Raw genomic sequence first — 40,632 nt, 5'->3', positions numbered from 1 at the left:
TACTTCCGGTACTTCCGGTACTTCCGGTACTTCCGGTACTTCCGGTACTTCCGGTACTTCCGGTACTTCCGGTACTTCGGGTACTTCGGGTACTTCGGGTACTTCGAGCGTTTCCTGAGGGTCCGGAACGACTGTCATCTCATTTGCTTCTTTCGATTCATCCGCCTCCGTCATATCAGGTTCTGATGGTGCTTCCTGCAAACCAGACACTGGGACTGAATCCATACCCTTTGCAGAGAAAGGCGCGATATCGACAGGCCCAGGTAGAGTCGTGCCATCGGGCACGACATCGCCCGACGCATCGACCGACATGGCTGATGCGTCTTGTTCCTGCTGGTTGGTAGCGATCCTTCGCTCTGCGTCGTACTCCCTAGCTATTCAAGGCTCTGATTCCCGGTTATCCGGAACCTCGTTCGAGGAGTCCAGATTCCTGTTGTCAGGAAGATCCGGCTTCTTCTTTTCCAGATCAATGCCGTCACGTCCGTTGAACTCTTCGCGAGTTCTGTCACCGCTATCGTCCAGACTGACATCAGAGGAGAAACCATCGCGGGTCTCGAGAATGTCGGATTCCTCTTCAGTCGATGCCGATGTTTCACCACCCCTCTGATCTGCATCCTCGGAAGACTCCAGAATGCTTGTTGACGCAGACGAGGAGCTCTCTTCGTGTTCGTCGGTCGTTGTGACGGACTGTTCTTCTGTTCCGGAAAGCCTCTCAGCGTCCGCGCTTTCAGCCTCGGGGTCCTCTGACTGCAGTTCAGCGTGAACGACACCCGAAAGACCGAACAGACTTGTATTTCCAGCTCGAGGCCAACCGATGCCACCGGTACCGCCCGTGACAGAATCGACCGTCTTCTTGATCTGGCTCGGCGATGCAGACGGTATTGCGTCCGAATGCTGCTCTGTCTTGCCGGCTTTCAGTGTACGAGACTCGTACTCGTTTCTCGCCTCCACTTCCTGCCGGTGTTCAGTGGCGAAATCGTCAATGACCTTTCTCAGCCTGGTTTCCGCGTCTCCTGATGAATCATCATCTTGCGCATCGGTATCCACGTTATCGATGGACGGTGCCGGACCCACAGCTGGCGCCTCATCCGACTCACCCTCCGCCTTCTCGGTATCGACTGCACGAGGCTTGGGAGGTTGCCACTCCTCGATAAGGAGATCGTGTGCCGAAACGATTTCATGAGCGACTTCGGCATCAGGTTCGACGTACTCCTCTACCTGATGCTCAATGCCAGCATCAGCATCAGCATCAGCATCAGCATCAGCTTCAGCTTCAGCTTCAGCTTCAGCATCAGCTTCGGCTTCGGCTTCGGCTTCGGCTTCGGCTTCGGCTTCGGCTTCGGCTTCGGCTTCGGCTTCGGCTTCGGCTTCGGCTTCCACAATGCTGCCATCTTCCGCCGTCTCATCCGCGGCATCATCCACGAACTGGCTGACCAGACTGCTCAATGCCTCCTTGTTCGACGAAGAATCGGCACCTGGCAAGCCCCGAGCCAACGCGGCCAGTTGATCTTCCAGACCCTCAGAATGCTCAACCTCTCCCGAAGGTTCCGACTGCTCCGACTGCTCCGACTGCTCCGACTGCTCCGACTGCTCCGACTGTTCTGACTGTTCTGACTGTTCTGACTGTTCTGACTGTTCTGACTGTTCTGACTGTTCTGACTGCTCGGACTGCTCGGACTGCTCGGACGTCAACAGGCCCGCGGAAAACAGCACGGGTGTGTCGGAATGCAGCTCTGGTAATTCTTTCGAACTGGCTGGCGAATCGATCGCCTCTTGATGCTCCTGTTCACTTCCAACTGCTCCTTGCACATCATCGCCTTTCCGCAGACTCTGGTTGCCTCCTTCTTCAATCGGCTGATCAGTGGATATGATCTCGACTGAAGATTCGGAATCAGCCTCCATTTCGATGCTGGTGTTATCAACGAAGCGATCGACGAGCGCACTCAATCCAGCGCGTGATTCCTCATTGCCGGAGCCAGGAAGCCCGCTTGCCAATGCAGCGAGATCGTTTGTGCCACTGTCGTTATCTTCAGCATTTTCAGCACTTTCAGTAACCTCAACACTCTCAACACTCTCAACACTCTCGGCACTCTCGGCACTCTCTGCACCCTCGGCACCCTCGGCACCCTCAGCACCCTCGGCACCCTCGGCACCCTCGGCACCCTCGGCACCCTCGGCACCCTCGGCACCCTCAACACTCTCAACACTCTCGGCACTCTCTGCACCCTCGGCACCCTCGGCACCCTCAGCACCCTCGGCACCCTCGGCACTCTCGGCACCCTCGGCACTCTCGGCACTCTCGGCACTCTCGGCACTCTCGGCACTCTCGGCACTCTCGGCACTCTCGGCACTCTCGGCACCTTCAGCACCTTCAGCACCTTCAGCACCTTCAGCACCTTCAGCACTTTCAGCACTTTCAGCACTTTCAGCACCTTCAGCACCTTCAGCACCCTCGGCACCGTCTACTGCACCGTCATTGGCTGCTTCGCCATCGCCCAGCGTCGCCTCGGCAGCAGCTGCCAGCGCAGAATCGATTTCTTCAAGACTGCGCGCTTCCGCCAGAGTGGGCAGCTCGTCCAGTCGCTTGAGATTGAAGTAGTCCAGAAACTGTCGCGTCGTTCCCCACAAGGCAGGCTTGCCCGGCACATCCTTGTAGCCTATTTCCTTGATCCACTCTCGTTCCTGAAGCGTCTTGATGATATTGGAACTGACGGCAACCCCACGGACTTCTTCTATTTCACCCCGGGTAATCGGCTGGCGATAAGCGATCAGTACCAGTGTTTCCAGCAACGCACGGGAATAACGCGGGTTCTTCTCCTGAAACAGTCGGGCAACCCAGTGCTCCATACTGGCACGTGTCTGCAGCCGCCATCCTGATGCGACTTCAACCAGTTCGATACCTCGATCCTCATAGCTGGCCTGCAAGCCGGCCAGAGCCTCTCTGATCTCGTTGCGATCAGGCCTGTCAAGGTCTGCTTCGAACAGACTCTCGAGCTGACCGATATTCATCGCCTTGCCGGCAACGAGCAGGCAGGCTTCGAGAATATTTCTCGTCTGTTGGGCGTCCATCGTAAGTATCGTGACTCTGGTACGTTGGGGGCTTCGGCAGTGGCCGAATACTACGATTCACCGTCAGGCACTTCGACAGGTCCGGTCGAAGTGTCAACTGGCTCTACCGCCTCACTGCGCGGCTTCAGGTAGATTGGCGCGAACGGCTCTGACTGCATGATATCGATACTCGCCTCCTTGCAGAGCTCGAGAATGGCCAGAAACGTAACGACTACGCCCAATCTCCCCTCTTCGGGATTGAACAGGGTGGAGAATTCGCAGAACTCACCCACTTTCAGGGCGGACAGGATATCGCTCATCCTGGCCCTGACGGACAATGTCTCCCTCGAGATGTTGTGATGGCCGGTCAGATGAGCCCGGTCGGCGACATCGCACAGCGCCTTCATCAACTCCTTCATGGTGATGTCAGGCAGCGGCACATCTCGCTGTATCGTTGGCGTGACAACCTGCAAGACATGCAGCTCGCGCTCCAGACGCGGCATTTCATCCAGTGAAACCGCTCCTTTCTTGATACGTTCGTATTCCTGCAGGCGTCTGATCAGCTCGGCTCGAGGATCGTCCTCATCCTCGCCATCTTCCTCCACCCGCGGCAGCAGCATGCGTGACTTGATCTCGGCCAGCATCGCTGCCATGAGCAGGTATTCCGACGCCAGTTCGAAACGCATGGTTTCCATCACGCCGATGTACTTCATGTACTGCGCCGTGATATCGGCAATGGGAATATTCAGGATATCCAGATTCTGGCGCTTGATCAGATACAGCAACAGATCGAGCGGGCCTTCGAATGCCTCCAGAAACACTTCCAGCGCATCCGGAGGGATATACAGATCAAGCGGCAGCTGGGTGAAGGGTTCTCCCTGCACCTTCGCAATGGGTACGAGCTTCGCCGCAATCTGAGCGGCTGCCTGGTCTACTGTCTGGTCCACCACGGCATCGTTCGGTGGGTCCGACTTCGCTGTCGGCGGTGGATCTGCTTGCATCAAGGGCTCCCGGTTGCCGGGATTATAACGTGCCCCAATGCCTCAGGTTCGCCCCACTAACCCTTGATCCGACGCAATCGAGAACCGGTTCCAACACTCAGTCGAGGAAACTCAGGTCGCCGCGTCCTTTGCGCGTGACCTCGATTTCACCGTTGTCTCCCATGGCCAGCACCGATGTCGGCTCGAATCCGCAATGACCACCATCGATGATCAGGTCGACCTGTTTTTCCAGAAGATCACGAATATCCTCGGCATCGGTTTCCGGCAACTCCTTGCCCGGCATGATCAAGGTACTGCTCATCAGCGGCTCCCCCAATTCCTCCAGCAGAGCCTGACAAATGGCATTATCGGGGATCCTGATGCCGATGGTCTTGCGTTTCGGGTTCTGCAAACGGCGTGGTACTTCGTTGGTCGCCTTCAGGATGAATGTGTAAGGAGCCGGTGTCAGGGACTTCAGGGTGCGGTACATGGCGTTATCGACACGTGCATACGTCGAGATATCGGACAGGTCCCGACACACCAGGGTGAAGTTGTGTTTCGCATCGGTACGCCGAATGCGTGAGATTCGCTCCATTGCCTGTTTGTCACCTACATGGCATCCCAGCGCATAGCAGGAATCGGTGGGATAGACGATAACGCCACCGTCGCGGATAATGCTTACTGCCTGCCCGATCAAGCGCTTCTGCGGGTTCACGGGGTGAATTTCGAAAAACTGGCTCATGGTGGGGACAACAGCTTGAACACCGAGCTATTGTACGCCGATGCGGTGCAGTGCTTGCATAAGCTGCAGAAAGTTCGAACTCATTCTCATAATTGATGACCTACTCTACATCTGACCTGAACTCAACGGATTACTCATGCCTGTAGAAAAAGCCTCTTTCACTCCACTGTCGGTACCCGCGCTGATAGTGGCTGCCGCACTTTCCCTGGGCGTCGCCCATGCACAGGATGCCAGCGACAGCACGATTCCCGACGACGCACGGGCCACGGTCAATGGACGCCCCATATCGGAGCTTTCGATAGGCAATGTCGCGGAGCAGATCACCGCCAGCGGTCAACAGGCCGATGAGGACCGCATTCTCGATGAGCTGATCAACCTTGAAGTGTTGACTCAGGCCGCCGAAGAGCTGGGTCTGGACGAGACTCCCGAAGTCGCCGCCTCGCTGCAATTGCAGTACACGCAGACCATGGCAAACGCCTATCTGGCCAGGCAAGGCGCCGACATGTCATTCAGTGAAGAGGAACTGCGCGCCGAATACGACGCTCAATCGGCAAACGTCGACCGGGCGGAATACCGTGCCAGCCATATTCTGCTGGAAACCGAAGAAGACGCTCAGCAGATGATCGCCGATCTGGCTGCCGGCACGTCTTTCGAGACGCTGGCGAAGGAGCATTCCATCGATCCTGCCGGCGAGAACGGCGGCGACCTGGGCTGGTTCCAGGCCACCACGATGGTGCCTGAGTTCACCGCGGCCGTTGCCGAAATGGAAGTGGGCGACACCAGCACGGCGCCGGTTGCATCAGAGTTCGGCTACCACGTGATCAAACTGGTCGATCGTCGTGATGCGGCTCTGCCGGATTTCGATTCCGTGAAATCCGGCCTGTCCAATCTGGCTGTACGCAAGGCGCTGGCACAGCATGTCGAAGAGCTGCGCGCCGCCGCCAAGGTAGAGATTCGCGAATAGAATCAGTCAGCCGAGCGCTCACCCACCACCGCGATGGCCAGATCCATGACATTGGTGCCGGTCGGACCGGTGGTGACCAGTGCGTCAAGCCGTTCCAGACAGCTGCCGGCATCAGCGCGGGCAAGATAGTCGTCGATATTCAATCCGCCGTCGCGAGCTTTCGCCAAAGTCTGCTCATTGACCAGGCCGCCGGCATCGGCGGTCGGACCATCGGTGCCATCAGTGCCACAGACCAGTACCGAGCATGGTGGCCCATCTACCAGATGCTCGGCCAGCGACAGCGCCAGATGCTGGTTGCGCCCTCCACGACCCGGCGAGGCGGGCAGTACCAGTGTCGGCTCACCGCCCCAGATATAGACGCCAGGCTGCAGCGTCTCATCGGACAGGACGCCAGCGAGTCTGCTGACAACCTCCGGCATGTCGCCATCCAGACTCCCCCTTGCCTGACGCACCGGTAAGCTCAGGTATTCCGCTGCATCCGCAACCGCTTCCTGCGCGATGCCGGAAGAGGCGATGATATGCGTGTCGATGGTGTCCCAGATCGCCAGTTCAGGCCCCATGCCGGTCGCTTCATCGGGTACCAGAAGTCCCGAACCGATGTCGCCCGGCTTGTCCCCAGGCACATCACTGATCAGCAGTTGCAGGACCGGGCACCGGACTCGCCGGGCCAGTTTGCCTCCCTTGATCTGTGACAGTGTGCGTCGGTGGCGATTCATCTCGCCAATGGCAGCCCCACTGGCCAGCAACTGATCGGTTTCCCGCTTCAGATCGGTCAGATCGAGCCCATCGTTCAGGTGTTCGACCAGCGCCGAGGTACCGCCAGACACCAGAAATACCAGCATGTGCTCGGACGGGATGGCGGCCACATAATCGGACAGGCGCTCGCCTGCGATCAGGGAAGCCTCGTCAGGGACCGGGTGTCCCGCCTCATGACACTCCAGTCGCTCATCCTCCCGGATGGCCTGGCTCAGATGGTCATGTTTGGTGATGACCAGCCCGGAAACCAGCTTGTCCCCCAACACGGCCAGCGCACCGGCGGCCATGGCATCCGCCGCCTTGCCCAGCGCGACCAGATGAACCTGCCCGGACAGGGAAAACTGCTGCAAGGTGCGCTGGGTTGCCTGCCGACCACCAACGGCATCGACGCCAGCCTTGAACAAGGTGTGCAGCTGACCTGCTCTGGTCGTTGAATCCTGACTCATATCCTGTTCAGTGCCTGTTCCAGATCGTTTCTGAGGTCCTCGACATCTTCCAGCCCCACCGCCAGACGGATCAGACTTTCACCGATACCGGCATGCTCTCGATCCTCTGCCGTCATGCGGCCATGCGTGGTGGTTGCCGGGTGCGTGATGGTGGTTCGAGCATCGCCAAGGTTGCCGGTGATCGAGCAGATCTTAACGGCGTCGATCATTCGCCAGGCGGCTGCCTGATCGCCATCGACTTCCATCGACAGAATGCCTCCGGGGAGTTTCTGCTGTTTCCGGGCCAGCTCGGCATCAGGGTGTGAAGCCAGTCCCGGGTAGTAGACATGGCGGATGGCCGGGTGAGACTCCAGAAAACCGGCCAGTTCAGCCGCATTCGAGCAATGCTGCTGCATTCTCAGACTCAGTGTCTCCAGGCCCTTGATGAAGACCCAGGCATTGAAAGGACTCATGCAGGGGCCGGCACTACGCATGAAGGAGGTCAGCGTCTCGATCAGTTCGGCGGAACCCACGACTGCCCCGCCCACGCAGCGGCCTTGTCCATCCAGGTATTTGGTAGCGGAATGCACCACGATATCGGCACCGAGGGCAAGCGGCTTCTGCAACGCGGGCGTGCAGAAACAGTTATCGACGGCCAGCTGCGCATCATGTGCATGCGCCAGATCGGCAAAGGCCCTGATATCGGCCAGTTCGGTCAGCGGATTGGTGGGTGTTTCCAGATAGAGCAACCTGGTCTTGCCGTTGACCAGAGGTGCCCAGTCATTGACGTTCAGGCTGTCGGCCCAGCGCACGGTAATGCCGTAACGTGGCAGAAAATTCTTGAACAGATTGACCGTGCTGCCGAACATGTTGCGCGTGGCAACGATCTCGTCACCCTGTTGCAGCGTACCCAGCAACAGGGTGGCCGTTGCCGCCATGCCCGACGCTGCGCCAATACACGCCTCCCCACCTTCCAGCGCCGCCAGCCGGTGCTCGAACAGCTGCACGGTAGGGTTGGTGAATCGCGAATAGACCGGACCACTGCTCTCTCCCTTGAACCGGGCCGCCGCCTCGGCTGCGCTGCTGTACACATAGCTGGACGTCGCCATGATGGGTTCGCTGTGTTCACCGTACTGCGAACGCTCGAAACCGCTCCGAATCGCCAACGTATCGTCGGCCCACGACGGGAATCCGGACTCTGAATCTGACCTGTTTCTATTACTCAACGGATTTGGCCCTGAAAGTGGGTTGAGGTAAGGGGTTGGTTATACTACTTCATCTGCCCCGACTGCGATGATTACCGCCCTCTTGCGTCCGCTCACATCGTTACTGCTACTGGCTGCTATCCTGCCCTGCCAACTGCTGGCACAGTCAGGCTCGACGACCGACGATGTGCCAGTCGAAGCCTTGCCGTACTCGCAGTGTCTGGTGGAACTGGATTCCATCGTATCCCTGGCCAGCAACGAGATCCGGCGAAATCTGGCGGCCGTCACCGCAGCAGGTTCTCTGGCAGCCACCATCGATCGCCCGGCGGTCGATGCCGGTCTGGCTGAGCTGGAGGCACGCTGCCCCTCCCTGCCTCAATTGGCCCATAATCGCGGCGTACTGGCTGCCAGTGTCGAACGCTGGCCGGAAGCGCTGGCGCATCTGGAACGCTCGTTGCTGCAGGATCCCCGTGCAGCCGACACTTACCGACTGCTGCAGAGCATCCACGAATACCAGGCCTCACTGGCCTATGCCAAGGCGCTGGACACCCCATTCAATGTGCGTCCGCCCGACCTGGAGTGGCAAGACTCGACTCGACTCAATGCCGATGCCAGGGCAAGAGTCGAGGGACGTGCTCACTCGCATGATGACATCGAGCAATCGCTCCGATCGGTCAGCACGCTGGAGTACGAGCTCTTCGCCTGGTGGCAGGCCCTGCACACGGCGCGGGGGATCGAACAGTTCTATGTCGATGATTTTCCGCCAGAATCCATCAGAGAATCGAAGCGCCGGCATGCCAATGAACGTTGGGATGACCTGCAGCGCGAGATCAGTTTCACCGCCAGCGATGCCGTGGTAGTCATCGAAACGGCCAGCCGCAGACAGAGCCTGTTGCTCTTGCGGCTGGTCGGCACACGCTGGAAGATCTATCAGGAGACCCGTCTGTGAAGTCACTGCCATTGCTCGCCTGCCTGTGCCTGTGCACCCCGGCATGGACAGCGCCGCACCTGCTGACCCAATCCGCCGAAGCACTGGATCAACAGCTGGCCGCCACGCTGCAGAGTCTGAGTGATGGCAATATCGCAGAAGCACGGGTGCTGGCCAGAGAGGCCGCCAGACGATTCCCCCGATCCGCACTCGCCCAGCTGCTGGCAGCAGAACTGGGCGCCAGCGCCGCTCACCGTCAGGTACTTGCCGCAGGCGGTGCGGCCCACCATGACGCGCCACTGCAGGAACTGCTGCTGGAAGCGCGGGCCAGACTGCATGATCGACCCAGTCCCGACCACGGCCCGCTGCCAGAGAAGCTGCCCACCGAAGTGATACAGCTGGGCAAGGCAGTCTCCGCCTTGCTGGTGGTCGATCTGGCCGATTCCTCGATGCATCATCTGGCCGTCAACGCAGGCGTTCCGACCCTGATCCAGCAACATTACGTCGGCAGTGGCAAGGCCGGTTTCGACAAGCGATTCGAAGGTGACAACAAAACACCTCTGGGTGTCTACCGGATAACGGGCTATCGTTCCGATGCCTCACTGCCGGATCTGTATGGAGCCGGTGCCCTGACGCTGAACTACCCGAATGCGCTGGATCGCCATCTTGGCCGAACCGGTTCGGGGATCTGGCTGCATGGCGTACCGCACAGACAGCGCAGTCGCTCTCCTCGCTCCAGCGAAGGCTGTGTCACCATGTCCAACGATCATTTCAACGCCCTGTACCGACGATTGTCCGGCGACAGGAATCTGCTGACCCAGCCTCCCTCATCGGCCATCTCCTCGGCCGAGCCCATCGTTCTGCTCACGCATGACGTCCAGTGGCAGGAGGCCAGTGCCAGGCACCGCGAGCAAATGAACTTCCAGACCCTGTTCGAACGCTACCAGCGTGCCTGGCAGGCAGGTGATGAACGCGCATTGCTTGATCTGTATGCCTCGCCGGAACAGCTGCAGACACGCCTGCAACAGACCAGCACGACCGAACAGATGCTTCCAGTGCTGCTCGGTCGTGTGAACAAGCGTGACATCAGCATCTTCCACAATCCTTCCCTGCCAGGGGCAGGCAGAGGCGAGACCGCGCGTTTCATGCCTGTCGCGCGCCAGACGGGCCATGCCAGGGCGACACAGCCCGAAATCGTGATGCACATGCGACTTGGCGAGGCCGGTGAGTATCATCTGAGCCTCTACTGGGGGCAGAACTTGCATGGCCAATGGCAACTGCTGACCGAACAATGGGACAGCATGAGTAGCTGAACGGTGGGTTAAAGTCTTTCCGTTACATGCCGCTCACCACCATAGACATTGGAAGTGTCCCCCTACTGGCAAGCGGCTCATCGTCACGGACCATAATGCTGTTCACTAGATTCTTCAAAAGCGAGGAAAAGGAACCGGAGAGACGTCGACGACGGCCCGCTCAACCTGTGCGCGAGCGCACACAACGCACTCGCAAGCACCATGAAAAGATCGACGTCAAGGATCTGCGTGTCGGCATGTTCGTGGTCGAGCTGGACAAACCCTGGGAAGAATCCAGCTTCATGTTCCAGGGTCTGGAACTGAAGTCCCCAGCCGACGTACTGGCAGTGCAGAAGGAGTGCAAGTTCGTCTGGGTGGACTACGACGAATTCAGTCTGCAGAGTGCACCGCCTGCTACCGGCATGAGCGGCCCGGGCGTGGGTTCCATTCTGGACAAGGAAATTCAGGTCGAGGACGAACTGGATGCAGCCACCGAAGTGCACTCGCTGGCCAGCAAGGCCATTACCAACCTGTTCGAAGAGATCCGTCTGGGCGCTGAAGTGGACGGAACCAAGGTCAAGCAGGCGGTCAATGGCTGCGTGGACAGCATCCTGCGAAACCCCGATGCCTCTGTCTGGCTGACTCGCATCCAGGCCAAGCATGCCGCCACCGCCCAGCATTCACTGAACGTGGCTGCGCTGAGCATCATCATCGCCAAGTCGATGAACATGAACAACCGTGAACTGGAAGACGTCGGCGTCTGCGGCATGCTGCACGATGTCGGCAAGACCAGCGTATCCGAAGAGGTGTTGAACAAGCCTGGCCCCCTCGACGAGGCGGAAATGGCCGAAATGCAGAAGCACACTCGCTACGGTCGCGACATTCTGCTCTCGACCAAGAGCGTGATGTCCGGGGCAGCCGATGTGGCCCACTCGCACCATGAGCGCCCGGACGGTCAGGGTTATCCGCGGCGTCTGCCGGACGACAGCATTCCCATGTACGCCCGGATCGTGGCCATTGCCGAAGCCTATGACACGATGACCATCAACCAGCCCTATCGGGCTGCGTTCTCACCCTCGGACGCCATTCAGGAACTGTATGCCCAGCGTGGCAAGCAGTTCGATGAAGACCTGGTGATCCGTTTCATCGATTCGGTCGGTATCTTCCCGCCGGGCAGCATCGTCGAGATGATCAATCGGGAAGTGGGTATCGTTCTGTCCAATACCAGCGACAAGCTCCGACCACGCGTCATCATGATTCTGGATGCCGCCGGCGAACCGACAGCGCAGCGTATCGTCGACCTGTCACAGATGGATACCGACAACGAAGGTAATATCTACCAGATCAAGACGACCCACAGCGATGGTGCCTATGGCATCGATGTCGGTGACTTTCAGCGCGCCGGTCTGCGCATGGGTTGAGTGCCGTTCAGAGCACCATCAGGTCATCAGCCGGGTTCTGCAGACGCTTGGCATTGTCGGAGCGCTGTTTCTCCAGCGACTCCAGGTATTCCCTGTCCACATCACCGGTGATGTAATCGCCCGAGAAGCAGCTGGTCTCGAAATGTTCGATCGGATGCTTGTCATAGCGCACCGCCTCGATCAGATCCTCGAGCTCCTGATACACCAGCCAGTCGGCGCCGATGACTTTCTCGATTTCCTCGGACGTGCGCTCATGGGCTATCAGCTCTTCGGCTGCCGGCATGTCGATGCCATAGACATTCGGGTAGCGCACGGGAGGGGCTGCCGAGGCCATGTAGACCTTGTTGGCGCCCGCATCACGAGCCATCTGCACGATCTGGCCTGATGTCGTGCCTCGCACGATCGAGTCATCCACCAGCAGCACGTTCTTGCCATTGAATTCCAGATCGATGGGGCTGAGCTTCTGCCGTACGGATTTCTTGCGCAGCTGCTGGCCCGGCATGATGAAGGTACGACCGATATAACGATTCTTGATGAACCCTTCGCGGTATTTCACGCCCAGATTCACGGCAACTTCCAGCGCCGAGGTACGACTGGTATCGGGTATCGGAATGACCACATCGATGTCGTGATCGGGACGCTCCTGCAGAATGCGTCGCGCCAGAGTCTCGCCCATGCGCAGTCGTGACTTGTACACCGAGATGTTGTCGATGATGCTGTCGGGTCGGGCCAGGTAGACATATTCGAAAATGCAGGGCGACAGCGCCGGGCTTTGCGCACACTGCTCGCTATGCAGATTGCCTTCCATGTCGATATACACCGCCTCCCCCGGGGCGATATCGCGCAACAGCGTGAATCCCAGACCCTGCAGGGCCACACTTTCCGAGGCTATGCAGTACTCGGTGCCGGTGGCGCTTTCACGATGACCGATGACCGCCGGTCGAATGCCCAGTGGATCCCGGAACGCAAACACACCCCGCCCGACGATCATGCCGATGACCGCGTAGGCGCCCTTGCAGCGGCGATGCACGGCTGCCACCGTGGAGAAGATCATGTCGGCAGTCAGGTGGGTGCTGGGATTGAGATCCTGCAGTTCATGGGCAAACACATTGAGCAAGACTTCACTGTCGGAACGCGTATTGATGTGACGCAGATCCGATTCGAACAATTCACGTTGCAGCACTTCCGAGTTGGTCAGATTGCCGTTGTGCCCCATGACGATGCCATAGGGAGAATTGACGTAGAAGGGTTGGGACTCCGCCTGCCCGGAGGTTCCGGCTGTCGGATAGCGAACATGGGCGATTCCCATGCGCCCTTCCAGTCGCTGGATGTCACTGGCGCTGAACACATCACGTACCAGGCCGCCTCCTCGTCGCAGTACCAGCCTGCCGTCGTGACAGGTGGCGATGCCGGCCGCATCCTGGCCCCGGTGCTGAAGCAGTGTCAGACCGTCATACAGACGCGGGCTGACGGGTTCTTGTCCAACGATACCAATGATGCCGCACATGTGATCAGTTACCGGTCAGAGGAAAATCGAAATACTGCCAGGTACCGTCCGGCAGACGTGCATGTATGAACTGGGCCATTTGCTGGAACATCGGCAGCGTCCGGGATTCGCGCCACCATGTTTCCTCGCGCAAATCGGGTACCGCATTGGCCATCAGCACCAGCAAGGTCATCATCACCAGGGCCCTGGCAAAGGCGAACACAGCGCCGATGATGCGATCAGGCGGGGCGATGGCCTTGCGTCTGGTCGCGCGACCCACCACCCAGTTGATGAAATTGCCCACCATCAGTGTACCTGCAAACAGCACCAGGGCACTGATGCTCGCCCGTGTCTGGCCGCTGCCCACTTTCTCGATGGGCAGGATACCGGCAAAACGGCTGGTGTATACCAGCGTGAGCAGAATCGCGGCCAGCCAGACGAGCAGGCTCATGGCTTCGCGCAGAAAACCGCGAAGGGCTCCGACCACCGCGGCAATGGCCAGGAGAGCCAGAATGACAACATCGACTTCAGACACGGGGGTATTCCGCCTGCAGGCTGGGATATATACGCGCGAATGGTAACAAAACACAGCGTGTAGAAGGGATGCAGGTCTGTGCCGAGGGATTCACGAATTCCACAGGATCAGCGGGGCCTTCGGACAGGACGCGGCAGCAGTAGCCGGAAACGCCCCATCACGGATAGGTCATGACAAGTGCCTCGACACCGAGGAGTTCGATCACCCGTTGCCGTGCCGTGTCGGCGCTCTCTTCACTGATCATCGGTCCGACAAGCACCCGGAACGGTTCCGAGACCGATTCACGATCCCGTACGAAGGAGGCAAAACCACCACGACGCAACTGGTCACGCACGGCCACCGCATTCGCCTGATCGTTGAAGCTGCCTGCCTGCACGACCCAGGCGGTCAGAGGTGCCTTGTTGCGTGTCTGTTCAAGCGCCTCCCGCACTTCCTGCTCGGCCTTCATGTAATCGGGTGGGTCGTCCTCTCCCACACGTATGTCGGGACGAAACCGGGATACGACATCCTCGGGATCGAGCAGCGATGCACCATCGGGGCCGAGCGGTTGCATCTCCGGAATGGTCTGCGTGGTGCGCTTGCCATCGGCATCGACAATGCTCGGAGGCTCCTGCCGCAGTTTTTCCACTCGACGAAACTGACTTTCGCTGCCGGCACCGTCCAGCAGCAATGGCAGGACGATGACCATGGCCGCAATGAAAACGGCAGCACCCCAGAGGCGCTGCCGCAAATTGCCACGTTCCTGATTGTCCAGGGAGCTCACCGCCACTGACTAGCAAGAATCATTCACGACCGGACACCTGATCCGGATCCAGAACCTCGTGCACACTGGCTATCGTGTGGAAGGAACCGGCGACCAGTACAGCCGTGCCATTCTTCCGGGCCGCAGCGCTGGCTGTCTGCCAGGCATCAGCCACACTCGCGTGCTGACTCAGCGGATGCTCGCTGGCTTCCTGTACGGACTGCGCCAGCTGTTCCAGGGGCATGGCCCGGGCGACGTCGAGTTGCACGCAATGCCAGTGCGCGACCACGGGCTCAAGCGCTGCGACAATACCAGCAAGATCCTTGTCTGCCAGCGCCGCGAAAACGACTTCTGCCCGCTGCCCTGCAAACACCTGCTGCCAGGTTCGGCACAAGGCTTCTGCCCCTGCCGGGTTGTGTGCCACATCCATGACGACACTGACACCGTCACAATGTCCTTGTTCGAATCGCGCCGGGATACCGACCTTCAGGAGTGCCGTGCGCAGGGTCTCGGCCGACACCGGCAGGCGCTCGTCCAGCTGAGTCACCACGGCAGCGGCACAGGCTGCATTGCGGCGCTGGTGCTCGCCCTGCAGATTGGTCAGCGGCAGTGCACTGGAGGGCAGATCACCGACCTGCTCCAGTCGAATCCCTTCACGGTTGGCAAATGACGACAGGGAGGCTGGAGGATCAGGCTCGCCCACCACCAGGGTTCTGCCGGTTCGGCCTATGGCTGCCTTTTCCGTGGCAATGACGCTGATATCAGACCCCAAAAACTCCTCATGATCCAGCGCGATGCTGGTCACCACGGCGCAATCGGCGTCCCACAGATTGGTGGCGTCCAGTCGACCGCCAAGCCCCACTTCCAGCAGACAGACATCACACTGCGCCTGTCTGAAGATCTGCATGGCTGCCAGCGTGGTGTACTCGAAATACGTCAGCGTTTCAGGGGGGCGACCGGCTTCGACAAAGGCCAGCGCATCGACGACATCGCGAGCAGACGCCATCTCGCCGTTGATGCGGATACGTTCTCGAAAGTCGTCGATGTGGGGTGAAGTGTAGGCGCCGACGCGATACCCGGCAGCACCATAGATGGCGGACAGCATCGCTACCGTCGACCCCTTGCCATTGGTTCCACCCACCAGCACCACGGGGCAATCTACCGGGCGCAGTTGCAGCCGGTCTGCCACACGACTGACTCGATCCAGCCCCATGTCGATCGCCACGGGGTGGATGGTCTCCAGCCAGCTCAGCCATTGCGCCAGTGGCGCGGCTGTCCCTGGAACGTCAGGCGGGTGTGACAACGTGCGGATCATCGAATTTCAGGACAGGTTTGTCACTGAGCTTGGCCAGCAATCTGGCGAGGGTGTCACGCATGTCACGACGGTCGCAGATCATGTCGATGGCACCGTGCTCGAGCAGGAACTCACTGCTCTGAAAACCTTCAGGCAGTTTTTCACGCACTGTCTGCTCGATGACCCGGCGTCCGGCGAAACCGATACGAGCGCCCGGCTCGGCAATGATGATATCGCCCAGCATGGCCAGCGACGCCGAGACACCACCCATGGTCGGATCGGTCAGAACCGAGATATACGGCAGTCCGCGATCGGCCAGGCGTCGCAGTTGCGCGCTGGTCTTGCCCATCTGCATCAATGAGAACAGCGCTTCCTGCATACGGGCGCCACCACTGGCACTGAAGCAGATGAAGGGGATACCGCGTTCCAGGGCACGATCACAGCCTCGACTGAAGCGCTCCCCTACTACCGAGCCCATGGAGCCTGCCATGAAATTGAAGTCGAATACCGCTACCACCACCGGCATGCCCTTGAGCTTGCCCTCCATGACGACCAGCGCATCCTTTTCACCAGAGTCCTTGGCTGCCTGAGTCAGGCGATCCTTGTAGCGCTTGGAGTCCTTGAACTTGAGCATGTCAACAGGCTCCACCGATGCACCGATCTCCTCATTGGTGCCTTGATCGAGCAGTCGTTCGATGCGTTTGCGAGCCGCGATCAGCATATGGTGCCCGCACTTGATGCACACATCCTGAGCCCGTTCCAGTTCGGCGTGGTAGAGCACATTCGAACAGTTGTCGCACTTCACCCACAGGCCTTCCGGAACCGCGCCCTTGTCTTCGTTGCGCGTGCCGATTCTTGCCGGAATCATTCGCTCGAACCAGCTCATGGGCCGGATGGAAGTCAGGAAGGGACGCTTGGGCGCTTCCTTCTGCTCCTTCACCTCTTCCTTGTCACTCGTGTTATCCGGCTCGATGTCCGGCTTGTCATCGGTACTCATGCAGCAGCTCCGGCTTTTGCGTCCATGGCCTGACGCATGCCATTGACGATATCGAAGAGTTTGGAATGCAGGACATCGGGCTGTGCACCGTGCTCACCCACCAGCGCCACCAGTACACTGCCGACGACGACCGCATCGGCCGTTTCCGACACGGCTGCTGCCGAGTCGGCATCACGGATACCGAAGCCGACGGCCACCGGGGTACCCGTCAGGGACTGGATATGCGCCACCTTGCCAGCGACTTCCGCCGTATCCAGGTTCGCCGCCCCGGTCACGCCCTTGAGCGACACATAATAGATGTAACCACTGGCCATCTCGCTGACCCGCTCGATGCGCGCATCAGGCGTGGTCGGTGACAGCAGAAAGATGCTGTCCAGATCGTGCTTGCGCAACTCTGCAACCAGGTCCCCGGCCTCTTCCGGCGGCATGTCCACGGTCAATACACCATCGACTCCGGACTCGGCTGCCAGTTCGGCAAACCGCGCATAGCCCAGTCGTTCGACCGGGTTCATGTAGCCCATCAGCACCACCGCCGTGTCCTGATCGGTCTCGCGGAAACGCTTGACAGTCTCCATGACCTGCACCAGTGATACCTTGTTCTTCAGGGCGCGCTCACAGGCTGCCTGAATGACCGGACCATCCGCCATCGGATCGGAGAACGGCACACCCAGTTCGATGACATCGGCACCGGCCTTGACCAGGGTATGCATCAATGCAAGCGTGGTTTCCAGATCCGGGTCACCGGCCGTTATATAGGGCACCAGCAACTTGCGGCCGGATGCCTCTGAGAATCGTGTGGCAATTCGTGTCACAGGGTAATCCCTTCTTTTTCGGCCAGCGTGTTGATGTCCTTGTCACCGCGTCCCGAGAGGTTGACGACAATGTTCTTGTCCTTGCTCAGCGTCGGCGCCAGCTTGACCGCATGGGCCAGTGCATGCGCTGATTCAAGGGCAGGAATGATACCCTCGATTCGACACAACTTGTGAGTTGCATCGAGCGCCTCGCTATCGGTAGCCGCGACATATTGCACCCGTCCGATATCCTTGAGCCAGGCGTGCTCGGGCCCGACGCCCGGATAGTCCAGTCCGGCAGACACACTGTGAGTTTCGATGATCTGGCCGGCCTCGTCCTCCATCAGGTAAGTACGATTGCCATGCAGCACACCGGGCCTGCCGGTACTCAGCGGCGCGGCATGACGTCCGGTTTCCAGGCCATCGCCACCGGCTTCGACCCCGATCAGTTCCACGCCCTCGTCTTGCAGAAAGGGATGAAACGCGCCAATGGCATTGGAACCCCCACCGACACAGGCAATGACGGTATCCGGCAGACGCCCCGTGTGTTCCAGTGACTGTTCCTTGATTTCCTTGCCGATGACACTGTTGAAGTCGCGCACCATGGTCGGATACGGATGCGGACCGGCGGCTGTTCCGATGATGTAGAAGGTATCGTCAATGTTGCTGACCCAGTCGCGCATGGCCTCGTTCAGGGCATCCTTGAGCGTTTTCGAACCGGAGGTGACCGGAACGACCCTGGCGCCGAGCAACTTCATGCGAAAGACATTCGGTGCCTGCCGCACGATGTCCTCTTCACCCATGTAGACCACACATTCCATCCCCCAGCGGGCGCAGACGGTAGCAGTTGCAACGCCGTGCTGACCTGCGCCGGTCTCGGCAATGATGCGCTTCTTGCCCATTCGTCGTGCCAGCAGGGCCTGGCCAACCGTGTTGTTGATCTTGTGAGCACCCGTGTGGTTCAGATCTTCACGCTTGAGCCAGATCTGCGCACCACCGAGTTCGTCGGACCAGCGACGGGCATGGTAGAGCGGATTGGGCCGGCCAACGAAGTTCTTCAGCTCCCATTCGAATTCTGCAATGAATTCGTTGTCCAGACGATATCGCTCATAGGCTTCCTGCAGTTCCCTGACAGGATCCATCAGCGTTTCCGCGATGAAACTGCCACCGTAGACTCCGAAATGCCCTTTTTCGTCAGGGAACTGGTCTGTCATGAGGCCCTCTTTCGGCTCTGATACTGTATTCATCGAATTCCTTGGTTCTTCAATTGCCTTCCGGAGGCGTCAATCCGGCTGCCCATCGGCCAGCCGAACCGCTTCCAGAAATTTCCGCATGGCTTCCGGGTCCTTGATACCCCTGGCCTGTTCCACGCCCGAACTGACATCCACCGCATAGGGTCTCGTCTGACGGATTGCCTGCTCTACATTATGGACGTTCAGCCCACCGGCAAGGATCAGCGGCTTGCGCATTTCATCTCCCAGCCGGGTCCAGTCGAAGGCCTCGCCGGTTCCTCCCAGCTGACCCGGTTCATGACTGTCGAACAGAAAGCCCAGGGCTCGGCCATAGGGTGCCAGCTGATCTTCCGACGGCAGGGCCCCGGCACTGCCCACACCCATGGCCTTCAGATAGGGTCTGCCGAATTGCTCGCAGTAGTCAGCACTCTCCCGACCATGAAACTGCGGGACCAGCGACGGCATCAGACTCAATACCCGAGTGACCTCATCGGCCGGTGCGTCCAGAAACAGTCCCACCGGTGTAACGAAGGGGGACATCTGACTCACGATGCTCGCTGCCGCTTCCGGACTCAGGTACCGCTGACTGGCCGGTACAAAGACAAAGCCAAGCGAATCCGCACCCAGCTGTTGCGCCAGATGCGCATCTTGCAGGCGTGTGATTCCACAGATTTTGACTCGGGTTCTTCGCGCCATGGTAGTCCTCAACCTTAACAGATGCGGCATCCACGCAACAGCGCGATAACGGTCTCAATGGCCGTTCAGCCGTGAAAGAATGTCAGGGGTGCCAGGGAGTTGCCTTCATGGCCTCGAAATCCGGCACGCCAAATTCAACCGGGTAGCCCGGTTGCAGAAAACACAGCCCTTGCGGTGGAGCCGTCACGCCTGCTGCTGTCCGGTCCCTGCCCTCGAGCAAGTCCGCCATCCAGTCCACCGGTCGGTCGCCCCGACCGATCGCCAGCAGGCAGCCCGTCAGAATACGCACCATATTGTGCAGAAAGCCATTGGCGGTCACTTCGACCATCACGCGGTCTTCTACGCGATGAACGCTGATTCGGAGCATGCGGCGGATGGCATGATTCGCCTGGCACTCCGCCGATCGAAAACTGGAGAAGTCATGCTCACCCACCAGCACCTGAGCAGCCTCATGCATGCGCTGTTCATTCAGCTGGACACGCTCCCAGCCCAGCGTACCCGCCTGGTAGCCCGGTCGGGTGGCTCGATTCAGGATGGTGTAGCGATAGCTGCGCCGGGTGGCCGAGAACCGTGCATGAAAATCCGGCCGCATGACAGCAGCCCAGTGGACGGAGACACGTCTGTCCAGATGTGAATTGACACCGAAGCTCCATGCCCGCAGCGGACGATCCAGCGAGGTGTCGAAATGCACGACCTGGGCTGCCGCATGGACGCCGGTGTCCGTTCGACCGGCACAGTATACGGTCACAGGCTCCTGTGCGATCTGCCCGAGTGCCCTTTCCAGTTCAGCCTGAACCGAATGGCAGTGCGGCTGCCTTTGCCAACCGCAAAAGCCCTCGCCGTCATATTCGACGGCGAGGGCGATTCTCTTTTCTGTCAAAGTCGATCAGTGGCGCTTGTGGGTCATGAGATCTTGCGCAGCAAGGTTTCAGCCTCGGTCACCTGCTCCGGATTGCCGCTCTTGACGATTTCGTCCAGCGCACTGCTGGCAGAATCCTTGTCCCCCATGTCGATATAGGCCTTGGCCAGATCCAGCATGGTGTCCATCTCATCGGTGTTATCCGTATTGCCGGCATTGTCCAGCATCAGGTCATCGTCCGCCGTCAGATCAGGCAGCTCCAGATCGGTCAGGTCCGAATTCAGCAGCTCGGAACTGTCCAGATCCAGATCGCCCGACAACTGATCGAGGTCGAGAGTCAGATCATCAACCGAGGCCACCCGATCCAGTTCGTCCATGGTCAAGGCATCACCCAGCAGCTCATCACCACTGGTCAGATCAGCAGACAGTTCATTTGTCAGGTCGCCTGAAAGGTCGCCTGAAAGGCCGCCTGCAGCATCTGCGACCCGCTCGCTCGCCAGGTTTTCAGCCTGTCCGGCCGCGTCAGTCAGATCGGACTCGATCTCCTGAGCCGCCTTGTCAGCATCACCGAACCCCGGAAAGTCGATACTGCCATCACCCTCTTCGGCGGCCAGCTCGTCGGCAATGCCCGAGAAGTCTCCGGTCGCTTCCAGGTCATCTTCATCGAATGCGAAAGCCGGATCGATACTTTGCTCCAGCAGGGAAGATTCATCCTCGGACGAGAAGTCCAGAGCCTGGGCACTGCTGCCGAAATCACGGCTCACACTGCCTTCATCCGTCTCGTGTGCTGGCAGAAAATCGTCATCTCCCAGCGCCAGACCGTCCGAATGTCCGCTACCGATGCGTTCCACCGAACCATTGGCTGCCGCATACAGCTCATCACCCGGTCGCAACTCGGCGCCCATGGCTGCAATGGCCGCCCACTCGGGGTTGGCCTCTCCACCGAAGCGCGCATGAAAATTTCTGGCAGCCTCGTGGAAACCGTCTGCATTGCCCTGCGCATGGTACGTCTGCAACAGCTTGTTGGCGTATTCCTGATTGCCGGGATCACGTTCCGTGGCTCTGGACAACAGTTCCTCGGCCTGACCATGTAGCCCGTATGCCAGATAGACATCCACTTCGGAGATGGTGTCATCCTGATCAATGGTGTCGGTGCTGGCGGCAACCGCCTGCTTGCCTGCACTGGATTCCAGACTGGCGTCGGCCAGCTCTTCCGCCGTTGGCGCTGCAGGGTCCACATCACGCGCCCCCGTGAAGGCTGCTGCCCCGGCCGCCGCTCCAGCGGCCAGACCGGCACCGGACAGATTGACACCCTTGCCCGACTGCGCCAGTTCTTCATCGTTGAACTCGGCTTCATCGAAGTCCAGAAGTTGCTCATCGCGACGCCTGCGACGGAACAGCAGAGTACCGGCAACGCCCAGCAATCCGATGCCGCCAATACCGGCAATCATCATGCGCTTGGGATCGTTGATGAAATCCTGATACCAGCTGCTCTGGATGCGTGGTGGCGGTACGACAGCCTCGCTCTCGTCGGCCTCGCTGGCGCCTGTTGCTTCCTCATCACCCAGCAGCTCGACCTGGGCCAGCTCTTCACCGGCCTCAGTCAGCGCGTTGACACCCGAGTCGGCCACCTCTTCGGCGGCATTGCCTGCATCGGCCACTGTGTCAGCTGCGGCATTGGCAACCTCTTCGGCATCGGCCGCGACATCATCGGCCACGCCTGCCACCGTATCAGTCGCATTGTCCACGGCCGCCGCTGCAGCATCAGTTGCCTCATTCACTGCGCCTGCAACCGAGTCAGCCGCAGATTCAGCTGCATCACCGGCATCCGCCAGCGTGTTCTCGGCCGCGGAGGCTGCGATGCCAGCGGCTTCTTCGCTCGCCTTGCGTGCTTCGGCCAACTGGGATTCCAGTTGTGCAATCTCGTTCTGTCTCAGGGTAACCAGGGCATCAAGATTCTCGGTGGTTCCCTGCAGCTCATTCGCCTGATCCGCCAGCTCATCCGCCTGCAGTCGTGTGGAAGCCAGTTCCTCACGTGCCAGTTGCAGCTTCAGATTGACCTCGCCCAGACGGCTGGCGTCATTGTCGGTGGTTTCATCGGCTGTAGCACTGGCGGTGGTACTGGTGGGTGCGCTGTCGGCAACGATACGCAGTTCGTCCCGTTCGAGAATTTCGTTGCGCGCATTGTCCAGTATGGCTCGGGCTTCCGGCGACAGGCCATCGAGTGCATCATCGGAGCTCAACTCCGGATCCAGCGCGGCGGTATCAATGGCGGTGGTATCGGAGCTGGGCGTCGTGGCAGCTTCCGAGTCACTGCGGGTGCCGGAGGCTATGCGGGTATTACCACCACTGAGCGTGTCACGATATTCCTGCCACAACTGGTTCTGCTGGCCGATGGCCGCCAGGGCCTGTGCCTGTGTCAGGCTGCTCGCTTCCTCGGAATCCGGTACGCGCAGTATCGAACCTGCCCTGACCAGATTGATGTTCTGGTTGATGAATGCCGACTCGTTCGCCGCCAGCAGAGCCATCATCATCTGTTGCACGGACACGCCACCTGCATTGTCCTTGGCAATTTCGTAGAGCGTATCGCCCTGCCCGACTGTCACCTGCCGGCCTGCCGTACTGCCCGAATCGGCAGAAGCGGTGACCGTCGGCGTTTCGACTTCGGGCAACAACTCATCCAGCGAGACGATGGTTGAGCCATCGACATCCGCTGCAAGCTCCGGCTCTGGCTCGCCGGCCACGACGGTGGTATCCGACACTTCCTCGACTGAATCAGCCAGCTCGACGGTAATGGCATCCAGTCTGGCCTGCTGTTCGGCCAGAAACTGCTCGCGTTCTTCCAGAGCGGCACTGTTGGGCGCACTCAGATCGGTCAGGGAAACGATTTCACCGGCATCGGGGTTGATGTCGGACGCGCCACCTAGCAAGGCGTCGTCGGGCAACAGTTCCAGCGAGACGATCTCGCCCTCGTCTGCATTATCACTCACTGCAGCCGTGGCTTCCTCCGTCAGGCCTGCCAGATCGACTTCTTCGCCACTGTCGCGCTCGATGGGTGTCGGCACCACCAGAGCTTCATTACCGCGTTGCACAACGGCTGGCTGATCGGCGCTGGTATTACGCTCGGTAGCGGTGGGCGTCATGAACACGGGTGGATCGAGCAATACCGTGTATTCGCGCACCATCCTGCCCTGCGGCCAGTCGATCTCGAGCAGGAAGTTCAGAAAGGGTTCGACCACAGGCTGCTGACTGGTGATGCGAATGACCGGTGAACCGGAACTCTGGTCCACCGTGAATCGCAGATTGGTCAGCGCCGTGGATCTCTCGATGCCGGCACGCGCGAAAGCCGCCGGTGAGGCCAGCTTCACGATCATGCCGTCAAGCTCACCCGCTTGAACCGAGGTGAGCCTGATTTCGGCATCCATGGGCTGATTCAGTGCCGAGCGCATCTCAATGTCACCCAGACCCAGTCCGAAGGCGCCACCCGAGGCTAACGCCAGACTAACTGCTGCAGCCGTTGCTAATTTTCGCACGTATCGAGTCCCACTCAGACGTCTGATCCGACAACTCGGCGCCCGAAAATCGCCAGTGTCAATCGAACGTTGTTAACTGTTTCAACGTTATCTATAGCCCAATTATTACATCTATTCAGATATAGATCAGCGTTTACAAATAGTCCTGAACGAGACACTCGGCGATCTGAACACTATTAAGTGCTGCGCCCTTGCGGACATTATCGGACACAACCCACAGATTCAGTCCGTTTTCAACACTAATGTCTTCGCGAATCCGCCCTACAAACACTGCATCAGTTCCGGCTGACTCAGTTACGGCGGTGGGGTAGCCCCCAGCCTTTCGCTCGTCCATAACTACCACTCCTGGTGCTGTGCCGAGCAATTCTCGGGCCTGATTCGCAGAAATCGGTTTGCGGGTTTCAATATGTACGGCCTCGGAGTGTCCATAGAACACCGGGACCCGGACACAGGTGGGATTCACCGCGATGGAGGAGTCTTCCATGATCTTGTGGGTTTCCCACACCATCTTCATCTCTTCCTTGGTATAACCATTGTCCTGGAAGTCATCAATGTGCGGCAGGACATTGAAGGCAATCTGCTTCGGATAGACGGACGGCTCGATCGGCAGGCCGTTGAGCAGCCGGGCTGTCTGTGTACCGAGTTCCTCGATTGCTTCCTTGCCGGTACCGGATACCGCCTGATAGGTGCACACATTGATACGTGTGATACCGAACGCATCGTGCAGCGGCTTCAGTGCCACCAGCATCTGAATGGTCGAGCAGTTCGGATTGGCAATGATGTTGGTGTCCTTGTATTTCGCGATGGCATGGGCGTTCACTTCCGGAATGATCAGCGGCTTGTCATCGTCGTAGCGAAATTGCGAGGTATTGTCGATCACCACGCAGCCGGCGGCGGCGGCTTTCGGTGCATAGATCTTCGACACCGAGGCACCCGGTGAAAAAATGCCTATCTGCACTTGTGAGAAGTCGAATTCTTCCAGGTCCTGAACCAGCAGCTGCTTGTCGCCATAGGCGACTCGCTTGCCTGCCGAGCGAGAACTGGCCAGTGGATACACCTTGCCTCCCGGAAAATTGCGTTCGGCAAGGATCGACAGCATGGTCTCGCCAACAGCACCGGTTGCGCCGACGACGGCGACATCGTAAGTCTTGCTCATGAATCTGCTCCTGCCTGGAGGGCGGCGATGATCGCATCACCCATCTGTGTCGTATTGATCAGTTGTTCGTTGGCCTCGCCCGATGCGATGTCCTTGCAGCGATAGCCCTGGGCCAGCACCTGTGCAACTGCGGAATCGATGGCATCGGCAGCAGCCGTCTCCTTCAGTGTGTAACGCAGCATCATGGAGACAGACAGGATGGTTGCCAGCGGATTGGCAACCCCCTGACCGGCAATATCGGGTGCCGATCCGTGAATGGGCTCATACATGCCCTTGCCTGCCTCATCCAGCGAGGCCGACGGCAGCATGCCGATGGACCCGGTGAGCATGGCCGCAGCATCGGACAGGATGTCACCGAACATGTTGCTGGTCACGATGACATCGAACTGCTTGGGAGCGCGCACCAGTTGCATGGCGGCATTGTCGACGAACATGTGAGTCAGCTCGACATCCGGGTAGTCCTTGCCGACCTCGATCACCACCTCTCGCCACAACTCCGACACTTCCAGCACGTTCATCTTGTCGACCGAACACAGCCGTGAACCGCGCTGCCGGGCGATTTCGAAGGCGCTGACCGCGATCCGCCGAATTTCGGATTCACTATAGACCAGGGTATTGAAGCCGACACGCTCACCGTTACGCTCCTCGATACCGCGCGGCTTGCCGAAGTAGATTCCACCGGTCAGCTCACGCACGATCATCAGATCGAGACCGGCGACCAGTTCTGGCTTCAAAGAGGAGGCATCCGCCAGCTCCGGGTAGAGCAGCGCCGGACGCAGATTCGAGAACAGCTTCAGCTCCGAGCGCAAACCCAGTAGCCCACGCTCCGGGCGCAGATCACGCGGCGCTGTATCATACTGGGGGCCACCGATGGCACCCAACAGAATGGCATCGGCTTCGCGGCAGGCGCTCAGCGTGTCCTCCGGCAGCGGCGAGCCACTCGCATCATAGGCAGCACCGCCGAACAGACAGGTTTGCAGACTCAGACCGAGGTCGTACTGCTGATTGACGGTCTCCAGGACCCGCCGACCTTCGGCGATGATTTCAGGACCGATACCATCGCCAGGCAGAATGACGATCTTGCGTGCTTGAGACATGTGGGAAATACCTTTGAGACAGGATGTTTCGCTGGGTTGACCAGTCGAATCAGGTTCGAATTTCGAATTTTTCGATGACGTGGGCTTCTGCCGCTGCTGCGCTGTACCAGTCGCGCATCGGAGGATCGGCCAGCACTCTTTCCACGTAATCACGTGACAGGCGTGGCAGGGTTATGCCGTAGCTGTGGAAGCGCGACACAACCGGAGCAAACATCGCATCGGCCACCGTGTAATGGGTGAACAACCAGGGACCACCGCTTTGCTGCAGGGCGTCTTCGAACAGCTGCACGATGCGATTGATGTCGATCTGCACAGCCAGAGAGGGCTTGAAGCCTTCGATCAGACGCCGACAGTTCATCGGCATGGCTGCACGCAGATCGGTGAAGCCAGCGTGCATTTCGGCACTCATGGCACGTGCACGAGCCCGGTCACTGGCGCGCTCGGGCCACAATGCGTGATCCGTGACCTTGTCGGCGATGTACTCGCAGATGGCCAGTGAATCCCACAATACAAGAGGGCCTTCATGCAATACCGGCACCCGCTTTGCAGGACACCACTTCTGCAGCAGTGCCTCGCCCTGAGGGGTTCCCAGTGGCACGGCAATTTCTTCGAACTGCAACTGCGCATGCTGCATCAGTATCCACGGCCGCAGCGACCACGACGAGTAGTTCTTGTTGCCGATAACCAGCTTCAGGCTCTCGGAGGCCATGATCAGCCGAACAACCAGGGAGCGCTCTGTCGACGCTTGGCCTCGTATTCCTCGATACGAAAACGCTGCTGCAGTGTCAGCTCGATATCATCGAAGCCATTCAGCAGACAGTGCTTGCGGAATTCATCCACCTCGAACGGGTAGACGTCACCAGCCGGCGTGGTTACCGTCTGCGCTTCCAGATCGATATCCAGCTGATAGCCTTCGCTCTGGCTGCATTCATCGGCCAGCTTCTCGACGATCTCCTTGTCCAGCACGATGGGCAGCAAGCCACTCTTGAAGGAGTTGTTGTTGAAGATATCGGCAAAGCCCGGCGCGATGACCGATCGGATACCGTAATCGTCGAGGGCCCAGACCGCATGCTCGCGTGAAGAGCCGCAACCGAAGTTCTCACCGGCCAACAGCACCTGAGCTCCCTGGTAACGAGGCTCATTGAGCACGAAATCGGGGTTGGGAATGCGACTGTCCGGATCCTGACCGGGGTAGCCGGCGTCCTCGTAACGCCACTCGTCAAACAGATTGACCCCGAATCCCGAGCGCTTGATCGACTTCAGGAACTGTTTGGGAATGATCGCATCGGTGTCCACATTCGCCCGCATCAACGGGACCGTCAGACCTTTCAGCTGTGTGAAGCTTTTCATGCTGTTCTCCTGATCCTAGAAGTGGCGGACATCGACAAAATGACCGGCGATCGCCGCCGCCGCCGCCATGGCCGGGCTGACCAGATGGGTACGCCCGCCCTGCCCCTGCCGGCCTTCGAAGTTGCGATTCGAGGTGGATGCGCAGCGTTCACCCGGCTCCAGACGGTCGGCATTCATTGCCAGACACATGGAGCAGCCAGGCTCGCGCCATTCGAAGCCGGCGTTGATGAACACCTTGTCCAGTCCTTCGGCTTCGGCCTGCTTCTTGACCAGACCGGAGCCCGGCACCACCATGGCCTGCTTGATCGTGTCGGCCACCTTGCGATCCTTGATCACGGCCGCCGCGGCACGCAGGTCCTCGATGCGGGAATTGGTGCAGGAACCGATGAAAACACGATCCAGCTGTATGTCGGTAACCGCAGATGCGGCCTTCAGATCCATGTACTCCAGCGCTCGTGTGAAACCTTCCCGCTTCGCCGCGTTTTCATCGGCGGCCGGATCGGGGACGATGCCATTGACCGATGTCACCATTTCCGGAGAGGTTCCCCAGGATACCTGCGGTTCGATCTCTGAGGCATCCAGATGCACCACTTCGTCGAAAACGGCATCGTCATCGCTTTTCAGCTCGCGCCAGGCAGCCACAGCCTTGTCCCAGGTTTCACCCCGCGGAGCAAACGGGCGTCCCTTGAGGTAATCGATCGTCGTCTCGTCCACGGCAATCATGCCGGCACGGGCACCCGCCTCGATAGCCATGTTGCACACGCTCATGCGACCTTCCATCGACAGGGCCCGGATGGCGTCGCCACCGAACTCCAGCGTGCAGCCTGTTCCGCCAGCCGTACCGATCTTGCCGATGATGGCCAGTACGATGTCCTTGGCGGTGACGCCGGGACCGACTTCGCCATCGACGCTGATCAGCATGTTTCGAGACTTCTTCTGCAACAGAGTCTGAGTGGCCATGACATGTTCGACTTCCGAGGTACCGATACCGAAGGCCAGTGCCCCGAATGCACCATGAGTCGAGGTGTGCGAATCACCGCAGACAACCGTCATGCCCGGCAAGGTGGCGCCCTGCTCGGGGCCGATGACATGCACGATACCCTGACGCAGATCGTTCATCTTGAATTCGACCACGCCGAAGGATTCGCAATTGGCGTCCAGGGTTTCCACCTGCAGACGGGATACCGGATCGGCAATGCCATTGGCGCGATCGGTTGTCGGCACGTTGTGGTCAGCCACGGCCAGCATGGAATCGAGACGCCATGGCTTGCGCCCCGCCAGTTTCAGCCCTTCGAAGGCCTGTGGTGAAGTGACTTCGTGAACCAGGTGCCGATCGATATAGAGCAGCACAGTGCCGTCTTCCTGCTGGTTAACGACGTGGGCGTCCCACACTTTGTCATACAAGGTCTTGCCAGCCATTTGCCTGCGCCTTTCTGGAAATTCTACGGGAAGTGAATTCTATCGGCTGCAATCAAATAACTCAAATGCATATTGATTATTGATTGTATTCCATGGTGGAATACAGTGATGGATATTGCAACCATGAAGGCCTTTGTGGCCGTCGCCGAGTCCGGTTCATTCTCCCGAGCCTCGGAACAGCTGTTCATGACCCAGCCAGCGGTGAGCAAACGCGTTGCCGCGCTGGAGGATGATCTGGGCGTTACCCTGTTCGACCGGCTGGGGCGCGGCATCCAGCTGACCGAAGCCGGCCAGAAATTTCTGACCAGCAGTCGGCGCATCCTGGCGGACATCCAGATCAGTCGTGATGAGGTCCTGTCACTCGGTGCGGACGTCGGTGGTCGACTGAGACTGGCGACCAGTCACCATGTCGGCATTCACCGCCTGCCCCCGGTATTGAAGGGCTTCACACAGACCTACCCGGATGTGGAGCTGGATCTGCTGTTCATGGATTCGGAACTGGCTTGTGATGAGGTGCTCAGCGGTCACATCGAACTGGCGGTTGTCACCTTGCCCGATCAGCTGGAGAATGCGCTGCTCACTGAACTGGTGTGGCCGGACCCCCTGAGCATCGTGTGCGCACCGGATCACCCACTGGCCAGCAAGGTCATGGCGGGTATCGAGATTACCGCCGAGACACTGACCTCCTACAATGCCGTGCTGCCGGCGCGCGGTACGGTGACACGCACCATTCTGCTCGAGGCCCTGCAACCGTTCAACGTTTCGGTGGAGACCTCACTGGAAACCAACTACCTGGAGACCATCAAGATGATGGTGTCTGTCGGGCTGGGCTGGAGTGCCTTGCCCAGCAACATGATCGATGAAGGCGTCATTGCCGTGCCCGTCCGTGGTCTGGAGATGCAGCGAAGGCTGGGTTCGGTGTGTCTGCGTGGCAGAACCCTGTCGCGAGCGGCCAAGGCATTCATCGGTCTGTTGCAAGGGTAATACCGGCAGGCATTCAACTGCCTGCCGGGTGTGTCATGCGCTCGACCCCGGCAGGACTCGACATGACAGGCAATCACTGGCAGGCGGTGGACTGGACCCTGACCATCAGCATGGCGCCGCTATCGGCACGTCATGGTGCCTGTCTGCGGGCGCCATGCTGAATGTGTCAGCCAACTGTTCGCGCAATGATTGCAGCTATACCGGCAGGGATCAGAACGGGCTGTCAGGATAGTAGAAGTCCATCGCATTCTCTTCTGTCACCAGCACGGAACCGATGGTGAAGGTGCCGGATACCGGAGCACTGGACGTCATGCCCACAGCCGTCAATTCAATTGCGGTGGCGATCATGCCTGGCGGATAAGTGACATTGGCAGGGATCATCTTGTCGCCATCGGCGGTGCGCTTGATCATCTCCTTCATGCCTGCACCACCCAGAACGAACTGCACGTCATCACGACCGGCCGCCTCGATGGCTGCAAGGATACCGATCGCCATGTCATCGTCTGACGCCCAGACCGCATCGATCTTCGGGTACTTCGACAGGAAATCTTCCATGACCGTGAAGCTGTCATCCCGATTCCAGTTGCCATGCTCCATGGCCAGCACATTGATGCCTGAACCTTCGATAGCGGCTGTGAATGCATCCACCCGCTCGTTGTCGATCGTGGTGGGAATACCCCGAAATACCACGATGTCCCCACCATCAGGCATGTTGGACGTCATGAATTCGCCAGCGACCTTGCCGAAGCCGGAGTTGTCCCCTGCCACGTAGAGATCCTCGATACCGTCGATGGACAGGCCTCGGTCTACCACGGTTACCCAGACACCGCTGTCTGCTACCGCTTGAATCGGTGGCGTCAGAGGGTCTGATTCGAATGGCAGGACCACGAGCGCATCGATACCGCGTGTGGCAACCATGTCTTCGATGTCATTGACCTGCTTGCCCGGATCGGACGCAGTGGCCAGCACGAAATCCAGATCTTCGTACACAGCCTCCAGACGCTCAACCGTCTGCTTGGCGTGAAAATTCATGCCGCCTGCCCAACCGTGTGTGGCAGCAGGGATGGACACACCGATGACTTTGCTTTCTGCCATCGCGGAACCGGCAAACAGGCTTGCAGCTATAGCCGCGGACACTAGGGTGGTTTTCTTCACTTGCTCTTCTCCAAGAGGTTGAGAATGACGGCTTCGATCATGACTTGGCCGTTTTGGACTCACGCTGCAGGATGACAGCGAGAATGATGATGATTCCCTGAATCGCTCCATTGAGATAGGGCGACACAAAATCCGTGAGATTCAGGATATTGTCGATGAGGCTCAGGATCAGTACGCCAATGACGGTGCCCCAGACTCGGCCGAAGCCGCCCTTGAGCACCGTGCCCCCGATGATCACCGCAGCGATGGCTTCCAGCTCCCACAAGACCCCTGTGGAGGAAGATGCGGAGCCGAGCCTGGGCACGTACATGATCGTGGCAATACCGACGAGAATACCCAGCGCCGCATAGGTGATCAGCCGCGTGCGGTTGACGTTGACATTGGAATAATGAGCGACATGTTCGTTCGAGCCGGTTGCGGCACAATGTCGGCCGAACACCGAGCGGGACATGATGATCTGGCCAACGATGACCACCACGGCAAACACGATGATGGGCCAGCTGACACCCAGAATGCCGTCGAAATACACTGGCCGATAAAAGGTTCGCAGTGAAAAATCCAGCGACAGGGTGCCGCCATCGGCCAGCCAGGTCACGAGGCTGCGATAGATGCCCATGGACCCCAGCGTGACAATGAAGGCTTCAATGCCGAGGGCCGTGATCAGGAAACCATTGAGCAGACCCGCCGCCAGCCCCGCAATCAGGGCAACTGCCATGCCCAGAAGAATGATCGGTATGCCAACCCCGAGACTGGGCAGGGCGGCATTCATCACCAGTATCATCAGGCCGGCAATGAAGGCAGCCATGGACCCGACGGACAGATCCAGTCCGCCCGAGGTGATGACGAATGTCATGCCCACGGCAATGATGCCGATGAAGGCCGACCGGGCCAGCACATTGGTGATGTTTGCGGCGCTGAGAAAATTGGAATTCATCATCGCACCGATGGCAACCAGCACGATCAGCGCGAGTACCGGGCCGATAACGGCCATGGACGGCAGCTTGATTCTGGTCGGTGATGGTGAAGTTGTCGCGTCGCTCATAGCAATCTGTCGTGAGCCAACGGTGAATCCGCAGCTGTGTTGGATGAGGTTGCCTCAAGACCCATGGAGAGGCGAACGATGGAATCTTCGGAAATTGCCTGGCTGTCCAGGCTACCGGCGATCTGTCCCAGCCGCATGACCAGGATGCGATCTGCCAGGCCGATCAGTTCCGGCATTTCCGATGTGATCATGATGACGGCATGTCCCTGCGCTGCCAGTTTGCGCAGGAACACGTATATCTGCTGCTTGGTACCGATGTCGATGCCTCTGGTTGGCTCATCGACGATCAGGATCCGGGGTTCGGACAGCATCACCTTGGCCAGCAACAGTTTCTGCTGATTGCCGCCGGAGAGATTGCCTACCCGCACCGTGCGGCTGCCCGAACGAATATCGAACTCGGCAATGGCCTGGTTGAGCGCCACATCTTCCGCACGACTGTCGATCATGAACGAACCGAACTTGTACAGGGTCTGCAAGGTCAGGTTCTCGCGCATACCCCAGTCCAGAACCAGACCTCGCAGCTTGCGATCTTCGGTCAGATAGCACAGTCCGCGACGCTGAGCCTCACCGGGAGTCTTCAGCTGCACCTCTTCGTCGAACAGTTCCACCGACTCGGCCGTGGCCGTTCGCAGACCGCACAGCCCTTCCATGGCCTCGGTTCGTCCGGAACCGATCAAGCCGCCAATGCCCAGTATCTCCCCCTTCTTCAGGCTGAACGACAGGTCGTTGGCAAACCCCGGTACGGTCAGCCCCCTTACGCGCAGTACCGTTTCCCCGGTATCCGGCAGAGCCGGCTTAACCGGGTAGAGGTCCGAGACATCCCGGCCGACCATGGTCGTGGCCATGCGATCCTCATCAATATCCGCGCTCGGTCCCGAATACACCACGGAGCCATCGCGCATGACGGTGATCTGATCGGAGACTTCCGCCACCTCATCCAGCTTGTGCGAGGTAAACAGAATGGCCGTACCGGCAGAGCGCAAGGCACGAACCTGTTCGAACAGGACTCCGGTTTCCCGGTTGGTCAACACGGCGGTGGGCTCATCCATGATCAGTACGCGTGCGTCGCGCGACAGGGCCTTGGCAATCTCCACCATCTGTTTTTCGGAATTCGACAAGTCTGACACCAGAGTATCCGGATCGACCGAACATTCGACTCGTTGCAGATAGCGTCGGGTCAGACGCCGCATCTCGGACTTGTCCAGCAGCCAGCCCTTTTTCAGCTCGCGTCCCAGGAAGATGTTCTGTTCCACCGTCAGCTGTTCGGCCAGGTTGAATTCCTGATGGATCATGACGATGCCGGCCTCTTCACCTTCGTGCAGGCTGCCGAATCTGACCGGCTTGCCGTCCAGCAGAATCTCACCCTCGCTTGCCGGCTGATAACCCGCCAGGATTTTCATGGTGGTGGACTTGCCCGCCCCGTTCTCGCCGATCAGGGCATGCACCTCGCCCGAACGCAGCGTCAGGTCGATATCGTGCAGCACCTCGATCGGGCCAAAACGCTTGCTGACGCCCTGCAAAGCGAGAACGGAGGTGGTCATTACAGGCTCACCCAGGCAGCATCCCGGGCTGAAGACTCGACACAGGCAGTAATGAACGCCATGCCGGCCATACCCTGCTCGATCCCCGGCAACAGGCCCATCGCGCTTTCCCGCGAGGCGCCGGACTGTACGGCACGTATTGCCTCAGCGGCTTCTGTATACAGATTGGCAAACCCTTCCAGATAACCTTCCGGATGACCTGCCGGTACACGAGAGACAGAGGCTGCGGCCTCGTTGGCCCCGGCCCCGGATCGCGTTACCAGTTGCTTCGGCTTGCCCTGTCGGGTGAACCACAGATAGTTCGGGTCCTCCTGACTCCATTCCAGGCCACCCTTGCTGCCATAGACCCGCAGCTTCAGGCCATTCTCGTTACCGGGCGCGACCTGGCTACACCACAGCATGCCGCGCGCGCCACCGGCAAAGCGCAACAAGGTATGAACGTTGTCATCCAGTTCCCGGCCTGCGCCGAAACACTGCAGATCGGCGGCCAGTTTCTCCACTGTCAGGCCCGTGACGAAACAGGCCAGATTGTGTGCATGCGTACCGATATCTCCTACCGAACCACCTGCACCCGAGCGCGCCGGATCGGTTCGCCACTCCGCCTGCTTCAGACCTTCCTTTTCCAGAGACTCCGTCAACCAGTCCTGCGGATACTCGGCCTGAACGACACGAATCTCCCCCAACTCACCAGCGGTAATCATGGCCCTGGCCTGACGAATCATGGGATAGGCCGTGTAATTGTGCGTGAGCACGAACAGGGCTTTGGAGCTCTCCACCGCCTTGGCCATGGCCTGGGCTTCCTCCATCGTGGCGGTCAGAGGCTTGTCGCAGATGACATGGATGTCGCGTTCCAGAAATTCCTTCGCCGCGGCGAAGTGCATGTGATTGGGTGTCACGATGGAGACCGCTTCGATGCCGTCATCCAGAGCCGCCTCCGCTGTAGCCATCTGCGTGAAATCATCGTAGATGCGCGGCAGACCCAGCGCCTCACCCGAGGCCTGTGACTTTTCAGGCGTGGATGACAGGGCGCCGGCAAGCAGCTCGAACCGATCATCTATGCGCGATGCAATCCGGTGAACACCGCCGATGAAAGCGTCGTTGCCACCACCGACCATTCCCAGACGAACTCTACCCGAATGTGCCATCAGTCGATCCCCAGCATCTTGCGGTTGGCAGCCTCATCGGTTCCCCCGTCCGCGAAATCGTCAAAGGCACGCTCGGTGACACGGATGATGTGGTCGGCGACAAACTGAGCCCCCTCCCTTGCACCGTCTTCCGGATGCTTCAGACAGCACTCCCACTCGACAACGGCCCAGCCATCGAAATCGTTGGCAGCCATCTTGGAGAAGATGGACACAAAGTCAACCTGACCATCGCCCAATGATCGGAAACGCCCCGCACGATCCACCCATGACTGGTAACCGGAGTACACACCCTGGCGACCGGTCGGATTGAACTCGGCATCCTTGACATGAAACATCTTGATGCGGTCCTTGTAGATGTCGATATTGTCGAGATAGTCCAGGCATTGCAGTACGTAATGCGATGGGTCATACAACATGTTGCAACGCGCGTGGTTGTCCACCCGCTCCAGGAACATCTCGAAGGTCACGCCATCATGCAGGTCTTCACCCGGATGAATCTCGTAACAGATATTGACATCGTTTTCATCGGCATGATCGAGAATCGGACGCCAGCGGGCAGCCAGCTCATCGAAAGCGGTCTCTACCAGCCCGGCGGGACGCTGTGGCCAGGGATACAGATACGGCCAGGCCAGAGCGCCGGAAAACGATGCATGATTCCTGATACCCATATTGGCTGATGCCGAGACGGCCTTCATGACCTGATCCACAGCCCAGGCCTGTCGCGCTTTCGGGTTGCCACGAACGGATGGGTCGGCAAAGCCATCGAATGCCGTGTCGTAGGCCGGGTGTACGGCTACCAACTGACCCTGCAGATGGGTGGACAGTTCAGTGACTTCAACACCGTTTGCCAATGCCTTGCCCTTGAATTCATCACAATAGTCCTTGCTGCTTGCGGCCTTGTCCAGATCGATCAGGCGCGCATCCCAGCTGGGCACCTGCACGCCCTTGTAACCACAGTCCGCTGCCCACTTGGTGATGCTGTCCCAGCTGTTGAACGGGGCTTCATCCCCGGCAAACTGAGCCAGAAACAGCGCTGGGCCTTTCAGGTTCCTCATGATCTCTTCCTCCGGTTTGGCAATTGAACTGATCAATCAAACGAAACGATTGACAAGATTTTCCAGCACTTCCTGTTGACCTGATCTGGGCTGTGGATCGATGCCGCTGGACTCGACATCATCGGCAATGCTGGCAAGGTCGCTCTGCAGCAGCGACTTGCCGTACTCGCTGTCCCAACCGGCGTAGCGCTCATTGCGCTTGTTCTCGAGCGTACCGTCTTCCAGCATTGCCACTGCCGCCTTCAGCCCACGAGCGCAGACGTCCATCGCGCCAGCATGTCCAGCAATCAGATCCAGCGGATCCAGCGATTGACGACGCAGCTTGGCATCGAAGTTGGTGCCACCGGTCTTGAAGCCACCGGCTCGCAGAACCTCGTAATAAGCCAAGGCCACTTCAGGCACATTGTTGGGGAACTGGTCGGTATCCCAGCCTGACTGGTAGTCGTTGCGATTCATGTCGATCGAGCCGAGAATGCCCAGCGAAGCCGCCAGTGCCAGCTCATGTTCGAACGAATGCCCTGCCAGGATGGCGTGTCCCTGTTCGATATTCATCTGCACCTCGCTCTCGAGACCGAATTCCTTCAGGAATCCATAAACCGTCGCGACATCGAAGTCATACTGATGCTTCGATGGCTCCTGCGGCTTCGGCTCCACCAGAATGGCCCCCTTGAAACCGATCTTGTGCTTGTAGTCGACCACCATCTGCAGAAAACGCCCGGCCTGAGCCCTTTCGCGCTTCAGATCGGTATTCAGGAGCGTCTCGTAACCTTCACGACCACCCCACAGGACATAGTTCTCGCCGCCAAGTTTCTGCGTGGCGTCCATGCACAACTTGACCGTGGCTGCAGACCACGCGAAGATTTCCGGGTCGGGGTTCGTGGCAGCGCCGGACATGAAACGGCGATGGCTGAACATGTTGGCTGTACCCCACAGCAAGCGCGTCTGGCTGTGTTCCATCTTCTCCGCCAGATAATCGATGATGTCTTCGAAATTTCTGCGGCTTTCCTTGAAACTGTCTCCTTCGGGACGAATGTCGGCATCGTGCCAGCAGAAGTAGGGAGCCCCCAGAATATCGAACATCTCGAAAGCCACATCGGCTTTCAGGCGCGCCAGTTCCATCGTCTCGCCGAACCAGGGACGCTCGAAGGTTGCCCCACCGAAAGGGTCCCCACCCGGCCAGGCAAAACTGTGCCAGTAGGCTACCGCAAAGCGCAGGTGATCCTCCATACGCTTGCCGAGCAGCATTTCCTCGGGATTGTAGTGTCGAAACGCCAGCGATGTGGAGTCAGGGTTGTATTCCAGCTTGTCAATACCGGTAAAGAAATCAGTCATGGTCTTTTATGTCGTTCCACTTGGTGTCGGGAATATGGGATGGCAGGTTGTCCCTGACGTAAATCGTCGGTACGAGCTCCTGCATGGGAGGTATGTCTCGTCCATCGATCAGGGCTTTCAGAATCGTGAGTGCGCGGTTGACTTCCACATCCGGTCGTTGGTCGATCACGAGATCAACCTGTCGGTTCGATAGTGCCTTGTGGGTATGCGGTACCAGCTCATGCACGATGCAGAAGAAACGCTTGGGGCGAACACTTCGTTCCAGCGTGGCAACCAGCCCGCTATTGCCGGCCCCCACGTTGTAGACCGCCGTGACCTTCGGGTCAGCAGTCAGGGCCTGTTGCACGACGGCACCAACCAGGCGCGCATCATCACGCGTCATGATGGGTTCCAGCAATTCGATTTTCGGATAATCCTGGCCGATGACTTCGCGAAATCCGCTCAGGCGATCCACGTGGTCACGGGCCTCCAGCGATCCTGCAATCACTTGCACTCGTCCCTTGCGGCCAGCATGTGACAGACCCAACAAGCGGCCTGCGGTACGGCCTGCGGCAACGTTGTCGATGCCGACATAGGCAGCGCGGAATTGCGCAGGCAGATCCGATACGAGGCCGACGATGGCCGTACCCTGTTCCTGCAAGGCTCTGAGTGGCTCTTCGATCTCGGCGGCCTGCAAGCCGACCACCGCCAATCCATCGTAGCCGGTATGTGCAATGCCAACAAGACTGTTCTTCAGCCCTGTCACCTCGAAGGCATCGATTTCGATGACATCAACACTGACCTGGTCGGCGATCAGATGACCCAACAGCCCATCCAGATGGGCACGCACACGTGAAAAGAAGGCGTTGCGCCCCTTGGGCAGCAGGAAAGCCAGGCGATAGGTTCGCTGGCGTGACAGATTGGCCGCCGCAACGTTACGCACATAGCCCAGCTCTGCCATCGCCTCCTGGACTTTTCGAACCGATTTCTGGGCGACATTGCCACGCTCGTTGATTACCCGATCGGCCGTTGCATAACTGACCCCGGCCGTGCGCGCAACATCGCTCAGGGTCGGCTTTCTGCCGGCATCGCCAGTCGATTTGCTGTTGCTCGCTTTCATTGGCAGGCAGTATGAAACGCAAGATGATTGACGTCAATCAAAAAATGATTGCCGTCAATCAAAGGTAGATACAAGTCTGATGAATGGGAGGCTTGTCAGCGTCCCGAGATGACTGGTGGGATCGCAGCACGACGGTTGGGCTGTTTGACCAGCCGGGCTGCTTGGGGTACTTGAAGCACTCGGCGAACTCGGAGCACTCGGAGCACTCGGAGCACTCGGCGCACTCGGCGCACTCGGAGCAGGTTGATAAACACGGGGTTGCTCGGCAACCTCCTACTGACTATCGACAGTAGCGCTTATTGCCCGTTGTGGGAATTCAGCAAGACGCTGGGCGGAATCTCATGCCGATATCGAACTCACGGACGCCAGCTCGTCAGGATCAACATTGAATGGTTCCGACACCTGCCCGGCCCTTGACTGACCATGACAGTGACTGGCAGATACCCGGCGCAGTTGCATTGCCGCTCGGTTGACAGGCAACACTGCCTGTTGCAACAGCCAGCCCCGCTACCCGGGGCTGGCCGTTCAGACTAGTTGACCTTCAATGTACCGCCGGTACCCAGGCCACCTTCGACTTCCTGTGCCTGGTAATTCTTCAGTGAGACAACCATGCCGTTATAGGCATCAAGAAATGCCGCAACGGTGGCCTTGCCTTCCGGTGTGCGGGAGAAACCTCCCAGCCCCACGGCACCACCACCGCCAAGCAGACCGACGGCAGCGCCGTAATCTCTGGAAGAGGAACTGCCTTCGGCAGCCGAAATCTGTACCGAGGAGCGAATGTCATACAGGGAGAGGGTTACAACCGATTCCTTGGATGTCGCACCACCGGCCAGACCTGCAAGCGCAGAGCCACCGAGGATGCCGGCTATACCACCTGCCACCTTGCCGACCGTGGATTCGTCGATGATGATGGCCGGTTCCATGTAATAGTCTGCCGCAACCCGCTGCCCCTTCTGCTGATTCGACCCGGCTCTGAACTCTCCGGAATTGCGTTGCTTGTCGGTGATGGCAGACAGTCGGGACTCTGTACGCGAGTTGCCGATGGAAGTAATGACGAAGCAGTTTGACTGTTGAACGGCCAGACGCAGCAGCGGTTCGATTGTCGTGACCTTGGTGCGCGAGTTGAAATCCGTGTACCAGGCCGCGCCACTACCATCGTCAACAGCCAGCGTACCCAGCGTCTGATCGCAACGCTCCAGCGTGGAATTGGCACCGGCACTGGTTCCACCGCCAGCAGCACCACTGATGGAAGTCCCCCCGGTTCCCTGTGTGACGGTACTGGCAAGACAGCCCGTCAAAGCCATGGCAGACAGCGCCATCAGACTCAGGCGCATGGCGCCAGCCACTTTCTGTTGAGGACATTTCATGACTATGTAAAGCTCCGTTCTTTGTTCGTAGTCGTCTTGACACAAAGGACAAGTGTGCGTCAAATATACAGAATTCCACTGTTTTATACACTTGGAATTTGACATCACAAGCGGAGCCTTCGATGAAACCAAACCAAAGTCTCATACTGTTGCTGGTCGGACTGCTGGCCAGTTGTGCGACACCACCAGCGCCTGACAGCAACACGGTGCGTCTTTGCGACTCCAGCGGGTGTGAAGAAGTAGACAAGAGCACGGCGCGTTTCGACCCTTCAAGCACGGTCCCTGATGCCGACCCGGAAGGCCGCATGCCAGCGCTGGAAAAGCTTGCAAAAGAGGATCCGCGCGCAGCACATGATCTGGCGCTGCGGCTTTTTCGTGGCGATGGGGTGAGGCGCAACAGTTATCAGGCACTGCAATGGATGCGTGATGCCGCCGAACGCGGCGACCTGGGAGCACAAAAAGCTGTCGGCCGGCTTTATCTGACCGGTCTGGAAGAAATGGGGGCCGCCCCCCGGGAAGCCGAGAAATGGTTGACCATTGCAGCAGGACGTGGTGACAAGGAAGCCGAAGAACTGTTGGCCGAAGCGAGTGCAGCCCGCCAGAATGAAGATGCTGCCTATCAATTGCGAACTCGCTGGCGTCCGGTTTTCTACAACTCCTGGTATTCAGGCTATCGCTACTACTGGCGCTGGGTAAACGGCATCTGGATCTACTGATCAGCCAGGGCAGTTTCAATCACGCAAGACACTCACGACAACTCCCTTGCTGATTCTCGACGCCCCAACTCACCAGACTTGCATTTTCGGCTGACTTCGCCCTGATCGAAAGGCGTGTGGCGTGTGGCGTGTGGCGTGTGGCGTGTGGCGTGTGGCGTGTGGCGTGTGCCGTGTGCCGTGTGCCGTGTGCCGTGTGCCGTGTGCCGTGTGCCGTGTGCCGTGTGCCGTGTGCCGTGTGCCGTGTGCCG

At 59.0% G+C, this 40,632-nt stretch carries 35 protein-coding genes; 6 read left to right on the top strand and 29 right to left on the bottom strand.

Features of this window, described 5'->3' with window-relative positions:
* Positions 1–378: 378 nt before the first annotated feature.
* From scpB to ACUNV4_RS03725, 3 genes are all read right to left on the bottom strand, one after another.
* The gene (gene scpB / locus ACUNV4_RS03735) at positions 379–3,069 is read right to left on the bottom strand and encodes an SMC-Scp complex subunit ScpB (RefSeq protein ID WP_430877153.1); all 2,691 of its coding nucleotides are present in this window, start codon (positions 3,067–3,069) and stop codon (positions 379–381) included.
* 50 nt (positions 3,070–3,119) lie between these two features.
* Complete coding sequence (locus ACUNV4_RS03730; protein WP_430877152.1) at positions 3,120–4,049, bottom strand: segregation and condensation protein A; 930 nt, start codon at positions 4,047–4,049, stop codon at positions 3,120–3,122.
* Between the two features lie 97 nt (positions 4,050–4,146).
* Positions 4,147–4,770, bottom strand: coding sequence for an L-threonylcarbamoyladenylate synthase (locus ACUNV4_RS03725; RefSeq protein ID WP_430877151.1), 624 nt, complete (start codon positions 4,768–4,770; stop codon positions 4,147–4,149).
* Between the two features lie 136 nt (positions 4,771–4,906).
* Here ACUNV4_RS03725 and ACUNV4_RS03720 point away from each other — a divergent pair, with 136 nt between their 5' ends.
* Positions 4,907–5,734, top strand: a complete 828-nt coding sequence (locus ACUNV4_RS03720) for a peptidylprolyl isomerase (RefSeq protein ID WP_430877150.1) — start codon at positions 4,907–4,909, stop codon at positions 5,732–5,734.
* A gap of 2 nt (positions 5,735–5,736) precedes the next feature.
* Here ACUNV4_RS03720 and ACUNV4_RS03715 read toward each other — a convergent pair whose 3' ends face one another.
* Both ACUNV4_RS03715 and ACUNV4_RS03710 read right to left on the bottom strand, forming a co-directional pair.
* A complete protein-coding gene (locus ACUNV4_RS03715) occupies positions 5,737–6,936 on the bottom strand; it encodes a glycerate kinase type-2 family protein (protein ID WP_430877149.1) in 1,200 nt (399 codons plus the stop codon).
* Positions 6,933–8,141 carry an O-succinylhomoserine sulfhydrylase gene (locus ACUNV4_RS03710; RefSeq protein ID WP_430877148.1) on the bottom strand — a complete coding sequence of 403 codons (1,209 nt, stop codon included), beginning with the start codon at positions 8,139–8,141 and terminating at the stop codon, positions 6,933–6,935. Before ACUNV4_RS03710 ends, ACUNV4_RS03715 begins: the two co-directional genes overlap by 4 nt.
* Positions 8,142–8,223: 82 nt before the next feature.
* Here ACUNV4_RS03710 and ACUNV4_RS03705 point away from each other — a divergent pair, with 82 nt between their 5' ends.
* From ACUNV4_RS03705 to ACUNV4_RS03695, 3 genes are all read left to right on the top strand, one after another.
* Entirely contained in the window at positions 8,224–9,069 is an 846-nt protein-coding gene (locus tag ACUNV4_RS03705) for a hypothetical protein (protein ID WP_430877147.1), read from the top strand.
* Positions 9,066–10,361 (top strand): L,D-transpeptidase family protein, encoded by a 1,296-nt coding sequence (locus ACUNV4_RS03700; protein ID WP_430877146.1) that lies wholly within the window; start codon positions 9,066–9,068, stop codon positions 10,359–10,361. Before ACUNV4_RS03705 ends, ACUNV4_RS03700 begins: the two co-directional genes overlap by 4 nt.
* A gap of 95 nt (positions 10,362–10,456) precedes the next feature.
* Positions 10,457–11,761, top strand: a complete 1,305-nt coding sequence (locus ACUNV4_RS03695; protein ID WP_430877145.1) for an HD-GYP domain-containing protein — start codon at positions 10,457–10,459, stop codon at positions 11,759–11,761.
* Between the two features lie 7 nt (positions 11,762–11,768).
* Here the strand turns inward: ACUNV4_RS03695 and purF are convergent, their stop codons facing one another.
* From purF to leuC, 15 genes are all read right to left on the bottom strand, one after another.
* Positions 11,769–13,268, bottom strand: a complete 1,500-nt coding sequence (gene purF / locus ACUNV4_RS03690) for an amidophosphoribosyltransferase (protein ID WP_430877144.1) — start codon at positions 13,266–13,268, stop codon at positions 11,769–11,771.
* 4 nt (positions 13,269–13,272) lie between these two features.
* Positions 13,273–13,782: a CvpA family protein gene (locus ACUNV4_RS03685; protein ID WP_430877143.1), complete on the bottom strand. Its 510-nt coding sequence runs from the start codon at positions 13,780–13,782 to the stop codon at positions 13,273–13,275.
* Between the two features lie 157 nt (positions 13,783–13,939).
* Positions 13,940–14,545 carry an SPOR domain-containing protein gene (locus tag ACUNV4_RS03680; RefSeq protein ID WP_430877142.1) on the bottom strand — a complete coding sequence of 202 codons (606 nt, stop codon included), beginning with the start codon at positions 14,543–14,545 and terminating at the stop codon, positions 13,940–13,942.
* Positions 14,546–14,564: 19 nt separating this feature from the next.
* A complete protein-coding gene (locus ACUNV4_RS03675; RefSeq protein ID WP_430877141.1) occupies positions 14,565–15,839 on the bottom strand; it encodes a bifunctional folylpolyglutamate synthase/dihydrofolate synthase in 1,275 nt (424 codons plus the stop codon).
* Entirely contained in the window at positions 15,811–16,704 is an 894-nt protein-coding gene (gene accD / locus ACUNV4_RS03670) for an acetyl-CoA carboxylase, carboxyltransferase subunit beta (protein WP_430877402.1), read from the bottom strand. Before accD ends, ACUNV4_RS03675 begins: the two co-directional genes overlap by 29 nt.
* Positions 16,705–16,811: 107 nt before the next feature.
* A complete protein-coding gene (trpA, locus tag ACUNV4_RS03665; protein ID WP_430877140.1) occupies positions 16,812–17,627 on the bottom strand; it encodes a tryptophan synthase subunit alpha in 816 nt (271 codons plus the stop codon).
* On the bottom strand, positions 17,624–18,853 hold the full coding sequence (gene trpB / locus ACUNV4_RS03660; RefSeq protein ID WP_430877139.1) for a tryptophan synthase subunit beta: 1,230 nt from the start codon (positions 18,851–18,853) through the stop codon (positions 17,624–17,626). The genes trpA and trpB overlap by 4 nt, the downstream gene beginning before the upstream one ends.
* Positions 18,854–18,889: 36 nt before the next feature.
* On the bottom strand, positions 18,890–19,534 hold the full coding sequence (locus ACUNV4_RS03655) for a phosphoribosylanthranilate isomerase (protein WP_430877138.1): 645 nt from the start codon (positions 19,532–19,534) through the stop codon (positions 18,890–18,892).
* Between the two features lie 82 nt (positions 19,535–19,616).
* A complete protein-coding gene (gene truA / locus ACUNV4_RS03650; protein ID WP_430877137.1) occupies positions 19,617–20,414 on the bottom strand; it encodes a tRNA pseudouridine(38-40) synthase TruA in 798 nt (265 codons plus the stop codon).
* Positions 20,415–20,437: 23 nt separating this feature from the next.
* Positions 20,438–23,926, bottom strand: a complete 3,489-nt coding sequence (locus ACUNV4_RS03645) for a FimV/HubP family polar landmark protein (RefSeq protein ID WP_430877136.1) — start codon at positions 23,924–23,926, stop codon at positions 20,438–20,440.
* Positions 23,927–24,059: 133 nt separating this feature from the next.
* A complete protein-coding gene (locus ACUNV4_RS03640) occupies positions 24,060–25,082 on the bottom strand; it encodes an aspartate-semialdehyde dehydrogenase (protein WP_430877135.1) in 1,023 nt (340 codons plus the stop codon).
* Complete coding sequence (gene leuB, locus ACUNV4_RS03635; RefSeq protein WP_430877134.1) at positions 25,079–26,179, bottom strand: 3-isopropylmalate dehydrogenase; 1,101 nt, start codon at positions 26,177–26,179, stop codon at positions 25,079–25,081. Before leuB ends, ACUNV4_RS03640 begins: the two co-directional genes overlap by 4 nt.
* Positions 26,180–26,228: 49 nt before the next feature.
* Complete coding sequence (locus ACUNV4_RS03630) at positions 26,229–26,888, bottom strand: glutathione S-transferase family protein (RefSeq protein WP_430877133.1); 660 nt, start codon at positions 26,886–26,888, stop codon at positions 26,229–26,231.
* A 2-nt stretch (positions 26,889–26,890) separates the two neighbouring features.
* Complete coding sequence (gene leuD, locus ACUNV4_RS03625; RefSeq protein WP_430877132.1) at positions 26,891–27,529, bottom strand: 3-isopropylmalate dehydratase small subunit; 639 nt, start codon at positions 27,527–27,529, stop codon at positions 26,891–26,893.
* A gap of 15 nt (positions 27,530–27,544) precedes the next feature.
* Positions 27,545–28,948 (bottom strand): 3-isopropylmalate dehydratase large subunit, encoded by a 1,404-nt coding sequence (gene leuC, locus ACUNV4_RS03620; protein ID WP_430877131.1) that lies wholly within the window; start codon positions 28,946–28,948, stop codon positions 27,545–27,547.
* A gap of 108 nt (positions 28,949–29,056) precedes the next feature.
* Between leuC and ACUNV4_RS03615 the strand changes: the two genes are divergently transcribed.
* Entirely contained in the window at positions 29,057–29,932 is an 876-nt protein-coding gene (locus tag ACUNV4_RS03615) for a LysR family transcriptional regulator (protein WP_430877130.1), read from the top strand.
* A 210-nt stretch (positions 29,933–30,142) separates the two neighbouring features.
* On the opposite strand, the gene ACUNV4_RS03610 is transcribed toward ACUNV4_RS03615, so the two are convergent.
* The 8 genes from ACUNV4_RS03610 to ACUNV4_RS03575 form a co-directional block, all read right to left on the bottom strand.
* Positions 30,143–31,087 (bottom strand): ABC transporter substrate-binding protein, encoded by a 945-nt coding sequence (locus ACUNV4_RS03610; protein ID WP_430877129.1) that lies wholly within the window; start codon positions 31,085–31,087, stop codon positions 30,143–30,145.
* A gap of 37 nt (positions 31,088–31,124) precedes the next feature.
* Positions 31,125–32,129 (bottom strand): ABC transporter permease, encoded by a 1,005-nt coding sequence (locus ACUNV4_RS03605; protein WP_430877128.1) that lies wholly within the window; start codon positions 32,127–32,129, stop codon positions 31,125–31,127.
* On the bottom strand, positions 32,126–33,670 hold the full coding sequence (locus tag ACUNV4_RS03600; RefSeq protein WP_430877127.1) for a sugar ABC transporter ATP-binding protein: 1,545 nt from the start codon (positions 33,668–33,670) through the stop codon (positions 32,126–32,128). The genes ACUNV4_RS03605 and ACUNV4_RS03600 overlap by 4 nt, the downstream gene beginning before the upstream one ends.
* A complete protein-coding gene (locus tag ACUNV4_RS03595) occupies positions 33,670–34,815 on the bottom strand; it encodes a Gfo/Idh/MocA family protein (protein WP_430877126.1) in 1,146 nt (381 codons plus the stop codon). The genes ACUNV4_RS03600 and ACUNV4_RS03595 overlap by 1 nt, the downstream gene beginning before the upstream one ends.
* Positions 34,815–35,870, bottom strand: coding sequence for a sugar phosphate isomerase/epimerase family protein (locus tag ACUNV4_RS03590; protein WP_430877125.1), 1,056 nt, complete (start codon positions 35,868–35,870; stop codon positions 34,815–34,817). The genes ACUNV4_RS03595 and ACUNV4_RS03590 overlap by 1 nt, the downstream gene beginning before the upstream one ends.
* Before the next feature lie 36 nt (positions 35,871–35,906).
* Positions 35,907–37,202, bottom strand: coding sequence for a xylose isomerase (gene xylA / locus ACUNV4_RS03585; protein WP_430877124.1), 1,296 nt, complete (start codon positions 37,200–37,202; stop codon positions 35,907–35,909).
* Entirely contained in the window at positions 37,195–38,301 is a 1,107-nt protein-coding gene (locus tag ACUNV4_RS03580; RefSeq protein WP_430877123.1) for a LacI family DNA-binding transcriptional regulator, read from the bottom strand. Before ACUNV4_RS03580 ends, xylA begins: the two co-directional genes overlap by 8 nt.
* 530 nt (positions 38,302–38,831) lie before the next feature.
* The gene (locus ACUNV4_RS03575) at positions 38,832–39,668 is read right to left on the bottom strand and encodes a hypothetical protein (RefSeq protein ID WP_430877122.1); all 837 of its coding nucleotides are present in this window, start codon (positions 39,666–39,668) and stop codon (positions 38,832–38,834) included.
* Between the two features lie 122 nt (positions 39,669–39,790).
* Here ACUNV4_RS03575 and ACUNV4_RS03570 point away from each other — a divergent pair, with 122 nt between their 5' ends.
* Positions 39,791–40,384, top strand: a complete 594-nt coding sequence (locus ACUNV4_RS03570) for a tetratricopeptide repeat protein (protein ID WP_430877121.1) — start codon at positions 39,791–39,793, stop codon at positions 40,382–40,384.
* Positions 40,385–40,416: 32 nt separating this feature from the next.
* Here the strand turns inward: ACUNV4_RS03570 and ACUNV4_RS03565 are convergent.
* On the bottom strand, positions 40,417–40,632 hold a 216-nt coding region (locus ACUNV4_RS03565), incomplete at its 5' end, for a hypothetical protein (protein WP_430877120.1).

It is taken from the genome of Granulosicoccus sp. 3-233 (genome assembly GCF_052681095.1).
The sequence above is the reverse complement of the archived record's forward strand: the minus strand, read 5'-3'. Positions and strand labels throughout refer to the sequence as shown.

Bases quoted from the DNA above. Each gene is read 5' to 3' on its own strand.
- ACUNV4_RS03675 (WP_430877141.1), bottom strand. From the start codon at position 15,839: ATGATCCGCACGTTGTCACACCCGCCTGACGTTCCAGGGACAGCCGCG.
- xylA (WP_430877124.1), bottom strand. From the start codon at position 37,202: ATGACTGATTTCTTTACCGGTATTGACAAGCTGGAATACAACCCTGAC.
- leuD (WP_430877132.1), bottom strand. From the start codon at position 27,529: ATGAAAAGCTTCACACAGCTGAAAGGTCTGACGGTCCCGTTGATGCGG.
- ACUNV4_RS03715 (WP_430877149.1), bottom strand. From the start codon at position 6,936: ATGAGTCAGGATTCAACGACCAGAGCAGGTCAGCTGCACACCTTGTTC.
- ACUNV4_RS03580 (WP_430877123.1), bottom strand. From the start codon at position 38,301: ATGAAAGCGAGCAACAGCAAATCGACTGGCGATGCCGGCAGAAAGCCG.
- leuB (WP_430877134.1), bottom strand. From the start codon at position 26,179: ATGTCTCAAGCACGCAAGATCGTCATTCTGCCTGGCGATGGTATCGGT.
- ACUNV4_RS03605 (WP_430877128.1), bottom strand. From the start codon at position 32,129: ATGAGCGACGCGACAACTTCACCATCACCGACCAGAATCAAGCTGCCG.
- ACUNV4_RS03595 (WP_430877126.1), bottom strand. From the start codon at position 34,815: ATGGCACATTCGGGTAGAGTTCGTCTGGGAATGGTCGGTGGTGGCAAC.
- ACUNV4_RS03630 (WP_430877133.1), bottom strand. From the start codon at position 26,888: ATGGCCTCCGAGAGCCTGAAGCTGGTTATCGGCAACAAGAACTACTCG.
- ACUNV4_RS03600 (WP_430877127.1), bottom strand. From the start codon at position 33,670: ATGACCACCTCCGTTCTCGCTTTGCAGGGCGTCAGCAAGCGTTTTGGC.
- leuC (WP_430877131.1), bottom strand. From the start codon at position 28,948: ATGGCTGGCAAGACCTTGTATGACAAAGTGTGGGACGCCCACGTCGTT.
- ACUNV4_RS03590 (WP_430877125.1), bottom strand. From the start codon at position 35,870: ATGAGGAACCTGAAAGGCCCAGCGCTGTTTCTGGCTCAGTTTGCCGGG.
- ACUNV4_RS03640 (WP_430877135.1), bottom strand. From the start codon at position 25,082: ATGAGCAAGACTTACGATGTCGCCGTCGTCGGCGCAACCGGTGCTGTT.
- ACUNV4_RS03575 (WP_430877122.1), bottom strand. From the start codon at position 39,668: ATGAAATGTCCTCAACAGAAAGTGGCTGGCGCCATGCGCCTGAGTCTG.
- scpB (WP_430877153.1), bottom strand. From the start codon at position 3,069: ATGGACGCCCAACAGACGAGAAATATTCTCGAAGCCTGCCTGCTCGTT.
- accD (WP_430877402.1), bottom strand. From the start codon at position 16,704: ATGAGCTGGTTCGAGCGAATGATTCCGGCAAGAATCGGCACGCGCAAC.
- ACUNV4_RS03655 (WP_430877138.1), bottom strand. From the start codon at position 19,534: ATGGCGCGAAGAACCCGAGTCAAAATCTGTGGAATCACACGCCTGCAA.
- ACUNV4_RS03730 (WP_430877152.1), bottom strand. From the start codon at position 4,049: ATGCAAGCAGATCCACCGCCGACAGCGAAGTCGGACCCACCGAACGAT.
- trpB (WP_430877139.1), bottom strand. From the start codon at position 18,853: ATGAATACAGTATCAGAGCCGAAAGAGGGCCTCATGACAGACCAGTTC.
- purF (WP_430877144.1), bottom strand. From the start codon at position 13,268: ATGTGCGGCATCATTGGTATCGTTGGACAAGAACCCGTCAGCCCGCGT.
- ACUNV4_RS03570 (WP_430877121.1), top strand. From the start codon at position 39,791: ATGAAACCAAACCAAAGTCTCATACTGTTGCTGGTCGGACTGCTGGCC.
- ACUNV4_RS03615 (WP_430877130.1), top strand. From the start codon at position 29,057: ATGGATATTGCAACCATGAAGGCCTTTGTGGCCGTCGCCGAGTCCGGT.
- ACUNV4_RS03725 (WP_430877151.1), bottom strand. From the start codon at position 4,770: ATGAGCCAGTTTTTCGAAATTCACCCCGTGAACCCGCAGAAGCGCTTG.
- ACUNV4_RS03695 (WP_430877145.1), top strand. From the start codon at position 10,457: ATGCTGTTCACTAGATTCTTCAAAAGCGAGGAAAAGGAACCGGAGAGA.
- ACUNV4_RS03720 (WP_430877150.1), top strand. From the start codon at position 4,907: ATGCCTGTAGAAAAAGCCTCTTTCACTCCACTGTCGGTACCCGCGCTG.